The sequence below is a fragment of the Candidatus Bathyarchaeia archaeon genome (genome assembly GCA_035935655.1).
Taxonomy (GTDB): domain Archaea; phylum Thermoproteota; class Bathyarchaeia; order 40CM-2-53-6; family 40CM-2-53-6; genus 40CM-2-53-6.
Window position 1 is genome coordinate 57,672 of sequence record DASYWW010000060.1, and the last position, 55,820, is coordinate 113,491.

Sequence of the window (55,820 nt, forward strand, 5' to 3'; positions counted from 1 at the left end):
GAAGGACAGCTAACTATCCATCTGGCAAAGCTTCTCCCCCGCCACCGATTCAGCGTCGTGGACGCATTCACTGGTGCATATTCAGGGGCTCTGAATCGGTTGAGCAGGGCTCTATCTGGAGTGAACCTGAAGAATCGCGTCAAGGTGCACAGAACAGACTATCTGGACTGGCTCAGGGAAGAATTCTCCGACAAGTATGTTGGGGTAATATCTAGCGAGTTTCTACCCGAGATTGATTCCTACGAACTGTCCATGTTCGTGTCGGAATGCTATCGGGTTGTGAGACCCGGCGGTCTAACTGTCCACTCATTTCTCTCGCCAATAGCCAGAAACCGTCGACAGAAGTTGCTGATAGAGGCCGACAGTAACCCGAAGTGGACAAAGACCCCTCCCAAGGAATGGTTTTCTCCCGAACCTGCCCTCGTATTGTCAAAGCTAAGACGAGTAGGCTTTCGAGATCTCCGTATTGCCAGGCTCGAGAGCAATCTCATCATAAAGTCTAGTGCAGCGAGGAACCTCCTCCATAGTTGGGATGTTAGAAGTAGATTCTGGAAGACACACAAGGTGGAGCTAGCAAGCAAAGGCTTGGAAGTCCCCGATTGGGTGATAGTGTCAGGTCGCAAGCCCTAGGTAACCGGCTTACAGTTTAGGTCTTGGCATGGAGGAAAAATGGGATTCGATCAGCGGGAAGGCGAGCAAATGCTCGGCTTACTTATGCGGTCCCGCTTGTCTCGGTCTCTTTGGTTCGTTCCATCGTCCCGCCGCATCCGCAGCCGGGTCCGCAGCAGCAACAACTCAAATCACGCTTCACCTCGGTTAGTCAGGAACGGTAGTGGTTTCTAAGGCGGCGGTCGCAACATCATTTCGTTCACACCTTAGGCAGGCCAAGTTAGGGATCACTTCAACACGGATAGGCTTGGCTTTCGACAGTTTTGCTCGATGTTTTCGATTCTGACTTGTTCCCAAAGGTCCAAGATACCTCCCATTCTCGTCCCGATATTCGATAAAGGGAAACCTATGACAGAAACTAGCTTCCCATATTCTCACCCACGGAAATACTATCTTGTCAAGATCTACATAACGAGCCTCGGGAACTATCCAAAGGAGTTTCTCAATAGCTTCACCAGATTGAATCATGAACAATAGTCGAGTTAAGTGGCCTTGAATGTGAAGAGGGTTGAAACTCGGCATTTCCTCTTCAAAAAGAACGATCTTACCATCGTTCGTAATTGCTGCTCCATCCCATCGAAAGATGAGACATAAATCTGATTGAGGATCATGATACCCGAATACTCCACCATCTCTAGATGTTGTTCGACGCTGAAGATTCAACCTTCGAACTAGTCGAGCGACAGAAATCATTGCGTTTCAAAAACACTGAGATAGCTATTAGCTAGAGATGCCTGAATCATGCAACATTTCCAACCGCTCAAGCTGTCGATCAGTGAAAAAAAGGTGGGACTTTGTGAGATCTCGGCTTGAATTAGCCGATGGCTATGGTGTATTATCAATGCCTGGTCCGCCACTGCAACCGCAGGAGCAGCCACAGCCTGAGCAGCAACAATTCTCCACTCTCACTTCACCTCTGCAAGTAACGTTAGTTACGAAAGTGAAGTATTTAGGCTAGGAAGTTACCAAGAAGTAACTAGATGAAGGAATGGTAAGGACGAAGGAAGGAGAACCATGCTGCATCTGCCCATGTCCATGTGAAGGAATAATCGAGATTATCGGCAAGAAGTGGGCCCTCTGCGTCCTGGCTCTACTAGGCAACGATGGGACGCTCCGCTTCAACAAGCTAGCAGAAAGACTCCCAGGAATAAGCGCGAAGACACTAACAGAAGTTCTGAAAGACCTTCAACGAACAGGGCTAGTCAAGCGTCAAGCCTTCGCCGAAATCCCACCACGAGTGGAATACCATCTGACAAAAGAAGGAAACGAGTTGACAATGCTAGTGGCACCGTTGATGATCTGGGCTGACAACAGGACAGGGCTTATCAAGCTGGAATCCTAGGACGCTTGATTCTAGATTCAACAATTCTTAGAGCCTGCTCTTCAAGCTGCGCTGCTTCCTTCCGAAGCTCGGAGACCTTTCTTGAGATCTTTTCCACATACTTTTGATCATCAAGACTCGCTAAATTGATCACGACATTGCTTGCCGCTCCTTCAACAGCTGCTCGCGCCGCTGAGACCGCAGTGACTAAATCGGACAGCGCGTTTGTGGAGCCTTTCTCCGCGACCTCGCTAGCTAATCGGAGAACCTCCGCTGAAGTTTCAAGAGTTGAAAGTGGGACCTCAGATGCCTCGATAGTTGCTTCTGCAATGGCCTTCTTTCGAACTTCAGGCTGATCCTTTGAGAGCTTGAACGCTTTCATCACCAAGTCAAAGGCCCTAGTGTCTTCTACAACGAGCTGTAGAAGTCTCTGGCGAAGAGCTTCGCCCTCCTTTACTACCTCTGCAAGCTTTTCTGCACTAGGTGGCGCGTCCTTTTTTCCCAGCGTGATCCGGGCAACCATGCAGACCAGCCCTGCTGCCAGTGCGCCCATGTACGCGGAGACGCTTCCGCCTCCCGGAGTTGCCTTCTTGGATGCGACTTCTTCGCTGAACAAGGCCAAGCTTTGGTCGGTCAATATTGATGGCTTGGGGGCGAAGAGCTTCCTCTCCAAGACTTGATCTCGACTGAAATTCTCGAGGCGCAAATAGAACTCCGCCGAGTCAACTAGCGCATCCATGGGCGTTAGTCCTACGATTTCGCTGCCGACAACTGGAGTGCCATAGCGGTCTGCGAATAGTTTGACGAGTTCGTATGCCTTGAACAATTGACTCTTGCGATAATTCGTCAGGTTCATTGACACCTGGACTAATCCTCGCTCTTTCAGCTCGAACCCGAGAGCCTTTACGAATGATAGACCGCCGTCCTTCGCTCGTAATTGATGAGCTATTTTCTTCGCGACGTCTAGGTCACTCGTTCCAAGGTTGACGTTGTAAGCTATCAGAATCTCGCGGGCTCCAACAGCCGTCGCGCCAGCGGTAGGATGAATCTTCTCGGGACCGAAGTCCGGTTTTCTCGCCGGCTTTTTACCGATCTTGTCTCGAAGGCCTTCAAACTCTCCCTCCCGGACATCAGCAAGGTTCTTCCTTTCAGGGACCGTGGCCGCTTCTTCGTATAAGAAGACGGGCACATGGAATTTCTCAGTGAATTCTTTCCCGAAGGCGCGAGCCAGGGAGACGCATTCTTCCATCGAAATGCCAGATATTGGAACAAAGGGTACGACATCTACCGCACCCATCCGTGGATGCTCGCCTTTGTGATTTCTCAGATCGATAAGCTCGATCGCCTTTTGGCTCGCAGCTAATGCAGCATCTTTCACTGGTCCAGGCTCGCCGACGAAGCTTATCACGGACCGGTTGTGGTCCGGGTTGGACTCGACATCTAGAAGAATTACGCCAGGGGTCTTTCTTATGGCGTCCGCGATGGATTCGATGACATCTTTTCTTCGGCCCTCGCTGAAGTTAGGAACACACTCGACTAGCCGCAACCTTTTCGCCCTACGAGACTGAAGAGCCTGATTCCTTAAAGATTCAAACAGCTGGATGCCTGATGGATTCTAGCCTCTGAGGAAGCCTCGAAACTGTCGTTCTGCCCTCAATCGGGTCTCAATCTGGTCCAATCGGCTTTGCAGTTTCTCGATTATGGAGTCGACTTGATCGGACCTCCGATCTAGTTTTCCCAGGCGTTCTTCAATCTGGTCAAGTCGGCGCTCCGTCTTCTTGACTCGTTCCTCGCTCATACGATACAATCTCGCAGAAGTCAATTCAAAGCTTATCGATAGCAATCATTGGGGAGTTGACTCATCATTGTTCCCGTTCGATACGCTCTTTGTCCTCTTCCTCTTCGATCATCAATCTTCTCCCTTGTCGGAAAGACCAAGACCTTCTTCCTAGATTGCCAAAGATCGCGGTCACGGTGACAGTGAGGCCAGTTGGGATGAGCAACATGCTCCAGGGGGAGAAAAAAACCAGTCCAGGAATTAGAATTGCCAGTCCGGCTGCAGTTCCACCTAGAACTTTCACAACGCCCTTCTTCCGCATTTGACGAGTCAGCTGCCTCTCCGCCACACGTCTTTTGAATTCATCCTCTAACTCAACCTGTTCCACGGATTCAGTCATTGGAGATACGGTCGACAGGTTTTCTCCGCAGACCCCGCAAGTAGACTCTTCGTCGGGGCCAATCGATCCGCAACCAGGACACTTCTTCAATCAGAACTTCTCCTTGATAGAAAAAAGTCGAACGATGTTCCTAGGGAAGTCCCGCTCTGTTAGCTTATTCTTTGCGGTCACTAAGACGGGCTCCAAGCTAGAGAAGCTGAATCGTATGATCAACCAGTTTCTCGAAGTCTCCTCTGAAGTAGAATTCTCCCTTGAAAGGTCTGCCTTCTACTGCGTGCTTGTACCAGTATCTGTCATCCTCCCACATCTGGTCAAATGGAGGGTGGTCGGTTGGAAACCACTGGAGGACGCCTTCCTTGCCTTCCTTTATTGTGCCGTGAAATTCGGTCGTGAGAAAAACGTGTGCTATCCAGTCAGGGTTTTCACGTCCGTCATGTTTGAAAAAGGCAAGGGTTCCAACGCGTCTTGGTCCTTGGACGACCAGACCAGTTTCTTCGTGGACTTCTCTCACAGCGCATTGTTCGGCATCCTCGTTGGGGTGTAGTTTTCCACCTGGTGCGTTCCATTTTCCGGCTCCGAAGAGTCCGGGGTTCTTTTTCAGCAACAGGACCCTGTTATCATGAAGAATGAAGCATAGGGTTGCGTGGATAGTCATCTAGTCAAATCAATGGTTGCGTTTCTGTTTCAGCAGGATGATGGCCTGTGCAAGGTCCCCGCCTGATTGTCGAAGTGCGTTCGTCGCTTCTTCTGCGGACACTCCTGCTTGTGAGGCGACAAGCTTCACGTCATCGTCAGAGCCTCCGCCTATTCCCTCCTCCCTCATCGTTCCTCCTCCGACTTGGTAGACTGTCTGTCCCTGTACGGTCACAGTAGCGACTTCGGGATTGTCAATAACGATTCTCCTGGTCGGGGTTTCCATGATCACTTTTGTGACGTCGTCTAGTTGTTGGACTTGCATGCCCATGCGTTGCATCATCCGGTTTGCTTCGCGGGGGTTGATCTTTCCTCGACGCATCATCACGAAATCGCTGTCTCCACGCGTTCAGGGATTGTTAAGCCTATTCAGAATCCGCAACGCCATGGCGAACCTTCACTGCTAACCCGATTTTGAAGCTCTGCATCTCTATCGCGTTGAAGAAGGATCTTCCGACAGCAAGCAAGCGGTCCTTCTTGTCCACCACCAGAACCTCCTCTTGAGGCCGCAGCTCGGGATCCACGCCTGTCACGTGTTTGGCGAACACGTTTCCACCCTTTCTGATGAATGACTCGACTCCTGGTGTGACCGTGACTCGGAGTTTCGGCGTCTTGAACACACGCTTCAACGCGAGTCCTCCATTCACCGTGAGCGCTAGAAGCCCGTCTTTGGGGCGATACGTGGCCAGTAATTTCCCATCATTGTACACGTGGCGTATTCTATGTGTATTCGGGGATCGTACGATTAGTATTGACGGGGGAAAGGCTTTCTCGGCTCCTCGCCCAAACTGGTATGCTGCGACAGCCCTGATCCTTCTTAGTTCGTGGAGCTGGGGTTTGACAGGCTGAAGCGGCATTGCTGTTCCGATAGCTAATTAAGCTGGGTCGGAGCCTATTTCTATTGTTTCTCGCCGCGAGGTCTTGTAGCAACCATTGTACTGTGAGGTTTGCGGGAACGAGATTGTCGGTAGACCCGCCCGGTCCCTTGTCGAAGGCGCGACCCTGATTGTTTGCCAGCAATGTTCGAGCTTGGGGAAGGAGCTTCCAGGCTTTCCCGAGAGAAAGCGCGGAACAGCCCGTCTCGGCCCGGTGCCATCCCACACTAGAACTCCACTCGAGAGTCTTCCGAAAGCAATTGAGGAGTCGGATCTAGTGGAGGATTATCCTGAGATCGTGAAGGAAGGTCGTGAGAAGCTGGGCTTGTCGCAGACGGATCTCGCGTTCAAGGCGAAGGAGAAGCTGACGGTTATCCAGAAGATCGAGTTGGGCAAGATCGTGCCTACGATGCGGTTGACCAAGGAATTGGAACATATTCTAAGGGTCAAACTGCTTGCTCCGCGAGGTGAGCTCGAGGTTTCCACAGTACCAGTCAAACAAGCCGGCCCTAGAGAGCTAACCCTCGGCGATATCGCGCTCGTAAGGCATCGAGAGCCCGAAAGCAAGTAACAGTGCAGGGGCCCAACCTGACCCATAAACCAGCATTCCCCCATCTAGCCATCGCAAACCGTCTCTCATTGTAACTATTTTTTCGCCCAACCTTTCTTTCGGCCTAACTATTCTTTTTCCGTTAACTATTCTGTGAACCCCGGGGTGGTCCTTTTTTTCCATGCCGCGCTCTTCGTGAACCCTGAGAATTTCACGTTCAGCCGCCCTTGCTGGTCCTGTCGCTCTTCGTGGCCCGAACTCCCGGCAGAGAAATCGCCCATTTCTAGCCCTGATCCCGATTCTGGGCCATTCCCTAGATTTCGCGGTCTAATCGTTCGGGAATCGCCGGGATAACTCAGGCAAACACTTCTCCATCAAAGCCTAGATCACGCTCCGAATCGGCCGACTCGCCTATAATCAATGCCAGATGGGAAATTTTTCAGGAGAAAAGGGGGGTATTAGCGATAGGGTCTCGAGACGCAGGAGCGGTTTCCCGGAAGACCGCGAACGTGGCGTTCAATTCTCTTCGTAAAGCATTATTTACTTTGAGACTGTCGCGCTAAGCATGGCTTCTCTGAGCCGAGCAAAGACGCTGGGTGGAGTAGGCTCCATACTCGTTCTTCTAGGCGCTATTCCCAATGTAGGATTCGTCCTCGCAATTATAGGCTTCATCCTAATTCTCGTAGCTGTCAAGAATGTCTCCGAGTCCGTCAACGAGCCTGGTATCTTCAGCAACATGATAATCGCTGTTCTCCTGGCAATAGTCGGACTCGTAGTGTTCGGCGTCATAGTGATCGCGGCGTTTTTGTCGTTCTTCAACTTCGGTCGGGTTGGAACCTTCACTCCGGGAACCGTACCGCCCGGTTTCCTGGGAGCCATAGGACTCCTCATCGTCGGACTAGTGGTCGTCTGGGTCTTCTATCTGGTCTCGGCAATATTCATCCGTAAAAGCTACGACAGGATAGGTTTGAGATTGAACGTGAACATGTTTCAGACAACAGGCCTCTTATACCTGATAGGTGCCGCCCTCACCATCGTCCTAGTCGGAATCCTGATCATCCTCATCGCAGAGATACTCCAGATCGTAGCCTTCTTCTCAATACCTGACCAGCTCCCACCATCAATGCCACCCCAGCAATCTTGGGGACCACCAACACCGCCAGCACCAATGCCTCCATCTCAACCCCCGACACAATAGGGCCCCCTCCAAGACCGTCGTCGTTACACAGCAAACATCTAGCTCCGCCCTTCGGGCTTATGAGGAAGGGCCAAGCGCATCACGTGGCCCCACGGCGAAACCTACCGGACCAGTAAGAGAAATGACGAAGTTTCTGATAGGACAAACTGGCGACGGAAAACCGTTCACCATCGACCCTACCGGCCTCACTAAACACACAATCGTATTCGGAGCAACCGGATCCGGAAAGACAGTTCTCTGCAAGTCAATAATGGAAGAGGCCTCCAGTCGTGGAACGCCAGTAATCGCGATAGACCCGAAGGGGGACATAGGATGCTTAGCCATACGCTCCGAGAACTTCAGTTTCAGACCCTTTTCTGACAACGAGGCCAAGCTTCTCGGCAAAACCCCAGAAGACTACTCGAAGGAACTTGCCAGCCAATACCTTGACAGCTACACTGCTTTAGCTCGCGACGATGATGAGCTGAGCCGTTTCGTCGAAAAGACCGATGTACGGATCTTCACTCCTCGGTCAAGCACAGGCCTCCCAGTCTCCATGTCGCCAAGGCTGACTCCGCCCAAAGACTTCGCAAAGACGATGGGAGAAGACCCTAGCCTCGCACTCGATATGCTCGAGCTGAAGGCCTCCAACCTGCTCCGGCTGGCAGGCTATTCGGAAGATGGAAAGGTACAACGGTCTCTAATCTCCACAATCCTAGAGGATGAGTGGAGGGCCGGACACGAGCTTACCATAGAAAAACTGATCGAGCTGGTTTCAAACCCACCCTTCGAGAAGCTCGGCATGCTGTCGCTCGACGACGCTATCAGCAAGCGTGAGAGAAGCGAGCTATCCAGACGACTCAACGTCCTGGTCACGGACGCCGCTGCCAGAGCTTGGTTCCTCGGAGAGCCTCCGGACTTCGACCGCTGGTTCCACAAGTCCCAGGGACGAACCCCGATAAATATCGTCGACCTCCGAACCATTCCAAGCGAGGAAGGAAAACAGGTCTTCGTAGAATACCTCCTCCAAGAGCTGTTCTATTGGATCAGCAGACAAGAGGGAACCCAGACACTGCAGTATCTTCTCTACTTTGACGAGATACATGGCTACTGCCCACCCGTCCGGGAACCTCCCTCAAAGAAGATTCTGATGCACCTCATCCACGTCTCGCGAGCCTACGGCCTTGGAATCGTGATGGCGACCCAGAACCCTGTAGATGTGGATTACAAGGTAATCTCGAACGCAAACTTCCGGTTTATCGGCAATCTATCGACTCGCCAGGACATTGAGAGGGTTCGCACGGGTCTATCGCTTGGCGCTGACGCTTTCCAGGTAATATCAGGCTTGAAGACTCGCCAGCTCTACTACCAGATCTTCGATCAGGGAGAATCTGGAATTCTCAGTCCCAGATGGCTCATCAGCTACCATCGTGGACCGCTGGAACCATTAGAGATAAAGAGATTGAAAGAGGGAGCCGCTCCTGAGAAGATGACGGTTAAGGTAGCCCCGCTGGCAGTGCCGGAAGAAGTTTTCCTGCGGGACACCGACAGGAAACGGGCCAAGAAGGGCATCATAGGGGGAACAGAGGAAAAAGTCGTATTCGCTAAGACAATCTTTTTGCCATATCTGGACTTTACTTACCGGTTTCCGGCCGAACGAGGCCTACTGTCAAAGCAGACTGTGATGAGTGAAGGCCGGTCAACGGTCCTCGCCTTACGAGAGGCAAACTTCGGCTTCGATCCCAGACTAGTAGAACTAGCTCCGATGCTTATTGACATGGAAGAGAACTCTGCATCCGTGATTAACGGCGTTGACTCTACTGTTTTGGTAAGCGAGCGACTGGCCGAGCTCAAGAATCTTCTCAGAGATTATGAAGCGCAGTCAGAAGAGAGGTCGAAACAGTACGAGGCTCTTCCCAAGGAGAGTGCGGCAAAAGAGAATCTGAAAGAGAATATCGAGTTTCTTCGAAAGACAAAGTTGTTGCGATGGAAGATGTTTGCCGACGGGCTGCAGCTTCCCGCAAAGCTCGATCTCGACAAGCTAGAGCTCCTGGACGGGACACTGTTCTACATGCCTTATTTTATCGCAAAGCTGTCACGTGGAGGGGAAGCACGGTATATTGTCTGGAACCGCGAAGGAAGAGAAGACGATACAATTGCGGACGAAATGACGAAGAACAAGAAGTTCCGAGCACTCATCGAGACACACATGCTTCCCTTACAGTGATATAGAAGTTCGGACACTTTTTCAGTGACGCTATCAATGGCCTTCTGTTGGAGATGCGGAGCTCAGCTTTACGAGAGTTCTTCATTCTGTCATAATTGTGGAGCACCAGCCAAGCCCTCCCCAACAACGGCTTCGGGTGGTCAAATAGGCTTTGAACGGCTGAAGGATGATAGAGCATTCCAAGACCACTGGGTGAAACGCGTTATCGCCTATGCAATCGATGTAGCCATCGTGTCGGTTGCCGTATATTTTCTCGTACTCGTTGTGGCCCTTCCTGCTATTCCCGCGGTTTTCTTTGGCCAAACATTCCCTTTTGCATGGTTCTGGGGGTTCTGGCTGGGCGGAATCTCACCGTTGATCGTTCTAGCCTACTTTGTCTTCGCTGAGGCTTTGTTCGAGAGGACAGTTGGCAAGGAGCTGATGGGTTTGAGAGTTGCAAGGCTGGACGGCAAACGTGTCGATCTCTGGTCTTCGCTTGTCAGAAACATCTCAAAGATCGCCTTCATTCTTCTGGTAATTGACGTGGTAGCTGGTCTCGGGACCCCCGGAAACGGCCGGCAAAAGTATAGCGACCGTTACATTGGAACAACGGTCGAAACCATGAACACGAGTAGGATCATTCCTGACCGGCTATAGAAAGCCAGATAGTTCTGTTCTTCCCACATTTCTCGCGCTAGGGCTGACTTAAGTTTGAAGCAACTAGACTGTTTCGGCTCACATCAGCAACAATGAAATGAGCTTAATATCCTAACAAGGATTTTCACGTCTCGAGGTTTTTCGATTTGGTGGCTAGAAGGGGAAAACGGGCTAAGAAGACTTCCCGCAAGAGTTCCGGACCCGCTGATACACTTCATGAGCCCTTGGAAACCTCGCTGCTCGGCAACCCAATCGATGAGAATGTGATATGATGATCTCTACAGTTTGATATGGGTCCGGTAAGACTTCAAGCTTACACCTCTAAGACGATTGCCAATCTTCGCAATAACTCCCGGCGCTTCGGTCCCAATCTTGCATAGAACAGATTGAACAAAGACAGAAAGGCTCTCCACCGCCACAATGTCACTCTCCAGCCCCGAAGCCCTCACAGCATTCTCCACGAAGTCCACGTCAGCGCCTACCACTATTACCCTGTCAAAGGGATATTTTCTCCACGAAACAAGACTGTCCCTCGCTTGATCGTTTAGTTCAACGGAGATGTTCTCGCCTTCAAGCTCAGTCACGATCATTTGCAGTGGTACAAAGTCGACCAATGCATTCGCATCGAGGATTTCTCTGGCCGACTTTGGTTCTCCATCGGCCAACTGCGCCCGCATTCTGTGGAGGGGATAAAGTGCATCCTTAGGTCTAGGGTCTTGGACTCCTATGTCAAAGTAGACCCCATATCCAATTCGCCCGGCACCAGCAACAAAGCCTCTTACGGCATCCCACTTTTCTAGACTCGAATGGGAGACCGGAGCCTCACCGTATTCTTGTTTGAGGAGGTTGAGAAACGCGTCTGCATCCTCGCCTCTAGCCCTAACCTGGAGCCATTGTCCTTGGTTGCCGAAGTCTGATTCCATTTTGAGGCCGCTTGCTTTCTCGGAGAGAACCTTAGCGAGGAATTGTGAGCCTTGTTTGAGTACTTGCGGTGGGATTTTCTCGGCGAGGGTGGCGATCTGCCATTCCTCTACCAATTGTGGTTATCCCTCAGAAAATGTGGTCTTGTCAGGGTGCGAATGCTGATGGCCGTTCTTGGAGTTCTGATTCTATCTTTTTCGAAAGATCCTCTAGCACCTGAACTGTTCTGCTATTGTCCTCGCTGATTAGTTGGCCGTTGCAGCTACTGCACCGGAACGCGGATTCCATGGCTTCTTCGAAAGTCACTCTGACGGTGAGACAGCCCTTGCACATGAAGAAGCTGTGTCCCTTCTCGTACTCGAGGCGTGATCGCATCTTCTCCAATGCCTTCTTCTTCCTACTTCTGACGAAGGCATCCAATTGATCAGGTTGCAGTTTCCAGTGGTAGATGAACCAGCCAGTCTTCTCATCACGGCTCCGGACAACGGTGACTAGGGCATGGTTGTAGAGCTTGTAGAGAACTCTCCGAGCAGCGTTCAGCTTCACGTTTGCATTGGTCGCGATAATATCGTCAGTGGTCGTCCCGGCATCGGATAATGCTTGAACAACGCTGAGAGCCTCCTGTCCGCCGAAAAAGCTCGCCAGACGTGCAAGATCATCATGATTAGACCCCATACTCTCAGATATACCTCGGTACACCCTATATTGTGCGCTTCTCCAATTTAATGTATTAGGCTCGCAGGCCTCGTTCTGATCATGGGAAGAGTGATTGTGCTTCGCATAGGGCACCGGTTCTTTCGTGATTCAAGGGTTACGACCCATGTTTGTCTCACAGCTCGTGCCCTCGGGGCTGATGGTGTCGTCATAGCTGACCAAGAGGATAAGACTGTTGAGGCCACGATCAGAGAGGTTGAAAAGAGATTCGGAGGACGCTTCTCCATCGAGTCTGGAAAACCATGGAGGAAGGTGATTCGAGAATGGAAGGATAGCGGGGGAAGGATTGTGCATCTGACAGCATACGGTTTGCCCTTGCCTAAACTGATTGAGGCCATCGATCAGGCAAACAGGGACATTCTCGTCGTTGTAGGGTCGGAAAAGATGCCCGGAGACGTCTTCACCCTAGCTGACTGGAATGTTTCAGTGACGAATCAGCCAATGAGTGAGGTCGCCGCTCTCGCAGTCTTCCTTGATTGGCATTTGAAACATCAGGCCTTTGACAAGGCCTTTCCAAATGCGGAGGTTCGAATTGTGCCATCGCAGGATCGAAAGAACGTGGAACAACTAGAGGAAAACTGATCCGTTCAGAACGGCGAAGATGCGTCAATCTCCGGCAGGGTCCCGCCATAGTCTTTGGAGACCTCTTAACAGAAAGGGGGAACGATTGAACACCCTTGGAGCCTGAAGAACCTGTATATGTCCCAAATAGATTGAGCAGAAGAAGCTAGAACGAAAAATGAGCGCCAAGAGTATGAAAACAGCTCTCAAAGGGACCAATATCGAAGAGAAGGATGCAAAGGAGATCATAACCGGGGTCCAAGCAATGTACGACAAGATTCCGGGATTTATCAGACCCATGCTTCCGAGCCTGCCAGAGATTCTCAGACGCATTCCTTCCAGCGCCGGAAAATACACATTGAACGAGATCATCCAGCTTCTAGACTGGGCCTATGAAAGCGGACAGCTAAAGAAATAGGACTCATGGTTGGAGATGGTCCATCCTTCCAAGGACATCACCGGATCCTCTGGTACCCAACTTTCAGGGAAAAAGATCGCGCTCTTGGTGTCGAGTAGTGTCGCGTCGTTCAAAGTTCCTGAGATCGCTCGCGAGCTGATGAGACATGGAGCTGATGTGTATGCAGTTATCTCTCGGTCAGCGGAGAAGATGATTGGATCCACTCTTCTGGAGTGGGCTACGGGCAATCCAGTAGTAACGGAACTCACGGGCAAGCTAGAGCATATCGCTCTCGCTGGCAAGAGTTCGGGACACGTTGATCTAGTCCTCATCGCTCCTGCAACCGCTAACACAATCGGGAAGCTTGCATCAGGAATTGATGACACCCCAGTTACCACGGTCGCTGCGACCGCTATCGGTTCAAAACTGCCGGTTCTCATTGCCCCGGCAATGCACGAACCATTGTATGATCATCCCATAGCCCAAGAGAACATAGCCCGTCTTAAGAAAATAGGTGTCGAATTCATCGAACCAGAAATCGTCGAGGGCAAGGCAAAGATTGCGTCAACAGCGAAGATTGTTCAGGCGGTCATCACACGCCTCTCTTCTCAGCTCTCCTCTCTGAAGAGAGATCTTGAGGGGCACAGAGTGCTGGTCACCGCAGGCCCGACGATCGAGCACATAGACCCTGTCAGGGTGATAACAAACCGGTCTTCGGGGAAAATGGGCGTTGCAATTGCAGAAGAAGCGTGGTCCCGAGGCGCTGAAACAACGTTGATTCTTGGACCAGGCTCAGTTGTACCTCCTCCCAGCGTGAAGACGGTCAAGGTTGAGACGACTGAAGAAATGCTAGAAGCCACCTTGCGAGAATTGAAGAAAGGAAAACATGATCTGGTTTTTGCCGCTGCGGCTCCAAGTGACTATCGTCCGTCAAAGCCTGTTGGCCGAAAGATTAGCACGAGAAAGGAGAAGACTGTAGAGCTGGAGCTTGAGGCTACTCCGAAGATAATACGAGAGATTCGCCTTGCAAGCCCGAACTCGTTTCTCGTAGCTTTCAAGACAGAACACGGTGTTTCGAACGAGCAGCTAGTGACGGAGGCGTTCGAGATACTTAGCGAGAAAAGCGCTGATCTCGTCGCGGCCAACGATGTCTCGATAGACGGTGTTGGGTTTCAGGCTGACACCAACGAGTTGTTCGTTGTTGACGAGCGCAAGAAGGTAATCCATATTGCGTTAGCGCCAAAGCGTGAGGTTGCCCGTCAGCTGTTGGATATCGCGGTCAAGAGATTGAAAGGCTAGGCTCAGAGGGTAATCTCTAACGTCAAGGAAGATTGTTCGAGCGGCAGCAGTGCAAACAAGACCGATAGACACGTCGGTCAAAGAAACGATCTTCCGGGCCGTCAAGCAGGCAAAGCGAGCGGCTGAGAACGAGGCCGACGTCATCTGTTTGCCTGAGCATTGGTTGCCTGAGAAGACGATTCTCTCTCCAATGAGTCCCCTCCCGGGACTGCAATCGCTCGCTGAGGAGTACGGCGTGGTTGTTGTCGGAGGCGCTTTCTATGAGAGAATCAAGGGACGAATCTATCTCAACAGTCCCGTCATCGGTCGAGACGGAGAAGTTATTGGCCGGCAATCGAAGGTCCATCTGTTTTATTTTGAGAAGAAAATCGCGCGTCCAGGAAACGACTTTCAGATATTAAACGTGAATGGGTTCAAACTAGGGGTTCTAGTTTGCTATGATGTGGATTTTCCTGAGGCCGCGAGAATCCTGACACTCAGAGGCGCCGATCTACTGATGTGCCCATCAAGGATTGTGAGACAAGGAGTCGAGCCATGGCACCAATACGTTACCATTCGATCGCTGGAGAACCGGATAGCAGTTGTAGCACCCAACGTCTACTCTCCACCCTTGTTCACAGGATACAGCATGATTGTGAGTCTCAAAGAAGATCCAAAGATGAAGATCTCTTATCCGAAGGTGCGAGTCCTCAGAGAACGAGGAGGGGGGATTATCTTCGAGGACATCGATCTCGCTCTTCACGCTCGACTGCGCAAACAACGGTTCGCTGATCGGCGGCCAGAAACATACGTCTGGAATTGAGAAATACTGGCCGACAGGAGAATCCAGGGAGTTGTCTTCGATCTAGACAACACTCTCATCCAGTCCAAGAAGGGCGCTCGCCAGGGGCTTCGAATAGTCGCACGAATTTTCGCCCGACAACTGGGCAGTCGAGGATATCACTATTCTCAGGCGAATCTGTTCCGGAAGCTTCGGCTTATCGATCTGGAAATGCATGGCCGAAAATTTCTCTACAATAGAGACGTGTGGTGGGAGACACTGCTCAAACAATTGGGTCTGTCTAGGATAGGGGGCCCGTGGATTCATGAAATGACCCTTCTATACTGGAAAGCCTACGCGGCAAGTCCGTTGTTCTCCGATACGATGTCGACCATTCGTCGATTGAAGAAGGCAGGATTTAGGCTCGCAATGGTCTCCGATTCCGATGGAACCCCTGGAATGAAAATGAAGAGAATTCGTCAACAACCATTCTTGAAATTTCTAGAAGCAATAGTTGTCTCGGGAGAAGATACACCGAATGTGAAACCAAGCAAGAGACCCTTCCTACTAATCGCTGAGCGACTTGGCCTGCGCACCAAGAATTGCGTGTACATCGGTGACAATCCAAATACAGACATTGAGGGAGCGAAGGGAGTTGGAATGATGATGATTCTCGTGAGGCGTCGAGGCCCGAAGGGCGGACGCCCCGACTTCGTCGCTCGATCGTTGAGTGACGCTGCTAGGTGGGTAATGCGGGGCTGACCTGTTCGATACTGGACTGTTTTTGAAACGTAATTCTGTCGGACTCGGGGCCCATCCTTGCTCGGATGACTTCCAAGAACTCTCCCAGCTTCTCATATCCGACAAATCTGCGGCCGAGTGCCATCGCGGACTTGAGGCTGGTTCCGGATCCGAGAAAAGGGTCCAGTACCAGATCGCCTTCAATTGAGAACATTCGGATAAGTCGCCTTGGGATCTCTTCGGGGAATGCCGCTACTCGTCTATCTATTCCTTGAAGAGTTTGTCTTGTTCCGGGGAGGGTCCATACTTGGGAGAACCATTCGTTTCGTTCTTTCTTTGTGAACCTGCTCTTGTAGCGCTGTGGGTCTTTGGGCTCAAAGGTTCGGAGGCTTCCCTTGCGGAAGATCAAGATGTACTCCATGTCTAGGGTTACGTATGCGTTGGGTGGAAGGAAACCCGAGCCTAGGAAGGCTCCCTTTCCCTTGTAGCGGGGTTTGGTGGTTGGTTTTTTCCAGAGTATGTATGGGAGGGTGATTAGGCCCAGTTGCTCGAAGGCCTCTATCACGCGCGAATGGTTTGCATAGAGATGGAATATGCCGTCCTTGGTCCGAGTCGCATCACCAATGTTGATGCAGACTATCCCTCCCGGGACAAGGACTCTCTTCACCTCCCTCCACGTCTGGTTGAGGTAATCATGCATCTCATCGTAGGATTGTACGGATTCTGATTGAAAGAAATTGTCCCAGATGCTAACCATGGGGTAGGGTGGTGATGTGACGACAAGATGTGCAGAATTGTCTGCTAGTTCTCGCATCCGACGGCTGTCACCCGTGATTACGCGGAAATCAGCCGTCATCCTCAAGCAGCTACTGTTCAACCGATGTACTCAGAACTGCCTGATGATTCTTCGCCCTTATCGCTACCCTGTTTGAGCGCGGTCTCGATCTCTTTCGCCTGTCCTTCAAGTTCAGTCATGTCAATTTGCAAGCCGAGTTTCTTAACCAGGACGCGGAGGATTATCATTGCTGCACGTGGGTCGATCATGAAGCCCGAAGTTTCTCCGGAGAGAAATAGGCCTTTCAACTTCCGAACTTTTGCGAGACCAGGAATGAGTCCATTCATCCAAGTAACCGCTCCACTATCGATTATCTTTACCCCCAGCTCTTCGAGCTCTTTGACAAGGACCAATTCGCTGGCGGCACCGTAGACTTGTGGATGTTCAGCAATTGTGCCTGTTATGAAGGCGCCGACAGTTACAACTGTTTGAACTCCCAATTTCTCGGCGAGTTTCACGACGGCTTCGGAGAGACGGAATGCTCCTTCGGGCAGGATCGGTTGCGCGTCTCCGGTGTATAGGACGAGGTCGGGACCTGAGTCTTTGTTGATCCAATAAAATATTTCATGTTTCATCAGGTCAGATGTTCCATCAGGCTTGAGAAGGAGCCGAGGTGGGAGATAGTCTGAATAGAGATAGCCTAGAGGAATTGCTTTGAGAGTTTTAATGAGCTGATCGAGAACGATCTTGGCCACTCTTCCACTATCTGGAAGGCCAGCGATCAGAACCGGGGTCCTTAGCGTCGGAGTCTCGTTGAGATGAAGATCAATTCGTTCTCTCAATTCTAGATCGCGTCTGTGGAAGCTTACCCCGTTCCTCGTTGAGCAGTCCGAATGGGCCTGATAGACATTCCCATGCTAGCATCTTCACTGAATTGAGTGAAATGAGTCCCTACTTTCTCTCCGTAGAATGTTTATATTCGAGGAGCCCGGAGCCAACCCTCCCCACTCTTTAGGTGTCCATTTGGCAAAATTCATGCTGTCCCTCCGCGATGAAAGTTTTGAACTCCTACAAACCGAAGCAGAAGATCGAGGAATATCAATACAGGAATTGATCAGGGCTGTGATCATTCCTGACTGGGTCAAAATCAACACTACGACAAAACCTGCATTCGATAACGGGACCAACGGACTCAGGTCGTATCGATCCTCGACTCCTGTCCGCGACCAAGAGCAATCGTATCAGCCAACAATCAGCCGGATACGATAACACACACAACCACGCCCAACCAGCTCTCCTTCCAAAAAGGAGCTTTCCGTATTCCTGTTAAGCTATAGTAAAAGTAGCATCAGTCTTCTTGGGATATTGCTCCCTATTCTGTCGATAGCTGCACGATCAGCCCTTCCAAATTCAAGTGATGATAACGGCGATGAACGATCAGGAGCGTAAGACAGTTCTCGCAGACCACCGCGGATCGTCCTCCGGCCTCGATCTGAACTAGATTCTCCAATGGAATATGCTCTTTCCTGAAAGCGCAAGTTGCAATCATTAACTCTCTCAACTGTAACCGAGAATTTTTGATGATATCCGCCGCCCTTAAGCATTCAAGCCTTCAATTTCATTCAAGCCTATCCTAGTATCTGGGAGGTGCCTCATGTCGCTTATCGCGTGAAGGACCCCCGGTCTGCCCATTTTCTGCCTAATTTGCTCATGTCGGCCGGTTGTTTTAGCTATCAAAAGCTCGCCTCATGTATCGTTTGAGGGCAACCGATTTATTGCAGGTTCTAAAGAGATCAATGAATACTATTGAAGACCAGGCCGAAAATTGTTGTTACTTTCATACCTCTGATAATGGCCGCCTTGCTTGTCGCCTCTGCTTCTGCATTACCTGTTCTAAGTGTCAGCTCGCCGAGTACCGCAAATTACTTGTTGACAGCGCTTGTCCAGACATCACAGAGCTGCGTCGCTACTCCTGCGAACTTTAGCGGCATAGCATGCCAGAACTCATCTCCCCCACCTGTCTTCATTCAGGTCCAGGACGACGGGCATTGCGCGTTAAACGCTGCTGGCTGTCTGTTCTCCCCGAACAGTGCAACTGCTAGCATCGGCCAATTAGTTGTCTGGCAGAACAACGGGAAGCTCAACCATACTGTGACCTCCGACTCGTCCCAGTACCCCGTTACCCTGTTTCTACGCAATTCTTCCTTCTTCTTCAACTCTTCAGGGTCCTACGTATTCGCTTCACCCGGGACCTTCAACTACCACGACCAGGCCTATCCCTGGATGAAAGGAACGATTACTGTAAACAGTATACCCGCGCCGGCTCCGGTTATCCGTGACTTCACCGCAACGGGACCAGTTAACTGGACGGTTGTTGGTCTAGACCAGGAGAAAGCATTACTAAGCATAGGTCATCGCATCGATGTCTACAATACTACTTCAAACACTCACACGCTTCTTGCCAGCGAATCTGGCGTCCTCGAGGACTCGATCAATCTGTCGACTCGCGTCGAATCAGCGGACCTAACCCGCATACTCAACAGTCTGCCTTACGTGTACGGCTACGGATATGGAGGCGGATACGGGCCTAACCCACCTTTACTCTTCACTGGACCAGGAACATTGTACCCAGTATCCTTCTACACGCCACCAGAGGTCTACACGATCTGGTGGGTTAACGGCCCACTCTCTATGGGTTCTATCGTCGAGGTCTTGACTACGACTGGAAGCGTTCGAGGTTCTCAGACAGTTAGTCTGGGAACTAGCCTCGGATCCAAGGACGCATGGGTTGTCGGCTCGCAGTTCAAAGAACAATACAGCCAGCCTCCGCCTGCTCTCTTGCCGAACCAAAACTATCCACAGTATTTCGTCGCAAACAATAGCGTCGCAACTTCTCTCCAGCTTGACTATGGGAAAGCATCTGATCTTTTGCTATCGACCTCTGACAAAATCGACCAGTCTTATCAGTTTGGATATGTCTATCCAACTGGGTCGGTCTTGGGTGGAGGAGGGTTCTATGGCTTCCCAGGACCATTTCCGTTCTACGGCGGTGGAGGAATAACATTGAACCAGCCGGTCACGGTTCTTAGAACCCAGCAGACGTCGCTGACTTTCAACCTGAACTTGAACTCAACAAACATCGACTTAAACAGCAACGCGAGCCCGCCCGTCACCACAAATAACCCCACGAACACCAACCCATCATCCGGCAGCACAACCAACACGCACCCTACTGGGAGCCTCCAAGGCTCGCTAACATCTATGCTCTACACGATCGCGGGAATCGTTGTAACATCACTGGTCGGTGGTGTGCTTTGGCTGTTTCGAAGGACTCGAATAAGCAAACAGTCTTTTCCTCAGACCTCGCCAGCCTCAACAGATTCCGGGCCACAGCCTCGGACCTAGAAACCAGCCCTTCCCTTTTTCTTCCCGAATTCTCCAATCTTATTTCAGGGGGACTGAAGATCGAATTCCATCGTATGAATATCGGGACTCTTTCATGAAGGGTCAGGGTTGGAACAACTGCGCGTTCGAAGATACGAGAAGATAGACGAGAAGAGAGTGCTTTCTCTCGCTGAAAAATATGCGTCTTGGGACGCAAGCCTGTCTGAACCTGATATTCAAGGGTTCCAAGCCTCGGAACCTGATCTGTTTCTCGTCGCGGAGGTTAGCAAGGTCGTAGTAGGCTTCGCTTACGGCCGAGAATCGAAAAATGTCCCGGACGAGGTTCTACGGAGGTGGAAGGCGACAAAGGTTGGGTCGGTAGAGGTCCTAGCTGTCGAGGAACAGCATAGACGAAAGGGAACCGCCACACTGCTCCTCGATCATCTATTCGCGGTTTTCAAGGAGAGAGGAATCGATACTGTGACTCTGTCTGTGCCTGCAGACGAGAATGGGGCCAAACAGCTGTATGATAAGCTGGGTTTTGAAACGAGAGGCTACTTCATGAAAAAGAAGCTCTAGCCGAGTTCGAAATCAGCTAACTAGGCTTCTTGCTCGCAATTCGATTCTTATTCGCATCCTCATAATTCGAAACCTCTAGAAGGTTTAGGTCGGGGTCCCGAAAATACACAGACATCATTCGGCCCAGCGCACCCGTTCTTTTGACTGGGCCCTCGAGTATTCGAGTCTTTGACAATTCGAGGCGTTTGACGACATCCTGGATGGGGGTTGAAGTTACGAAACATAGGTCCGCGGAGCCCGGCGTGGGTCTGTTGGCCTTCGGTTCCACTTCCTTGCCTGCTTCGTGGAGGTTAATCTTCTGCGAGCCGAAGCTCAATGCCTTGCGACCATTCTCGAATGTCACAACTTCCATGCCGAGGACACTCGAATAGAACGTGCATGTTGTCTCGACATTTCTTACAGTTAGGACGAGATGATCGAGTCTATCTAATTTCATACGTATTGCCTATCATTAGATTGGAAGCGTTTGTGTAGAAAAAGAGGTTGAGCGAAGCCGAAGCTTCGCCCATTGAGGTTAGTGTTCGAGCTAGTTTTGTGCGACTTTGGCTTCTTCCGTCCGGCCGGGGTGTTCGTTTTGGGCGAACATCGCCATCGCCTGCTTCTGTTTCTCGTCTTTCTCTTTCTTTGACATGCTGACTTGCTGGGCTATTGACCAGTGGTGGCCGTAGGGGTCTGTAAGTTGTCCGTATCGTTCACCCCAGAATTGATTGTCCAATGGCATGGTGGCCTTGGCGCCTGCGTCGATTGCTTGCTGCCAGATCTTGTCGACATTGTTGATGTAGACATGCAATGTAACGGGGCTGTTGCCGATGGCCTGGGCGGATTGGGCGCCGCCTGGGAACGTGTCCGACAGCATTACTATCGAGTCGCCGATTCTGATCCTTGCGTGCATTATTTTTCCGTCAGGGACGGCTTGTCGAGCTAGCTCCCTTGCACCGAAGACTTTTTTGTACCAGTCGATGGCTGCGGCTGCACCATTGATGGCGAGGTAGGGTGTTACTGTCCTGAATCCCGGTGGGATGGGTGCCTTCTTCAATTTTGCAGGTTTCTTCGCTTTTGCCTTTTTGGATTTGGATTTAGGCATGGTCGGGGGCTAGTGAATCCGTGGACTAAAACCTTGCTAGTGAATTTCTGATCAAGCGACACTCTTTGACTACAATTCCCATGCAACTGACTAAGTAGCAAAAAACATCCAGAATCCCGATACTGTTATTTCCGCGCCGCAGACTCTGCCTTTATGTCAAGAGGGTCGGGATGTCCGCTGCTCTGGTTTGTCCCCGCTGTGGCTTTGCAAATCCAATTGGAGCTACTTTCTGTGCGAGATGCGCGGAACGCCTAACCCCCGCGATGCAAGCCCGGGCGACACCTGGGACACAGGTAGGCCCTCAACCCGCTCGGTCCTATACGGCCCAACTTAGTCAGGCGTCTAGAACAGATGTCAGCAGGACTGAGACAGGTCTTCTGCTGCTCATCTTCGGAATTCTTCTTGGACCGATCCCGTATGTGAATTTCATAGGTGGAATTCTTGCAATCATAGGCGCCATTCTGGTAATTCTTGGACGACAGGCTTTTGGAATGAGACACTCCAGGTTTGTCATTCTCTCGTTGATACTCTATCTTGTCGGCCTAGCGATCGCAATCGTGAACACTTTCGCATTCGTGTTCTCGTTAGTCTCAGCAAGCCTCGCCAGCGGAACGTCGACCTCCATCGGGCAGTATTTTTCTACTGCCTTCAACGAGTTTCTTATTGTAGCAATCGTCGCGTCGGCTGTGAGCGGCATAGCTGTTCTCCTCTTCACATACGCACTTCAGACCTCTACTGGAAAATTGTTGTTGTGGACCGGATATGTCGCAAGTTTAGTCACCGGTATTCTGGTATTCTACCTGGTGAGTCAAGCACTCACCAACGCAATACAACAAGCAACCTCAGGCAACCCTGCTAACACACTCTCTCTGATCACTTCTCTCCAAGCTCTCCAAGGCCAAGTACAATTATTGGGCTTGCTGGCACTCATTCCCGCGACGATAAATGCTACAGCATATTACTTGGTCCGGTCGAGGATAAGGAGTGGAGAACTCCCGGAAGTTCCCAAGTCTTCTAGTCCTCAGGTTCCATCTCCAAGCCCCGGGACAATGGTCGCAAAATAGTTTTCAGAAAAAATGAGTGATCAGACAGGTACCTTTTGGGTCAGAAAGATTCCCTCCTGAGGAGCAATGCTTAACGGACACCAAGAACTCTAGAAGCAATGAGCTTCCATCATGGGCGAGGAAGATCCTTCGCACAGGACTCCCCTAGGAGAGCCAGAAAGGCTGAGCCCTTCCAATGGGGAGGCACACACGAACGCGAATGAACTGCCCGAAGTCGCTCACGGAAGGATGTTGTGCCTGGCTCACGGTCGCATGTGTTATCGAAGAATCTCTCGGGTCGGCCTCGGCGAATGGATCTGTCCTGACGAAAGACACGGAACCCCGATAAAGAGTTCCTAAAGGACCTGTCCCTTCAACCTATGCTAAAATTAGCGAGTAGACCGGATGAACTTCCATCCACCCATGGTTATTGTCTAGAACATAAGGTCCGGTCACTGTGATGTTTTGGCGTACACTCGGTATGGGAATCTGGTTAGAATAGTTCTGACAAGATAGAACAGCATCTTGCTGACTGACCGTGGTTGCACAAATGATCTCAGCCAACAGGTCCCCCGGCAGATAATCGTTGTTTGCGCCGTTGAGCAGGTTGACGTATTGCAGGTCAAGATGGAACCATACGTGGTAGTCTCCATCAAACTCCGCGATCGCACTGTCTACGATCCCAGAAACAGTCACGCAATCCTTGACCGCTCGCAGTCTTGCAGGATTGTAAACGTGGCTCCTAATGTTGGTCGGGTCTCTGCAGAGAGAGGAAGTACCCACTATCGATGCTTCACGTGAATAGTAGATGGCAGCACCCACCGCCGCTACCACAACTAGGATCAGAGCGATAATCGGTAACGGTTTCATCTTGAGCAAGGAATTTCCATCGACCAAATCAGATAGACTTTAAGCCATCCAAATATGATAGGAGTCTACCTGCGGATATTCATGGTCGTAAGGTCGTTTCTAAGGGCTATCATCTCTCTTGTAGGCGCCGCGCTTCCTCTCCTCTTCTTATCAGGCTCCTATTCACCACTCGGGGCTTATCTTCCCAGCCTACTGAACGTACTTGGCAAGGACAGCTCCCTGGGAAGTCTTCTCGGAATCCAGGCCAGTCCGGCCCTACCTATTGGGGCAGCTGGATTGACCGGGTTCGCGACGTACAGCGTCTTACAACGGGTGCTGAGCACTGCACAAGCGGCGACTTACTCGCGGCCAAACATTGACATGTCGCAGATGATGCGTCAGGTCCAGAACATGATGCCTGCAGGGGTGGGCGTTCAACGGGGAAACGCGCGTCCAGTAAACTTGCCCAATGATATGACCCGGTCACAGCTGTTGATCTTGACAAGATACCAGCAGGGGTTTGGAAAGCCAAAGGATGTTGCCAAAAACCTCTCGATGGACAAGAAACAGGTTGAGAGGGAAACGAACGTGTTGCAGACGAACGGCTATCTCACCGGGAAAAACAAGCTTACCTCCAAGGCTCTAGAAACAATTTCCTAGACTCCGAGGATCGCGAGCTTGCCCTCAAGCGTGGCGAAGCCCTATCAGTTGATTGTCACCGGGTCCTGAAAGATTCGAAGCCCCAAAGTCTATTGCTTCGGAAAACGATAGTTCGAACCTCGGCCTTAGCTTGCCTCTGGGAAAAACGCATGATCCGCTTCGTTAGTCCCCTGATTCGTCCGAAATCCAGAGGGCTCTTGCTGTTTCCGTTGATCCTCAGTCTCGCTCTATCTGGCAATCCGCTGAATCACTATTCGCAGCAGTCTGTAAGCGGTTCTCCCTTGGGCTCCTATCGGTCTAGCGGTCAAGCTCTTCGCTCGGCCTCGGTCGCTTCGGCCGTTCCCTATGATGAGCAGGTCGGTGTCACATTCACGCAGAATTTTTCAGAACTAGCCTTCAACGTGACGGCTGTCGCGTTTACGGGTCCCGACAACGTCGGCCCCGGGTATCTGGTCAACGGTCTGACAGATTCCGGCTATTGGTACCAAGTTGGTCTCTCCTACAATTGGCCACTCACGTCAGGTGCGGTAAACTCGGGATTCAGCATGAACTATGAAGTCTTCGATTCCAACGGTTTTTCCATTGATCCGTCCAACGGTGGAGGAGGACTCCAGAGCTTCAATAGGGCAGTAAGTGCAGGAGATCTTGTACTACTCAGTCTCAACTTTTCCTCGGGGTCCGTCGTGATGCAGGCCATGGACTGGCAAACCAGAGCAGTTTCGTCACACTCATACACAGCATTTGGCACCATCTTTGTCGGCCTTCAATCCAGGCTGGACTCTCCGAACGGGTTTTTCTCAGGATTGATGACTGAGCAATACCATCGTAGTCCATACTACGGAGCCGGGCTCCCGGTCACGTACAATGCGATCGGAACCGGTCTTTCATCTGCTTGGATGTGGATGGATGAATGGGATACAAACACAGGACTCTCTCTCTTCAGAGACAACACTACCCAACCAGTCTCACTAAGTGCATCTCTCGGCCAGTACTTCTCCTCGAATGGTACCGCCGAGGTAGCTAGTGCTCATGGGTTGGTAACGGGACTGACGCCGGTCGTATATCCTACCTTGGACGCGAGCCCTCCAATAACAGGACGCCCTGGCTATCAGATCTCGATCCCGATAACTATCAACGATACGGAAGCAGGAACAATAAGGTTCACGAATCTAACTATCTCGACAAGTTTCGGCAAATACAACTTCTCCCTCGAAACGCCTTTCTCCTTTGGTCAGGGGTATACAGCGTACAATTCGGTCATAAACGTCCCATCTGGTCTTAGACCTGGAAATTACAATGTGTCGATTGACATCCGGTCTTGGCAGTATCTGGATTCTCAAGCCCAAGAATGGATTCCGCTCTGGCCGTCGGGCCTCAACGAGACCCTGATTCTTACAAACAATCCGATCACGTCCACCAATCCCGGCTCAAATCCACCCAGCTCCGGTCGGGGCCCGTCTACATCCACCAACAAGACAACGCCATCACCCAGCCCACTGCTAGGAATAATTCGTTCCATCATCATACCCGTCGTCGTGGGATACGGAGCGCTGGTGTCGTTAGCTGTTGCACTCCTGATCAGACAAGAACGGAAACGGTCCAATAAGGGTCCGACTCCAATCATAACATATTGTCAGAGCTGTGGCACGGAAATGGGCTCTGGAGTCTTCATGTGCCCGAATTGCGGTCTTGCACAGGCGCAACTAGCCTTGCTCAATAACGCAAGGAGTTGAGGAGATAACTGGGATCGTTTCCCGAAACCCGTTTATGTCCGCAGGGTTGTGATTGCTTCCAAGACCACTTCCCCTGCCCGCTTCAACGCATTTCTAAGCTCGGGGCGTCCGAATCCTGGTTTCCAGTCTCTCCACAGCTCATCGCTCACGACTAGTAGGTTGCAGACTTCTATGTTCCGATAGACTCCAATCGCGTACATGGCGGATGTTTCCATGTCTACGCCTAGGACGTTGCGTAGTCGATATTCCTCGATAGTCGTCACCAGCTCCCGATAAGGCGCGTCGGTAGTCCAGATAGGACCGGTGTATGCGACAATCCCCTTTTTCAAGCGCGCCTTCTCAAGCGCGCGCACAAGGCGCTGAGCTGGGCGAAGCCCCTCTTCACTTGACAGGTAGTGCGGCGAGGTTCCCTCTTCTCTGATACATGAGGTTGGAATGAAACAAGTACCGATCGGTGCTTCGGGTTGAATGCTGCCAGCGAGTCCTAGCCCTATGAAGACTCGTACCCCGCAAGCGATCAACTCTTCCATGACCATGACGGTTGCAGGCGCCCCTAACGGGAGGTTCACAAACGAGACCCTTCTACCGCCGACCTCTCCGTCATAGAGCGGAAACCGCGGCCCCCACCACCACGATGGAGAAGGCTTTGCCTTGACCGTTTTGGCAAGAGACTTTACTGTCTTGAGGTCCCATGAACCTACAACGATCGGATTCAGTCCAAGTCGGTCGATCGAAACGCCGTGTTGGGATGCCCAGAATTCCACGGCAGCACGAGCCGTGAAACGCTCGCTCATGGGATGAAGAAAATCGCTAGCCATGATAGGCTTTGCGTGAACCTTTTCCGAACCTGTTGCAAGCTCATTGTTTTCAATATCTATCTAATGCTGGTCAGGTAGAGAAGTCTCGTTTGGAATGAAGCTCGCAGTACTAAGCGACTTTGACGGCACAGTTACTCTCAATGACACGTTCCAGAATGTTGTGGAGAAACTCGGTCAAGGCGACTGGAGAGCTGTTGATGACCAATATGTCAGGGGAGAAATCACACTTGACGAATGCCTCCGAAGACAGGGCGGAATGGTAAGAGCGTCAAAATCCCAGATCTTGAAGGAACTCGATCAAGTTACCAAGTTCAGATCCGGCTTCGACAATTTAGCCGAATATTGCCAGACACACCACTACCCGCTCGTCGTGGTCAGTGCAGGTCTGGACTTCGTCATCAAACACTTTCTAACGCGCGAGAATCTGATGGACAAAGTGGAATTGTTCGCGGCAACGGCGAAATGCATGCCAACCGGCATCAAATTCGACTTTCTCAAACTGAAGGACAAACGATCAATTAGCTTCAAAGATGACATCGTCAGATACTATAGGACGAAGGCTGAAGCGGTCGCCTACATCGGGGATGGACGATGGGATCTACAGGCCCTGAGAAACGCAGACTTGAGATTCGCGATTAAAAATTCTAAGCTCGCGGAGCTTTGCAAGGAACAGGAGATTCAAACAACTACAGTTGCCAATTTCACAGAAGTCGTTACTTCTCTTCAGAAGAAAATGTCCGAACGAAACTCGTGGCGGGAAGAGAGTGAATAGGAAACTGTCTCCTTTCGGTCCTTTCTATTGCGTGTTCCGATGGGATCTGTCCAAATTCGACAACCAGGAATCCAATCAACCTGTAGGGATCCGAGTCAGGCTTGCCTCAGAGGGCGAAATAGGAGCTGTAGCTGAGGTATGGTACACAGGTCTTAGAGAGGAGGAAGGTTCTCCATGGGAGAATTACCTCAAGAAATGGACACCGAACAGTGCCGCAAGATGGTTTCTAGATTCTACGAAACGACTGGGCGCGAAGTTTTTGATTGTCGACAGGGAGGAGAAGATTGTTGGGATCAACGGGATAATCTCGGAGAAAAACTCAGGCAAGGGCCGGTTTTTCACTGGAGTAGTTGTCTCGCCTAATCATCGAAGACAAGGAATCGGGTCTCTGCTTCTCCATCAAACGCTCTTAGTCCTGAAGAAAGAAGGCCTTCTATACGCCGAAGTTGAAACCATCCAAGGAATACCTGCGGCGAAATATCTCTATACCAAATACGAGGGAAAGAGCATCCAGGTGCCCGCGTAGAGAAGCTATCTATCTGACTACGACTCAGATTGTAACTCTTGTTTCGTCCTGTTTGCCTTGTCCGTAAGGATGTCTATCGCGTCTTCCAGCCTCTTGCACTTCTCCTTCTCAGACACAAGCGCTGCCAGTAGTTCGTTGATCTTGCTGAGCGCGTAATCCATACTTCGGTTGATCTGTCCCAGTGGCACATAGTCTAGCCGGCGTGGCATGGTCGAGAACAACTGTCGTTGAGCCGCATTGATCTCGCTCATCTTGGCGGAGTCGGTCGCGCCGAGCCAGGTCACTTCTCGCGCCGTCTTCAGACTCTCATACAATTGATTCTGCAGTTCGATGTAGGCGTTCCAGTAAACGAGCCAAGACTCGTTGAACTCGTCAAACGTCTGCTCTATCCTTTTACTCTTCTCCGAATTCGAACTGGATGACAATGCTGATGGTTGAAGAGACCGCGCCCGGTAAATGTGTTGCGGGGATCAAGTAGCGACTGTTTATGAGTAGCGATGCGAGGCCCGCTCAGATGGTAATCTTAGTGGAACATCTTTGCGACAGATGCGGTGGCCAGTTCGAATACAGCGAACTCAACGCGCAGGAAAAACAGATTCTCGACCCAACTGGAAAGTGGAAGACAGAGCGCACCTATCGATGCTTTGACTGCGAGAAAGAAGCCTTACTCGGTCAAGGCCCACCCTGACTGGTGGACGGATTCGGACCTCGTTATTGGAGCCTATCTCTTCTTGAGCGCCGCGGACTCGACCTTGCCATGGACCCTTACCGTCCCAACTCGCAAGGATGAAGTTGCGAGCTCCATGGTCACATCGAAATTGAACGCATAGTCTTTCTCAGCCATTTTCTCCAAGACCTCTGCAAGAGAGGAAGGAGACGATCCATTCTTCTGGGGCATGATGACCGAGTTTGCTATCCGCGCCTTGAGTATAAAGTTCTATGGAAAGAGCCGTTGTCTCGTATGGATTTCTAGGAAAGCTAGGCCAAAGCGTCGTTGTACAATGCGTCTAGAACTGAGTAGGCTTCCTCAGGTGTCGACGGATTCGCGGGCAGTATGTCTTCAGCGATCGACCGTTCGAGTATCTGGCGGATGCAGTACCGTAGTTTAGTGGGGGTTAGACTGGCTTCCACGTTCCACATAGGATGATCCATGTTCACGAAAACCGTTCGAGCCCCATTCTTGTCAGTCTCAACATACGCCTGGCCCCGATCCCCTCCGTGCGCGATGTCGAAAGCGAGGACCTGGTCTTTCAGATGGATGACGCTACGCGTGGCGTCCCGAGGATGAGTCTTCGACTTTCGGCCTTTCCGGAGACCCAACCCGTTTTCCTTTTTCGCCACGTTATGTGTCGTCTGACTGGTCTTGGACGTTGTCTTGGCTTTGAGTATCGCTTTTGAGAGTATCTCGATGTTGCGCCGCAGACTACGCCTCAATCTCTCTGCAATTTCTCGATTCAGATATTGTATGCTGCGGAGCTCTCTGCGGCTGGCTGTCTGTCTAAGGAACTTGTAGACCCTGTTCCGAACAAACCCCCGCATGGCCTTCTCAAACACTTTCCACTGTGCACTGTCTCGTTCGAACTCATTGCCACCGGGCAGTCGCCTTAGAAAGTCGGCGTTGACCCAACCCTGAATACGGTTCAGCCCATGAATTCGATACTGATCGAGACCGAAGAACTGGTGTTGCAGACAGGTGATGTGTTTCTGCTGGACGCTCATACCTGCTTCAGAGATTCCAGCGCGTGTCTTTGAGATAGGAAGAATCAAGACCTCGCCGGTAATCTTCCCGTATTCTGTGGCAATGTTGACAGGGAGGAGCGTTGCGCCGCGGAGTTCTTCTGGTTTCACCGGCTCGCCGTTAACGTAGACTTCGAACGGTCCGTATCCTCGCAACGCAAGGACGTTCGCTCGAGCAAGCAGAGCCCTGCGGACGTCTCCGGGATCAGTTTTCTTCGTTAGCGATTTGATCCTGATTCTCAACCCGTCGTGGTTCAGCGGTGCTTGAATGACTCGCATGGGTTTCCAGGTGGACTGGTCAGTCGGCGCCCAGTGACGATCGATGAGGGACTCAGTGAGCATGATTGTCCGGTCGAACCGTCCTTTGTGGACTTGGAGTTCCAGCTCGCGGCCTAGAGTCAGCCAGGCAAGACTGCCCATCCCATACGACTCGCGAATCGGACGCTTGTATTTCGGCGAGAAACCTTCGCCGGTTGTTTTTCCTTTGGTGAGAAACTCTCGCAGGCCCTCGAGGTCCATTCCATGGCCCCATTCCTCGTATTCGATATGGGACCCGGAATCAGGGATCTTGATCTCGACCCTTGTTGCTTCTCCCCACATCCAGGAGTTGACGACAAGCTCGACAAAGAATTGCGCCGCATCGGTGTATTGTCGTCCAAGCGTCTTGATGATGCTCTTGTGAGTGGAGACGCGAAGGTCCTCGTCGAGTAAGGAGTGTACTGCTCTCGCTGAATGTATCTGCCTTCTCGTCGCCAAGGATGTTGTCGATTGTCGTATGGAAAGTCGGCCGGATAATGGAGTGCTGTAACCGTTATTGTCGAAGATGGGGAAAGGGTCGTTTGGTTTCTAGTTTCGGCTGCCGGCTTTCCTGGTCTTCTCGTTCGCCGGCTCGGGGGCTTCTGGGAAGAGATCTTTAGGCATTCCCGCTAGTACGTCAGACAAAGAATCCCGACCTATCGGTCCGGGAGCTCCGCCTTGGAAAGGCCGGATCCTGTTGAACAAGTCGTCTATCTTGTTTGCCATCTTCATCTTCTCATTGATAGTAGCATCAAGCTCCTGTCCGTTTGCTTCCAGCTGCTGGATCCTTGGAGCTAGTCCCTCGATGCCCCTTGAGACTTCGAGCATTCCATTCACCGTTGCGAGTGACGATCTTAGAGTTGTAATCTCCTTCTGCATTCCCTCCCGATAACTACGCAGCCTATCGAGAATGGGCTGGTAGAGGCGCAGAAAGTCGACCATGAGATTCTCAAATTGTTTGATCGCCAAAGTGAATTTGTCTTCTCTCTTTTTCTCCGCGAACTGTTTCGCTGTCCCTAGGAGCTTCTCGCGGAGGGCAACTCGCTCAATGACATCATCTAATACCTCTCGCACATTGTAGGACTCGTCAAATATGGTCTCGCGCATTGACCGTCGATTGTCTTCGCAAAGTGCCGAGCCTTAAGAGGCACGTCACTCTAAACTCCGCTTTAGGGTACTAAACAAAAGGAACGAGTAGGAGTAGCTTGGGAGTATCGTTCGTCGGAATCCCGTTCTATACTCTGGCAAAATATCGGCGTATGGGCGACGCGGTCAAGAGTCTGAGGAGAGCAGGGATCGTCCATAGAATAAAGCTCGCAGACAGCGAACTCATCGATCTCGGCGACATCGATTGCCCTTCCATCAAACGCGATCATGGTCCTGAGAACCTCAGGAACTTTGAAGAATTCGTGGAAGGAACTCGTAGGGTCAGAGACAAACTCGCCGAGCAAGCCACCTCGTCCAGGATCACCTTCTGCCTCGGCGGTGACTGTGCCTTCGTTCCGGGAAGTCTCGCAGGGCTGAAAACAGTTTACAAAGGAAAACCGGGAATGGTATGGCTTGATGCCCATGGCGACTTCAACATTCCAGACACAAGCCCATCAGGCTTCATCGGTGGCATGCCTTTAGCTATCGCGTGCGGCAAAGGCCCGAGACTAACCGCGGATATCGAGTCCCAAAGACCACTTTTGGACGAGAAGAATGTCATCCATGTTGGCTCGCGGTCCCTCGACCCGGGCGAGGACGAACTCCTCGGTGGCTCTGTCAAGCTCTTCCCGGCAGCAGAGTTGAAGAAACGGGGCGCGCAAGAGGCTGCCCTTCAGATCGCTAGATTTCTAGGTGGCTCATGCGATTGGGTCATCGCCCATCTCGACGTGGACGTTCTAGATCCATCTGTCATGCCGGGAGTGGATTTTCCCGAGCAAGGAGGGTTGTCCAGTCAGGACATTCTCGAGATCTTCCATGCGCTACATTCCACAGACAAGCTCAAGGTTGTAGATCTAACAGCCTTCAATCCCGGGCTGGACAAAGGGAACAGGGGCAGGTCGCTACTTCTGGATCTCGCTCCCAAACTCGTGAGTCGGTATGAGCCCACGAGCCTCTAGGGCTTTCCTTCTTCCTCTTTGAGAATCTTCTCTGGGCAAGGAGTGGACTCGAATCACTCAGTCCGGGCGGTTCATCCATTCTAGCCATTCTCCATGTGCGTGGCACCGGGCCAAGATTTTCTCTGTTCTTACTCCGTCAATGAATCTTGCCAGACCTAGTAGAGGGGTTTCTGACTCTGAGGGCCACTCTATCCAGACGAGAGACATGTCTCTCTTCTGAGATGTTTTTGTCAGGAGTGAGTGCAGCTTCTCACGTGGTTCTTTGCTGGCCAGACTGAGGGTGAACGAGTGGTAGATGCACAATGGTACTTTGTCTGGGATTTTCCCGATGAGGTCGGGTAGGAGGTCGAAAGCATTTCCATTGATGATTCTGGGAGGAGCTTGCTTGGCAACCTGGATGGCGGGTTCCAGTTGTCTAGCTCGTTTCGGATTGTCAGGCCAAACGAGAGCTCGCAACCATAGAACATTCTGGGCGTCATTGAGGTCGATGGGGGAAAGGTCTATGCCTGTTCGAGAGACCACCTTTGGCAATTGCCTTGGTATCGGAGGACGATTTTCTCCGCGAAGGGAGCACTCGATCTTTACTGGGGAGTTCGGGTCTCCGCACTCTAAGCGCTCTCCATACCAATAATGGTACTGGTCCCATAGCAGAGTGAGTCCTGCGCTGGAACCAATCTCAATCATGGTTAAGGGCTGACGTTTCGTTTGAGCCGCTACAAGTTCGAACGCTGGAATCAACAAAGCGCAGCGGCCAACCTCATTCGTCTGAACAGAGTGAGTCCTCATGATCTCCCGGATATCTTCCGGATGCTCGAGTACAAAGCTACGGAAGTACGGATAGACGTAGTCGTAGTGCCGAGAGGAGTTGTTCAGGCTTGGATAGAAGGCGGCGAGCTGATGGTGCTCGCCTTTGAGCAACAACAGATGCACGGCGGCAAAGAACAGGTTGGGGAGAGCAGCTTTCTCTTGAGCGCCGGCTGCTAGCCTGAGGAGTTCAGGGTCCTCCGCAACTCTGAGGGCGAGATTGATGTAAAGCGGTGACCGATCGGCATAGATCTTGGTAGCAAAGTAGCGGAACCGTTCAGCGGTCTTGTCCAGAAGTAAAAGAGAACCCGTTGACTCGCTCATGGACCACTGATTCTGGAAGTTGTCAATGCTAAACTTTCGGTCGTAACAGTCTCGTCATGGCATTAAATCCCTCTCGGAAATATTCGAAGTTTGAGAATTTTTCAGTCTAACGTGTGAATCGTTTCATCTGGCCAGTTACGATCCTCGATCCTACAGATAGCTGGGGTTTTCCCAAGAGGCCTGTCAAGACCTCTTTATGACCGTCTTGCCATCGAGGTAGACTGTCAATCGAGTCCTGTATTTCGGAGAACAAGTTCTCGTAATATCTCAGGTTTGGTTTTCTCTGGTCGAGTAGTTGCCAGTCTAGTTGGGTGTAGATCGTCTCCCTTCTGTCCCCGTTTCCATCATGTATCACGGCTTCCGCTTCGAACATGAAGTCCTGATTCTTTTCACGGAGGGCGAGATAGAGGGCGAAGGGAACTCTTGATGGAGGCGAGAAGGCGATGTAACCGCTCTCGTGACGGTCGAATCTCCGTCGAAGATTTGCCCAGTGGCCTCCGCTGCAAGACGAGAAAGTCTTGTATCCCTTATCGTTAAGCGATGAAACAATCCCGCGTATCGCCGGGTCAATGCGTGAAATATTCTTTCCAGATTCTAGGTTCTTCCAGTTTGACGCGTCGAGTTCTCCCAACCTCTTTGAATGGGCGCGTGGCAGGAATTCGTGAGACAACATCTAGACTATAATCAGCCCAACTTGGCTAGAATGTCAACTCTTCGGGCCCTTGCTGGGGCTGTCCGAAATAAGAGATTAAGGGAGCCATGAAATAATCTATTTGCAATGTCGTCGCCAAATTTCACTGTAGAAGTAGTGGTAGAGAATAAGCCACTGGCTCGGGATCCTGAGGGGGAGACGATTCACCACAATTTGATCCTCAAGGGAGGCTACTCACAAGTGACGAACGTTCGGGCCGGCAAGCTCTTGCGTATGAACGTTGAAGCCAGCTCCGCGGAGGACGCTAAGCAGCTTGTTCGGAAACTCTGTGATGATCTCCGGATTTACAACCCCGCAGCGCACATCTGCCAGGTCAGGATAGTGACCTAGCAAAACATGCTCTCAATGTCTTGATTCCACGATACTAGAATGCCGAATCCTAGAACTATCGTCCAAGTTTCCTAGTTCTTTGCCCGTCGGTAGAGGAAAGCGAAAAATAACCTGGTTTTCGGTCCTCTCTGTCTCGACCTTCAACCCAAGAAGTTTTTCGACAGATAGTCTCACCCATTCTCCGTAGTGGATTGACCACTTCATTCCCCTCCCGTGTTTCAGGACGACAGTCGTAACATGGCCGCTAGTTGATTCCTCGTACTCGAAGTGGCCTCCGTAGGCTGCTAAGAGTTGCAGCCCTTTCAGAAGTGTCTGAAGAGTGACCTCGCCGAAGAAGAAGGTAACGAAGTCTCTCACAGAGTTATCGGCAACCCACTGGGCGTACTCCCGAACTTCATCATCGGAGAGATAGTTCATGATTCTCGTGAGACTGGCACCAGCTAAGGTGACGCCACCGAACCGTGAAGCGTTAATGTCCCAGAGAACATACCTTCGGAGCCCCCTATTGACTAGGGAATTGAGACTGATCCCCTCCTGCCGGGCGTAATTGTGAAGGGACTTGTCAACATCCTCGTCTAGTCGAATGCTTCTGACAACTGATTTCGAGTGCGGAGCGCGGGTGGTGGTAATCTCTGTCAAACCGTTACAAGACGAGAAGAATTTGCCAGAAGTCCCTATAAGCGTTTTTTCCTAATGGAAATGGAACAGGTCTCCTGACCTTATTCGACTACAATTGCAACCAAATGTAGTTGCATCATTGAAATATTGAGATCGCAGTCTCTTTCAATTAGGCGAAGGAGACATACTGACACAATACCTCTCATCGTTTCAGCTTCTAGACTCTGGCTCAGAGGAAGAGAAAGTGCGGGTTTTCTTGGAGCGGTTTCCGGAGCACCAGAAAACCCTGAAGCTTGCCATGGTTCATGAGAAATCGGGAGAAGACGAGGCGGACTACCGGGGCTGGCAGTGGAGTGATGTTGAGGTTCACCCCACGAAGCTGATGAGGCTCGTGATCGAGGGCATCAGCAAGGTCAGCCTCAAAACGAGGCACTCAACCTACTACCTGCTTAGGGACAGGAACGCAGTGAAGAAGGTGCTAAGCTCTCCGGTTCAAATCTGATCTTGAACTAGTCCCCATGACACATCAGAAGATCTTTAGAGATAGGTAGATCTTGAAGAGTTCTGGACTCACGTGAGACTGCAGGTTCGTGAATAATGTGCGCACGATTTACCAACAGCTGGATCGTATTTCTTGAATCGTCCATTCCAAGGTTTTCAGAAGTTTTTGCGGTTCGATTTTTAGGGTGGAACAGATCTGGAACATTATGACGTGCTTGATGGCGATCGAGAACCGTGAGAAGACGGAGTCAAGGGCAGCGTCTACGTCTTCTAGGTCGAAGTCCCTGATACCGTTTCTCTCCTGAAGGAAAGAGAGGATTAGGTCAAGATAATCGTCTCCTACCATCCGAACACTCTCGAGGATAGAAGTCTTGACGACTTGATCGAACTCTGTTCGACCTACCCGCGTCCTTCCGTCAGCTCTCTTGTCGAATCTCTGCTTCGGAGTCAGCGTGAGGCTTCTCACAGAGAATCGCTCTATTAGTTCGGAAAGGTAACCAGGCTGGTACTCTCGGGGCAGACTTCCTTGAGTGCCAGAATGACTAGTGATATTTGATTGTGCCATCGGTATCCGGACCCGTATTTCTTCAATCGATAGGGTGACACGAGCGTGTTAAAAAAGGGCTTAATAGGCGACGAAATTCACTACTTTAGGAACCCTGCATAATGGTAAAGGTCGCTGTCGTCCAGTTCCCTGGAAGCAATTGCGACCTAGACGCGCTAGAAATTCTCCAGAAAATCGTGAAGATCCCAACAGAGCTTGTATGGCACAAAGACCTGAAAAATGATCTTTATGACGCCTACGTTCTTCCCGGAGGCTTCTCATACGGCGACTATCTCCGCGCTGGCGCAATAGCTGCCGCAAGCCCCAGTCTAGAAACTATCGGAGAGGCGACAGATGAAGGCAAACCAGTCCTTGGAATATGCAACGGCTTCCAGATTTTAGTAGAAGCCGGAATCTTACCCGGTGCCGTCCTCCGAAACACCGGCCTACGATTTGTATGCAAATGGACACGACTGCGAGTAGAGTCGACTAGAACACCGTTCACAAGACAGGCCATCAAGGGACAGATCCTGCGGATTCCAATCGCTCACAACGAAGGCCGATACTATCTCGACAAGGACCAGCTCGCTGAACTAGAAATGAACAAGCAAATAGTTCTACGATACGTCGACGAGAATGATATCCCTACGGAGGATTCAAACCCCAACGGTTCCCTAGACAACATCGCCGGAATATGTAACAAAGAAGGAAACGTTATGGGACTCATGCCCCACCCAGAGAGGGCCTCTCTCCCAATTCTATCTCCAGACAATCATCCGTATGGTAGAATCATCTTTGACTCAATGGCTGAGACCCTCAAACATTCTCTTGGAGAGGAGTAATTTGACCCAGCAGACCCGCTCGATTCGCCGTCTAGTTTTAGGCATATTCTCCATCGCCCTCGGCATCATCTCACTCTTTGCGTTCTTCTCCGTCACCTACATCGCAGGCGTCGGTTTTCTCGGCGGTTTCTACGGTTTCATATTGATCGCATTAGGCGTTGGCCTGATCCTTCCGAAAAAGGAGCAAAAGAACGAGGAGATTCAATAACATTTGACAAAAGAATCTACCCCCAAAAAGCGAACGTATCCGCGCGCAACTGCCCTTGTGGCAGGGCTCATCGCGGGAGTCGTGGCGGGTCTCCTTGCATATCTCCTCGCCGGCCTTTCCGGGTTCATCATCGCCTTCATAATCGGAGCAATTACAGGTTCTCGCGCGACGCTCCTCGTTAGTCGAGGGAGGGAGCAAACACCATGACCCGATCTGCCATTGAGGCGCCTCAAAGTTTAACCTTGGTTGAAGTGCAGAGGCCCAATCTCACCTATGAGGAGGTCCAATACGCAGTCAAGAAGCTCCAACGCGAGCCTAACGAGGTTGAGTGGGCTATGCTTGAAGCGCAATGGTCTGAGCACTGCAGCTACAAGTCCAGCAAAGCACTCCTCAAACAACTACCGAGCAAGGGGCCAAGAGTCCTGGTCGGACCGGGTTTCGACGCGGGAGTCATCGACATTGGCGACGGCTGGGTTATAACACTCCACATAGAATCACACAATCATCCCAGCGCCATTGATCCTTATGGCGGAGCAGCCACCGGCGTAGGAGGAGTAGTTCGTGACATTCTCAGTCTAGGAACACGTCCCATTGCCCTCCTCGACCCGCTCAGGTTCGGATCGATAGAAAGCACTCACACCCGCTGGCTTTTCGATAACGTAGTTCGAGGAATAGCCGATTATGGCAACTGCATTGGCGTCCCAACCGTCGGGGGAGAAGTGGAGTTCGACCCATCCTTCGAGAGAAATTGTCTCGTCGATGTAGTTTGCGTCGGTCTCGGCCGAAAAGACAAGCTAGTCCTGGGCGAAGCACGCAATCCAGGAGACCTAGTATATCTTGTCGGAGGAAGAACGGGACGAGATGGCGTCCGAGGCGCTAGCTTCGCTAGCAAGACGCTCACCGAAAAGTCCGAGACGGAACGATCAGCCGTCCAAGTTCCGGACCCCTTCACCAAGAAACTCATCATCGAAGCGATCCTAGAAGCAGTTGATGCTGGCATTCTCCGGGGAATGAAAGATCTCGGAGGTGGGGGCCTAGCTTGCGGACTATCAGAGATTGCAGCGAAGGCTGGAACAGGCATGGAAATTGACCTGAACAAGGTCCAGACACGCGAGCCAGGCATGCAATCCGCGGAGATCATGATATCGGAATCGCAAGAAAGAATGCTCCTCCTAATCCGAGAAAGGGATGAGAAGAAGCTATCAAGTATCCTTGACAAGTGGGAACTGAGCTACTCGAAAATAGGTCGGGTCACCAAGGAAGATCTGCTGATCATCAGACAGGGAAATGAGATTGCCGCTAATGCGCCCGCCAAGTTTGTCGCTGAAGCACCGCTCTCACCAAGATCAACGAGGCGACCAGGATATCTCGATGATATCGCTGAAGTTCCCGAGCCGGTCATTTCTGACCATCTCGATCAGGCTCTCCTCCAACTTCTCTCGACCCCAGAGATTGCGAGCAAGGAATGGGTATACCGTCAGTATGACCACGAAGTTGGAATCCGAACGGTCGTCAAGCCTGGGCAGGCCGATTCTGCACTGTTACGTCTCCCCAACAAACGCTCCATAGCTCTCACAACCGGCGGCAACAGCAAACAATGCTATGTAGATCCTTACTATGGAACTATGGGAGTCGTATCAGAGACATTCTGCAATCTCATCGCTAGTGGTGCAGAGCCAGTCGCGGTTGTCGATCACCTGCAGTTTGGAGACCCTGGAAATCCCGAGGTTTATTGGACGTTCAAGGAAGCAATTCGAGCCATCTCCAATTATCTCAGAGCTATCCGGGTCCCATGCGTTGGTGGCAAGGTCAGCTTCTACAATGAAGATTCCACCAGCGGCAAGGCGATCAAACCCTCGCCCGTCATCGCCGCTATAGGTCTCGTAGAGTCAGAGACTCCACGTATTCTGCAGGCTGTCAGAAGAGAAGGGAACGATCTAGTCGTCGTCGGCAACACTTCCAGTGAAATGGGTGGAAGCGAATACTACGAACACATACACAAGCTCACAGGTGGCAAGGTCCCCAGAGTCAACTTGAAGAAAGAGAAGATACTCTTGCGATCACTCTTGAGGATCCTGAGAAACGGCCATGTAGAAAGCGCCCACGATGTCTCCAAGGGTGGACTAGCAGTTGCACTGGCAGAGATGGCGGTTCAAGGTCGCAAAGGCATAACTGTTGAACTCAAGAAGATTCCCAACAAGACGGGCAGAACCGACACCCTACTATTCTCAGAATCAAGATCAAGATTCGTCCTCGAAACAAAACCCAGGAACACAACTAGAATAGTCAACTCTTTCAAACGACTTGGAATACCCGCTGCGAGGGTCGGAACTGTTACTGACAACGGGATCGAATTTCTCTCGAAGGGACAATCCATCATCATGATCCCTGTCGCTGAAGCCTCAAGGGCCTGGTCTGAAACGATCCCGCGTGCAATGGAGGCGACGCTGTGAAAGAACACTGTGGGGTCCTGGCCATATACTCCATGCAAAACCAGCCCGTCGCCGAACGGATCGTCAAAGGACTCGCGGCCCTCCAGCACCGAGGCCAAGAATCATGGGGAATAGCTGTCCCCGGCGAACCCATACTCAAGGGCCTAGGCCTGATCGGCCAAGGCGCCGATACTAATGTGAAGAAGATTCTCAGCTTCACCAGCAACCGTGGAATAGGACACGTACGCTACTCGACCCGTGGACGGACGACCCTAGAGAATGCCCACCCGCTCGACATTCGCGGCGAGTTCGCCATCGCCCAGAATGGAACGATCGCGAACACCGAAGATCTCGAGCCTGTCGTCCAGAAAGAATTTCCGATATTGGGCTCCACAACTGACACGAAGCTGGCCGGATACCGTCTCCTCCAACACTACCGTGCTGAACAGGACTGGACGCGTGCGTTCCACAAATTGAGCAAGGAGCTGAGCGGGTCCTACAGTTTCGTCATGATAACTCACGATGGCGAGGTATTGGCGGCCCGGGACGAGGCCGGCTACAGACCCCTCTGTCTAGGATACGATCCTGACACAGATACCCATATCGTAGCGAGCGAGAGCTGTGCGTTCACCGCTCTCCAAGCCGACTTTGTCCGGGATATTCAACCCGGGGAGCTTGTTAGCTTGACCAAAGACGGCCTCAAAATAACAAGATTCGCTGAGTCTCCACGCCATTACCATTGCCCGTTCGAATACACATACTTCGGTCACCCCAGCAGCAAGATCGATGACCACTATGTCTACAACGTGCGCCGACAGCTTGGGAGAGTCCTAGCTCGCAAATACCCGTTCAAGGCCGATGTTGTCATTCCGGTCCCCGACTCCGCTAGACCCGCAGCCCTTGGCTACTCTGAAGAAAGTGGGGTACCGATGGAGGAGGGTTTGATGAAAGACCGCTACAGAAGAAAGGGAAGCCTTCGCAGCTTCATTGAGCCAACAGCGAAGAGCCGTGAAGAGATCGTTCGCGAAATCATCACCATCAAACCAGTCGTTGACGGCAAAGATGTCATCGTGGTCGATGACAGCATCGTCCGGGGAACCAGTAGCAGAAACATTGTACAATCCCTCCGTGACGCGGGTGCCAAGAAGGTCTACATGGTCGTCACCTTCCCGCCCATCAGACATCCGTGCTACATGGGTATCGATTTTCCGACAAGGGAAGAATTGCTTGCGAACAAGGCGGATGGTGAGACGCTCAATATTGCGGAGCTCAACAAGAAAGTCGCACGAGAAATCGGAGTCGACGGGCTCGGCTACAACGATCTCAACGGCCTCAGCGAAGGAATAGGCCTCAGAAAGGACGAGATGTGTTTCGCCTGCGTCACCGGCCAGTATCTAGGTCTAAAGAAAGATCCTGTGCTTCGAACTCGGGAAGAAATGAAGGCCTAGCACAGCAATGCCAGGCCTTGTAGGCTTCTACACCTTTGGCGAAGGGCGCGAAACCTGGACCGCATCCCACTTCATCCACTTTGGGCTAAGCGCCCTCCAAGGACGAGGACAAGAATCCGTCAGTCTCGCAACAATCGGACCTGAAAAAACTCTGCATACCCTCGCAGGAAAAGGGGGTGTCGAAGAATTCTTCCAGAAAAGCAAGACAAGTCTTCCCAAGGGGTTCATCGGAATCGGTCAAACATCCTCTTACTCCGACGATTATCTGGTCCATGTCAAAGCGCCCTACGAGCTAGTTCTGGCACTTGACGGAAAGACAGATCTCCACGAAGACCGCGGCGAAGCCACCAAACTTTTCGCACGCCAGCTTTCGCAGCTCCTCCACAGCGAGAAGGAATCCCTCAAAGCAACTTCAATGATAGTCAACAAGATTGGAGGCGGATACTCCTTCGTCGCCCTCACGCACAAACAAGAACTCATCACAGGAAGAAATCCCCTGGGCGTAAAACCTATGGAAACAGGGAGTGTTGGTTTTGATATTGCAGCCGTCGCGTCAGAGACTTGCGCTCTAGACGTCATGGGCATTGACCACACTGGACCCGTCGAGACCGGAGAGGTCGTCATATTCACTCCCGAGGATATTCGCGGAGGCACACCCGCGGCCGACGCTGGCAAGTTCTGCAGCTACGAATACGTCTACCTAGCAAGGCTCGACAGCAAAGTCAACGGTCTCCCAGTTGGCAGGATCAGAAACAAAATTGGCAGAGAACTAGCCAAAGCTCATCCAGCTAAAGCAGACGTTGTCATTGGTGTTCCAGAGACAGCCCTCCCAATTGCGAATGGATACAGCCAAGAGTCCGGCCTTCCCCAAGAACCCGGATTCATGCGGACAGGAGAGAACATTCGTGCAGCCCTCAAACTATCACAGAAGGAACGTCTCATAGGAGTACATCTCAAACTTAACCCAATCAAGAGCGCCTTCGAAGGCAAAGATGTCGTGCTGCTAGACGATAGTGTCGTCCGAGGAAACACCCTGCGAAATACCATTGTCAATCTCAAACGCGACGGAGCTCACCAAGTTCATGTCCGAATCGGAAGCCCCGCCCTCGTCTCATCATGTCCCTACGGAGTTGAGATCCCGCCCAGAGACGAACTGATCTCTAGCAACCTGAGTGAGAAAGAACTCACGAATAATGTTAGAGCCGACAGTATATCGTTCATGACGGTGGATGAACTCCAGCGCGCCATAGGCATTCCAAGACAAAATCTCTGTACACGTTGCTTCGAGAACGGAGGCGCGAAACGATGAGAGTAATGGGTGTGGGAGGAGGTGCACGTGAGCACGCACTTACTTGGAAGTTGAGTCTCAGTGATCACAAACCGGAGATTTTCTGGGTCGCTGAAAATCGGAACCCGGGGATCCATAAGATCTGCAAAGACAACCAAGGAGAGCTACGCGTCGGCAGAACGACGGATCCAAAGACGATCGTCAGATCTGCTCGAGGCTGGGGAATCGACATTGTGGTTGTAGGACCAGAGGAGCCTGGCTTCCAGGGCATTCCAGATGCACTTGAAAAAGAAGGTATCCAGTGCATTGGGGCCAGCCAAGAGCTCTCGATCATAGAAAGGTCGAAAGCAGACCTCCGACGCCTGCAATGGGAGAATAATCTCCCTGGCAAGCTGCTCTTTCGAACCTTCAAGAATCCACGAGAGGCCTCGGACTATATCCGGAAGAACATCGAGACGCAACCCTGGCTTCAGAACATCGTCATCAAACCCGCGCGTCAGTCTGGGGGTAAGGGTGTAAAGCTGATCGAAGACCGACAGGCCTACCTTCACGATGATAAGCAGCATTTCAAGGAAGCCTACTTCAATTCACTCCAGGCCAGCATGGCCTCGTACGCGGACATCGCAGACAAGATTCTGATCGAAGAGAAGGCCTGGGGTCCCGAGTATTCTCTCCAATGTTTCACAGATGGTAAGACCATTTTGGGCACTCCCCTAGTCCAAGACAATAAGAGCGCTCACGAATTCGACAGCGGGCCCGAGACCGGCGGAATGGGAAGCATCTCAGGTCCTGACGTAACACTCCCGTTCATCACCGGCGAAGAATACGACAGGTCGCTCAAGATCGTCGAAGGAATCGTTCAGGCAATCCAGGAAAAAACCGGCAAGTCCTATCACGGCATGGTCGGCGGACAGATGATGCTGACAGAAAACGAGGGGCCCACAATTATCGAGATGTACTCAAGGCTAGGCGATCCGGAGGCCCTCAACATGCTTGCCATGCTCAAGACAGACATTATCGACATCTTCCAGGCCATCGTTGAAAGACGACTGTCAAAGCTGAAGCTCGAATTCACCAACGAGGACGCTGTGGTCGTGAAGGTCGTTGCTCCAAACGGCTACCCCGAAAAACGAGACAAAGCGAAAGGCCACCCCGTCCAGGTCTTTGAGACCAATATCAAACGAAACGGCTGCTATCTCTTCTGGGGAAGTGCTGACCTCCAAGATGATAATCAAGTGGTCACAGGCGGGTCCCGCCTTCTGGCACTGATGGCCATGGACCACACTTTACCCCCAGCCAGCGCTAAAATCGAGAAAACAGCCTCGAGTATTCAGCTTACTGATGGATGGGGGCTCTACCATCGAACTGACATAGGCACAGAAGACCTGCTGAAGAAGAGAACGAACTCAGCAGAACGTGTTCGTCGGATATACAAGTACAGGGAAGAACATGGGATTCTGGGAAGTAGGACGGAATGGGTTCCGAGGATCGGCAGGGTCGATCCTTCACAACCCTTGCTCGAAGAGACGCATATAGAACAGAAAAGGCCCAGCTGAATGGTCCCGATTGGCGTCTTGGCTTCAGGACGAGGGTCAAACCTTGACGCCGTCCTAGACGCGATCGACAATCACTATCTCACCAAGTGTAAGGTCAAGATTGTAATCAGCAACCGACCCAATGCACCGGCTCTTGATGTAGCCAAGAAACATCATGTTGAAACAGCCACCCTAGACGACAACGGTGTCCCAAAGAGAAGCTGGGAGTATGACCAGCATACCATCAAAGCCCTCGAGTCACATGGCGTCACAACCAAAAAGGGCCTCGTCGTCCTAGCCGGATACTTCAGAATAATCTCTGACCAGTTCGTTGATCTCTTCAGGATGCGAATCATCAACATACATCCTTCTCTTCTGCCCTCCTTCCCAGGACTGGATCCTCAGAAGAAAGCAATTGAGCACGGCGCGAAAATCAGTGGTTGCACCGTGCATTTCGCGAACAAAGAAGTTGATGCTGGCCCCATCATACTCCAAGCGCCCGTCGCGATCCGCGACGACGATACCGTGGAAACGCTTTCGAACCGTATCCTTAGGGAAGAGCACCGAATTCTTCCGGAAGCAATCCGACTCCTCACAGAAGATCAGTTGAAGTTAGAGGGGAGGAGGGTTCTCTTCAAGAATTGACAGCTATTCTAATGGATGGAAAACTGGTGGCTGGAGAGGTGAAGAAACAGGTCGCCCAACACGTCGAACAACTCGGAAGACATGGCACTAAGCCTCTCCTCGCCACAGTCCAGGTTGGAGACGATCCTGCGAGCGCTTCCTATCTCAGAGCCAAGCATAAGGCCGCTGAAGAGGTTGGAATAAGCTCCGAGAGCCACCACCTTCCCGGGAACACGCCACAGGATAAACTGGAAGCCTTGCTCGGGCAGCTTAACACCAACCCTAAGGTCAATGGTATACTCGTTCAGCTGCCACTGCCGCTAGGGTTCGATGAAGAAAAGGTCGTCGAGAGAATAATCCCGTACAAGGATGTTGACGGACTACACCCGATCAACGCGGGCAAACTGGCCTCGGGTCATGAGGAGCTAGTTCCTTGCACGCCTAAAGGCGTTATCAAACTCCTGAACTTCTACAAAGTTTCAATCGCTGGATCCAGGTCAGTAATAATCAATCGAAGCAATCTGGTAGGAAGGCCTCTCGCCAACCTTCTCCTCAATCGAGATGCGACGGTTACCGTTTGCCACTCCAAAACACCTAATCTTTCAGGGATGACGCGGACCGCTGATATCTTGGTCAGCGCGGTCGGAAAAGAGATCTTTCAGGTTCGCGTGGACCATGTGAAGCCCAACTCGGCTGTCATCGATGTCGGTTTGACAAGAGTTAACGGGAAGCTTCGGGGGGACGTGGATTTTGACAAGGTCAACAAAGTCGCTGGATATATTACGCCAGTCCCGGGAGGTGTTGGACCCATGACGGTGGCATGTCTACTTGAGAACACTGTACTGGCTGCGAGTATTCAGATTGGCTTGAAAGTTTGACCGAAGCAAAGATTGCTGTCGAGAAGGAACAGTTCCGACGATACATTCTATCTCTTAGAGATCGACAGTCAATTCGAGACATTGAACAGAAGAGTCTGGAGATCATGGATCAGGTTCTCCACCTACACGAGTATGTTCGCGCGAGAGGGATTGCCTGCTATGTCAGCAAGGACAGCGAAGTTGGTACTCGACAGCTGATTCGAAGAGCGCTCGACAGCAACAAGCGGGTCCTCATCCCCGTTGTAAAGAAAGGAGACATTGACCTATTCTTCTCCGAGATCAAAGACCTCGGAATAGAGCTCGCGCCGGGAAGCTTCAACATTCCCGAACCCAAGACGGAGTTTCTACGGCCCGAGAGCCTCGACGCGGTCGACGTAATTTTCGTTCCAGGTATTGTGTGGGATAAGGAGGGCTACCGGCTTGGCTGGGGCAGAGGATATTTTGATCGTGTTCTCAAGACACTCCCGGAACATGTTCGTTCGATTGGTCTATCGTTCAATCTGCAGCTTGTGAATCGTGTTCCTCGGGATCAATTTGATTTACCAGTGAACACGGTAGTGACGGAATCTCGTGTTGTGCGGTGTCACATTTGACCAGAAACGTCAGCATACTCATGGGGTCCGAGAGCGATCGGGAGATCGCTAAGAAGGCAGAGACGGTGTTTGAGAAACTTGGCATTCCGTTCGAGACAAAGGTTCTCTCTAGTCATCGCAATCACAAAGAGCTAGACAGATATGTAGAGGCTTCGAAGTCCGATGTGTTCATTGCCATAGCAGGTCTCAGCGCGGCCTTGCCTGGTTTCGTAGCGTCCCTGACTAACAAGCCGGTGATAGGGGTCCCTGTCTCAGGCAAGCTTAATCTCGACTCTATTCTATCAATAATTCAACTTCCGTCAGGCGTTCCTGTCGGCACCGTGGGCTTGGACAATGGAACGAACGCGGCGCTATTGGCCGCTGAGATACTCGCGCTCTCCGACTTAGAACTTGCAAAGAACCTCCAACAATATCGTGGTGGTCGTGCCTAGATGCAGGAACCCGTTAGCGAGTCCGAAAACGGATTGTCGTCCGTGCCGTTCAAGCGTGGCAAGGTGAAGGACATCTACGATTTCAACAGCGAGCAACTATTGTTCGTTTTCACTGATCGAGTGTCCGCCTATGACATTGTCCTGCCCTCGACGATTCCCCGGAAGGGGGAAGTGCTTTGCAAGCTGGCGGCCTACTGGTTCGACTATCTGAAAGTACCGCATCATATGGTGCGGGTGGAAGATACCAATCGTATGGTTGTCCGGAAGCTGAAGATGATTCCAGTTGAATGTGTTGTCCGTGGTTATCTCTACGGTAGTCTCTATGAGAGACTTGTCAAAGGAGAGGTCAATTTACCGGTAAGGCCGATCAACGCTGCCAAACTTCCTGAACCATATTTCGATCCGACTACCAAGTCCGACGTGAAGGATGAGCCTGTTACAGTTGATCAGATTGTCAATGAGGGATGGCTGGACCTGGAAGAGATTACGGCGCTCAAGGATAATAGTCTCAACATCTACAAGAAAATGTCCGAGCGCGCGGACAAGGCCGGCTTCATCCTTGCTGATCTCAAACTGGAGTTCGGGTTCGACGAAGAGAGCAACATTGTGCTGGCAGACTCCATTGGGCCTGACGAGTTTCGCCTCTGGCCGAAGGAGTACTATTCTCCAGGCAAGAACCAGGAGAGTTATGACAAGCAGTTGATTCGTGACTGGCTTTCAAAGGTCGGTTTCAAGAAAACCCTTGATGAGGCGCGGAAGGCCGGACAGCCATCTCCTAGACCACCAGATCTCCCCAAGGATCTGATCGAGGAGACGAGTAAACGGTATGTTGTCGCTTACGAGCGCTTAGCGGGACTGAAGCTCTAGGATTGCCTCGGCCCCGCATGACTTATGCCAGAGCGGGAGTCGACGTTTCTCAAATCAGGAAATCCCACGAGGCTCTCGCTAGAGGGCTCGAATCAACCTTCAAGACTCGCAAAGGGAAAGTTGGGCATCCCGTTTTCCCGATTGGCCACTATGCAGGTCTTGTTGATCTCAATGATGGTCGGGTCCTGAGTCTCCATACCGATAATGTCGGGACCAAGGTCATCATTGCTCGGATGATGCAGAAGTACGATACCATCGGGATAGATTGTGTCGCTATGTGCGCGAATGATCTGATCTGCACAGCAGCTGAGCCCATCAGTTTCCTCGACTACCTTACCATGGCTAAACACGATAGTCGTATTATCAATGAAATCGCAGTTGGTCTTGTAGAAGGAGCAAAACAATCTGGAATGGCAATTGTTGGTGGCGAGACAGCCATCGTCCCAGACCTTCTCTCAAGCGACCCCGGGCTAGACCTTGCAGGGATGGCAGCGGGAATTTGCAGCAGGAAAGATCTCATCCTCGGAGACGAGATTCGAAAAGGGGACGCTTTGGTCGGGGTTGCCAGTTCGGGAATACACTCAAACGGTCTAACCCTCGCCAGGAAAATTCTCCTAAGAGAATACAAGCTGAAGGAGAGTGTACCGGAGCTCGGCCGAGGCATCGGTGAAGAACTACTAGAACCCACTCGAATCTATGTCAAATCGGTTCTTGAGGCGACAAGAAAACTGGAGGTTCACGGGCTCGCTCACATAACAGGCGGAGCGTTTGCAAAAATAGACCGAATAGTGGGACAGGCAAGATTGGGAGCAAGTATCGAACAATTGCCTCCTACACCTGGAATTTTCCGTATTATTCAGAAGCGTGGAAGGGTCTCCGACTTGGAAATGTATCGGACTTTTAACATGGGAGTGGGCTTCGTCTTAATTTGTCCTCAGAGAGCCGAGGACGCTGTGATTCGACTCTTCATGAGACACGGTCACAATGCATTCGATCTCGGACGAGTAGAGAAACAGAGAGGAATTCGAGTCAAAGACAAAGCCGTCAACTGAAGACTGTCGCATGAGCCCCTCCACTTGGTGCTCAATTTAATAATCCAAGCGGAGTAAATAGCCTAAATTTCTCGTTGAAACTGTTGACGAGGCTCCCTAAGGAGCTGGAAGGAATAAACTTGAGGCCACAGGATCGTGTCATTCGGAAAGGGAAAGGCTCGAAAAAAAGAGGGCCGGCTTCAGCTTTTTCTTAGCCTACTAGAGCGATTAGGTGGTACTGTGTTGTTGGAGGTCGCGCATCATCTGTTCGAACTGTTCCTTGGTGATCTCTCCTCTTGCGTATCGTTCGCGGAGGATGTAGTAGGATTCGTCTTGGTAACGCCAGTATCTTCCTCGGTAGCCCCATCCCCATCTCCATGGAAAGAATAGCCATCTTACTATCCAGAAGAAGGCGAAGAAACCGAAGATGAAGAATAGTGGGAATGGGAAGAACGGGTAGTACGTGCCGGCTACAGGTGCCGGTCGGGTTTCGTAGAAGAATGCTGAAACTGCGATTGATGCTACAATGACTGCGACGAGCGCGAATATGCCCCAAGCAAAGAAGTGTCGAGGACGATTCCAATCATGTTGACTCATGCATTTCGCCTCCTTTGCCAATGGTTTCGATATCGGTATAGCGATATCGGATATCGGATATCCGGTATAAGGATTCTCTCATTCGATTCCTGCGTTGGTGAGGTCAAGAAAAGCAGGCCGGGACGGAAGTTATCCTCCGTTCCAAGTCACTCCAACAAGGAAATGCGGTAGGAGCAACATACTAAGAATCAGGGCAGCAACAGTCACGAATGTCATTCCCAGGTTAACCGCTAGGTTTTCAGCCAAAGATGTGACTCGAAAAGGCTCGTAACTATTCCCGATTGCCGAATCAGAAGCAAGCTCCTCGGATTCCAATAGATACCAACCTAACCTTGGTGTGACCTTGGTTATAAACAATCAATACGAACAAGAAAGCTCGGAATCCTGATTCAGTTCTTTCCTAGAAATGCCTGAAAGATCGCTCCCCTGTAAGCACCATCTTAATGCCATGTTCATCACAGGCTCTGACGATAGCTTGGTCTTCAACCGACCCGCCCGGTTGAATGATCCCTAAGACTTTTTCTTTGGCCAGTGCCTCGATGTTGTCTAGCTTGGGAAGAAATCCGTCAGAGGCCAACACGCTTCCCTCCAAGCTATAGCCAAGCTTGTGCGCCTTGTCAGTAGAGTTCTCAATAGCCCCTATCCTATCTTGTTGGCCGGTCCCGATAGCGAGAGATGTTCCGTTTCTCCAGAAGACGACAGCGTTCGATCGAACCTCACATGCCACCCACCATGCATGCAATAGATCTAGATATTCCTGATCTGACGGCGTTTTCTTAGTAGGAACCGGAAGCCGTTTCACATCATCCATCGATAATACACCTGTCCGATAGTGATCCTCGATGATCAAGGATCCATCATCCAGAACCACAACATCAGGTGGCATTGTCATGCCCTCCTTGCGTTGAGCTGGGACTTCTCCAACTCGTATGTCCCTCTTGGATTCGAAAACCGCTAATGTTTCAGAACTATATCCCGGTGCATAGACTACTTCGACGAAGGTCTTCATGATCTCTTCTGCAGTTCTCCTGTCAACTGGAGTGTTGGACACTACCACGCTTCCAAAGGCGGCCCGGTTGTCCGCGTCTCGAGCGCGGACGTACACCTGACTCAGACTGTCCTGTCCTCTGGAAACAGAGACCCCTGACGGGTTGAGATGTTTCATTACCGTGACAGTTGGTTCTTTGAAATAACTGACAATCCGTAACCCGTGGCTGCCATCTTCAATATTCGTTGCTGAAGGACCGTCCTTGCCCCACTTTACCCAGTCGACGTTTCCAATCCCGCCTTTCGATTGTTTCGGTCGGTACAAGGCTGCTTTCTGGTGCGGGTTCGTTCCATAACGGAGCCCCCGCATTCGGCCTTCTACTTTCCATTGGACCTTTGAGTACTCGAACACCTTGTCCCCCATCGTGATCTTGAGCGATGATGGTAGATCCTCGTCCCGTGCTGTCCGGTAGATGCGACGGATCTCCTGCCCGCTCATCTCTTCACCTTGCCCAAGTAACTCTTTATCGCAGCATCATACTCCGCCGTCACTGCGAAAGCCTCCCGAGCAAGCTTGTGCCTCAACTCATCTCTGATCTCCTCATGCTTGTCCAGTTCCCTTATCAGGACGTCATACTGGGCAGGTCTGGTTACCGGGACGACTCTATTGTTGAGAAACGCGCCTTTCGCCGCAGCACGGATCAACGTGACGCCTCCAATATCGATATTATCAATCGCCCTCCGCAGGTTCACGGGGTCGCTTTTCACAACCTCCCGGAACGGGTACAAGTTCACCACAACGAAGTCCACCGGTTCGATCGCGTTCTCCTGTAGATACTTTAGATGCGCAGGATCCTTCAAGTCGCCTAATATTCCGGCGTGGATTTTGGGATGCAGGGTTTTCACCAATCCACCCGGCATTTCAGGGAACCCTGTGTAGGTTGAGACTTCGACGACTTCATGTCGGAGTTTTCGGATGGCCTGAGCGGTCCCGCCTGAGCTGATCACTTTGATCTTGTGTCTTGCAAATGCTCCGACAATATGTTCCAGCCTAGACTTGTCATAGACAGAGATCAAAGCATTGCCGACCATGGTTTTCGCGCAGAGCCTGCCGGAGTCCAGTGTATTATTTAATCTGGGCTCCACGACAATTTTCGAATAACGTCATTCTAGCAGCTAGATTGCCCTCTGTGGTGGCCGGCGATGCCCAAGACCCCGCGCTAGGAACTAGCGGAAAGGAAACACTGCACCAAATCGTAATATCTTTGCTATAATGCTGGTTTCGGTGGGGACCTGGTTCTGGGTTGCTATGGTCAAGAATACTGTTTCATCGTTGGCGTCCGTGGTAGGTGTGCTTGGAATGGTGAGTTTTCCCTCGGGAAAAGCGTCTTTGGAAACTACCAGGTCAGGTTCAATAATGGTTAGTGTCTTGGTGATCGATCTTGCTCTAGTGTGCACGGAAGCGCAGTAGAAATTAGATGTGCATTCACTAACTAATGGCGGGGCGCTGGTGAAATTAGTGGGCGCCGCTGAACTCATGTGTTCCTGCTCTATGGATGCGGGGAAAGATGGTGTCACTGGGCCAGCAGTTGAAAAGCTACGAGAAACAGGTGCGTGTTGTGGGTGCTGGCTTGACTTGGCCATGCCGGCTCAGAATGATTATTCTATCCTGCGAAAGCTAAGCTCGCCGTACCCGAATCCAATTCCCACCAGTAACGGGTCTTAGTTGGCTATTACGCTTGTTCGAGAGCCTTTGTGATCTCCATTCTAGAAGCGCGCAAAGCCGGATAAAGTGACCCTGCCACTACTGCCAGAATTGCCAGTCCGAAGGATTGCAGCATCGCGACGTATGGGACTACAAATGGTAGATAGAATCCTGCTAGGGTCGTACTATTCGTCGCTCCCTCCAACAGGAGCAGACCTCCGGGGATCGCGAGAAGGAAACCGAATACTCCGAGGAGGATTCCCTCGCTCAGAAAAAGCCCGGAGACTTGTCGCCTGCTCATTCCTTGTGATCGTAAGAGCCCGATCTCGCGCTTTCTGTCGGTGACGTTCATGATCATTGTGGCGCTTATTCCGAGCGTGGCGATTAGGAGGGCGAAGTAGAGTACTAGCAGGATGATCGTGAATATCCTGTTGATTGTGTCCCTGACCAGGGAGAGGAGTTGTCCGAGGGTCAGCGAGTTCTCCGCGAAATCGTATTTCGGATACGAGGAAGCGATATCGCGAGCGATAGGGGAGGCGGCTGATTTGTATTGAGGCTTTAGGTCCACTAGGAAGAGTGGCGCGTTGTAGTGACCGCCAAAGAATTTGTTCTGGGAATTGAACGAGACAACGATCGTGTCGCTGGCGAAACTGTTTCCAAACTGAATGTACTGCAGGACCGGACCGGTGAATATTCCGGCAACCCTGAAGTCAACGGGCGTCGGGATGTCCATTGTGATCTTTCCGCCGGTGGATACGCCTAGTCTAGTTGCTAGAGAATCAGGTAACAACACGGTTTGGTTGTTGCTCGCGAGCTGAGCATACACCTGTTGTGGAGAGGGAGAATTGACGAACTGATAGTTTATGATCTGAGGGAATACGGTTGGGTCGACTGCTAGTACCCCGACTGATGTGTTGTTGCCTTTGGGACCGAAAACCTTCGGGCTGACTGGGAAGAAACTAGGTCCCAGTGGGGTCGCGGTCGAGATCTGTGGTAAGCTGGTGAGATTGTTTGCGAAGCTGATCGGCAGGGATTGGTTTGCGATCAGGATTATGTCAGCGCCGAGTGCTTCCTGAATTCCTTGGTCAAGAGCGGTTTGGACCCCGCCCTGGATTCCTCCGAGCATGATGACGAAGCTGAGGGTGATCGTGATCATTCCAAACGAGATTGCGTTTCTGAGTAACCTTCGTCTTCCGTTTCTCGATGCGACGTATCCCACTGCCCTTGAGAATGGCAGGAGAGGTGCTGTAAGTACTCGGCCTGATCGTCCGAATAGCACGGCTCCAAGAATGACCAGTCCGAAAGGTATGAGCGCGACGTCGAGATATGGTACGTGGAAGGGCGTGAGTCTGGCAGCCTCCAGCGATCCAAGCGTTAGCATTCCTACGCTGACAATGACAATAATGGAATCTGGGACTTTGGTGCGCGAGTTTCTAGCAGATGGCCGAATCGCCTGGATAATGTTGATCCGGCTTGCGGAAGCGGCAGGGTAGAGGGATCCAGCGAAGACTGCCGCGAATCCCGCTCCCAGGCCCATTAGGGTAATGGTCGGGGTGAGCTGGACTAGGGGTAGAGATGGGATTTGGAGAATGTTCTCTGCCACCGCGGTAAAGGCCCTCGAGAGGGCTAGCCCAGTAACCACTCCGGCGATTGTGCCGACAGTCCCAATCAACATTCCCTCCGTCAAGAATATCCTGAAGATCTGTGATCGGCTGGTTCCTACAGCCCTCATCACTCCGATCTCATACGTGCGTTCGTTCACTGTCATGAACAAGGTGTTGAAGACAATGAATGCGCAGACGACTAGGGCGACTGCCACCATCACGTTTAGCCCTAGTTCGAACCCTGCCGTCTGTCCGGCTATTCTCTGAACCGCTTCGGCCTTTGGCGCGCTTATGTTGAAGAGCGGTGAGTCTAGGAGATGTTGAATCTCGTCTCGGACCTGCGGTGCTCTAGTTGGGTCTTTGAGAGTTGCGTAGATGTGGGAGATCATTCCCTGAAAGCTGAGTTCGGATTGTAGCTGAGGGAGATAGACGTAGATCGAAGCGCCGATGTTGCGTAGGGGATGGTTGATTCCAACTACTGATAGTGTAATGGTGACATTGGTTCTGGCGAAGAGGTTTGGGGTGAAGACGTTGATGTTAGATCCGACTCTCAGTCCGAATTTCTGGGCAAGCCCGTCGTCTACCGTTGCTTGGCCTTGGGCGAGACTCCTTGTCCCGGTGATATTGAAGCTTGAATAATCGAAGTCCGTCCCGTTAACTCCTACCAGGGGAAAAAATGTTCTGTTGTCAGTGGTGCCAAACCAGACGAGTCTTACGGCTGTTTGTTGAACCTCTGAGACGCTCTCGACCTTGTCTAGATAATTGGTCTGGAATACGGGAGGGAGTCCACCATAGCTCACAACGATGTCTGTGTGGCCCCAGAACTTGTTGATGTAATTCGTGAACTCGCCAGTTGCGCTTGCAGTTGCGAGATTTATCCCGACGAGCAAAGCGACTCCTAGAATAACTGCTAGAATTGTCAGCGCGGTTCTCGCGCGCCGCTTCGGGAGGTTGCGGTACGCAATCTTCGCAGAGAGCAAGTCTAGGCCTAGTTTTCGTTAGTTGGGCTGTGAGAGAGATCGCGCGGGTTCGGGGGGAACTGGTTCGATCGCTCTCAGCCGGTAAGACTCCCTAGGCGATTGTGATGTTCTTGTTATGATGCCGTCGCGCATTTCATACAATTTCTCGGCCCGGTTCGCGACAACCGGGTCATGTGTGACGACAAGCACGGAGGCGTTCTCCCTTTTCGCTGCTTCGTACATTATCTGAACGACTTCTGTCCCTGTCTTGGTGTCAAGGTCTCCTGTTGGTTCGTCGGCGAGGATGATTTTCGGGTGATTTGCTAGGGCACGTGCTATTGCGACACGTTGTTGCTCTCCCCCACTCAGCTCGTCCGGTAGATGGGTGAGGCGTTCCTTGAGGCCGACGCGCTCGAGCATCAGACTAGCTCGCTCCTTCGCGGCTGACGGTTTCTGTCCTGCCGTTAACAACGGCAGCTCCACGTTTTCCAGAGCCGATAGTACTGGTATGAGGTTGTGGAATTGGAAGACGAACCCTATCTTGTGGCGTCGGAGCTTCGTGAGCTGGCCATCTTTCATGCCTGCAATGTCTTCTCCGTCGATGGTGACCGTGCCAGACGATGGCTTGTCCAGCGTTCCGATAATATTGAGGAGAGTAGTCTTTCCAGACCCGGAAGGACCGGTTATGACAACGAATTCTGCTTGGTAAAGCGTGAAGTTGACCCCGCGAAGCGCCCGGACTGTGACGTTGCCGAGCTGGTAGCTTTTCTCCAAGTTCGCAACTTGAACGATGGCAGGGGTCTCCACGAAGCCTCAATCAAAGGAGTAGGGGCTGAGGCCCGAATATCTTCCTTTCGAGATTACTCCCGAAGCGCTTAAGCCGTGAACCAATTATCAGTTATCTATGGCCGCTAAAATCGTCATTCTCGATATCGAGACGACATCGCTTGAGGCAGACGCTGGAGTACTCGTCGGTGCCGGACTGATGTCAGACACTGGCAGAGGCGAGTATTTGGAAGCGAGAAGGACGAGGGACGAAAAGTTGTTGTTGACGAAGCTATCGAAGCGTCTGGAGAGCTATGATGTCATGGTGACCTGGAACGGGAGGAGCTTCGATATCCCATTTCTAACGACTCGCCTCATGAGACATGGGCTTGATCCTCGACCGTTTCTTCGAAAGCCGCACATTGATCTTGCTGACGTGGTAAAGAGCCGGTTGAGACTGACCTTCACCTATCTCGATCATGTTTGTGATTTCTTCCAGGTCGATCGGAAGAGGGGTCCAATGGGGCTCGATGTGCCGTATCTCCACGTTAGAGCGCTTGAGGGAGATAGTAGTGCATTGTTGTCGATACGTGATCATTGTCTCGATGATTTGCGGGCGACTAGACAGGTTTTCTTCAAGCTCAAGCCGCTCGTGGAGCAACAGTTAGAGTATGCCGAGGGGCAGTCTTAGCCCGAAGAATGCTGCGAGCAGCGCGAGTATTGCGAGGTATATGCCGAAGAGTGCAAGCGTGATCAAGAGGTTTCTTGGCCAGCGCTTGCTCCAGGAGATTCCGAACGGTATGCCTACCGTGAAGCCTATGACGTGGGCAATATAGGCGATGTTTGGGTCATAGCCGAGCCCTGGAATGAGCGTCGGATCGTAGACGAGGGCTACGTTGTAGAGAAAGTAGAACATAGCGACGAGGCCCTGAGGGGCCATGAAGAGGAACGAGAATTTGAGCGGGTTCATCAGCATCACGCACGCTGCCAAAGTAAAGATGGCGGCTGATGCACCAAGCATGCCCGTGTCCGGTGCATAGAGCCCAAGGGCCGGAGGAAGGAGGAATGCTGTGAATCCTCCGATGAAGAAGACTGCCAAGTGATAGTCTCTAC

Annotated in this window: 67 protein-coding genes (2 of these 67 cut by a window edge); 37 read left to right on the forward strand and 30 right to left on the reverse strand. The window is 51.5% G+C overall.

Going from position 1 to position 55,820, the window contains the following annotated elements:
- Positions 1-630 carry the 3' portion of a class I SAM-dependent methyltransferase gene (locus tag VGS11_11400; GenBank protein ID HEV2120688.1) on the forward strand. It extends 156 nt beyond the left edge of the window, so 630 of the gene's 786 nt are visible here — the last part of the coding sequence; the start codon falls outside the window, past its left edge; its stop codon occupies positions 628-630.
- Positions 631-816: 186 nt separating this feature from the next.
- On the opposite strand, the gene VGS11_11405 is transcribed toward VGS11_11400, so the two are convergent.
- Positions 817-1,332: a hypothetical protein gene (locus VGS11_11405; GenBank protein ID HEV2120689.1), complete on the reverse strand. Its 516-nt coding sequence runs from the start codon at positions 1,330-1,332 to the stop codon at positions 817-819.
- A gap of 325 nt (positions 1,333-1,657) precedes the next feature.
- Here VGS11_11405 and VGS11_11410 point away from each other — a divergent pair, with 325 nt between their 5' ends.
- Positions 1,658-2,011 carry a helix-turn-helix domain-containing protein gene (locus tag VGS11_11410; GenBank protein ID HEV2120690.1) on the forward strand — a complete coding sequence of 118 codons (354 nt, stop codon included), beginning with the start codon at positions 1,658-1,660 and terminating at the stop codon, positions 2,009-2,011.
- Here the strand turns inward: VGS11_11410 and ftcD are convergent.
- The 6 genes from ftcD to VGS11_11440 all read right to left on the reverse strand — a co-directional run bounded on the left by ftcD (position 1,995) and on the right by VGS11_11440 (position 5,717).
- Positions 1,995-3,536 (reverse strand): glutamate formimidoyltransferase, encoded by a 1,542-nt coding sequence (ftcD, locus tag VGS11_11415; protein HEV2120691.1) that lies wholly within the window; start codon positions 3,534-3,536, stop codon positions 1,995-1,997. The two genes, VGS11_11410 and ftcD, sit on opposite strands and share 17 nt — an antisense overlap.
- A gap of 69 nt (positions 3,537-3,605) precedes the next feature.
- Positions 3,606-3,788: a hypothetical protein gene (locus VGS11_11420; protein HEV2120692.1), complete on the reverse strand. Its 183-nt coding sequence runs from the start codon at positions 3,786-3,788 to the stop codon at positions 3,606-3,608.
- 64 nt (positions 3,789-3,852) lie between these two features.
- Positions 3,853-4,257 (reverse strand): zinc ribbon domain-containing protein, encoded by a 405-nt coding sequence (locus VGS11_11425; protein HEV2120693.1) that lies wholly within the window; start codon positions 4,255-4,257, stop codon positions 3,853-3,855.
- Between the two features lie 97 nt (positions 4,258-4,354).
- The gene (locus tag VGS11_11430; GenBank protein HEV2120694.1) at positions 4,355-4,822 is read right to left on the reverse strand and encodes an 8-oxo-dGTP diphosphatase; all 468 of its coding nucleotides are present in this window, start codon (positions 4,820-4,822) and stop codon (positions 4,355-4,357) included.
- A 9-nt stretch (positions 4,823-4,831) separates the two neighbouring features.
- Positions 4,832-5,185: a nascent polypeptide-associated complex protein gene (locus VGS11_11435; GenBank protein ID HEV2120695.1), complete on the reverse strand. Its 354-nt coding sequence runs from the start codon at positions 5,183-5,185 to the stop codon at positions 4,832-4,834.
- A 40-nt stretch (positions 5,186-5,225) separates the two neighbouring features.
- Entirely contained in the window at positions 5,226-5,717 is a 492-nt protein-coding gene (locus tag VGS11_11440; protein HEV2120696.1) for a PUA domain-containing protein, read from the reverse strand.
- 76 nt (positions 5,718-5,793) lie between these two features.
- Here VGS11_11440 and VGS11_11445 point away from each other — a divergent pair, with 76 nt between their 5' ends.
- The 4 genes from VGS11_11445 (at position 5,794) to VGS11_11460 (ending at position 10,325) form a co-directional block, all read left to right on the forward strand.
- Positions 5,794-6,306 (forward strand): multiprotein bridging factor aMBF1, encoded by a 513-nt coding sequence (locus tag VGS11_11445; protein ID HEV2120697.1) that lies wholly within the window; start codon positions 5,794-5,796, stop codon positions 6,304-6,306.
- Between the two features lie 544 nt (positions 6,307-6,850).
- A complete protein-coding gene (locus tag VGS11_11450; protein ID HEV2120698.1) occupies positions 6,851-7,483 on the forward strand; it encodes a DUF996 domain-containing protein in 633 nt (210 codons plus the stop codon).
- A 121-nt stretch (positions 7,484-7,604) separates the two neighbouring features.
- Entirely contained in the window at positions 7,605-9,689 is a 2,085-nt protein-coding gene (locus tag VGS11_11455; GenBank protein ID HEV2120699.1) for a helicase HerA-like domain-containing protein, read from the forward strand.
- A gap of 36 nt (positions 9,690-9,725) precedes the next feature.
- The gene (locus tag VGS11_11460; protein ID HEV2120700.1) at positions 9,726-10,325 is read left to right on the forward strand and encodes an RDD family protein; all 600 of its coding nucleotides are present in this window, start codon (positions 9,726-9,728) and stop codon (positions 10,323-10,325) included.
- A 278-nt stretch (positions 10,326-10,603) separates the two neighbouring features.
- On the opposite strand, the gene VGS11_11465 is transcribed toward VGS11_11460, so the two are convergent.
- Positions 10,604-11,362, reverse strand: coding sequence for a DUF2110 family protein (locus VGS11_11465; GenBank protein HEV2120701.1), 759 nt, complete (start codon positions 11,360-11,362; stop codon positions 10,604-10,606).
- A gap of 31 nt (positions 11,363-11,393) precedes the next feature.
- Complete coding sequence (locus tag VGS11_11470) at positions 11,394-11,921, reverse strand: transcription factor (GenBank protein HEV2120702.1); 528 nt, start codon at positions 11,919-11,921, stop codon at positions 11,394-11,396.
- A gap of 81 nt (positions 11,922-12,002) precedes the next feature.
- Here VGS11_11470 and VGS11_11475 point away from each other — a divergent pair, with 81 nt between their 5' ends.
- The 5 genes from VGS11_11475 (at position 12,003) to VGS11_11495 (ending at position 15,739) form a co-directional block, all read left to right on the forward strand.
- The gene (locus VGS11_11475) at positions 12,003-12,542 is read left to right on the forward strand and encodes a tRNA (cytidine(56)-2'-O)-methyltransferase (protein ID HEV2120703.1); all 540 of its coding nucleotides are present in this window, start codon (positions 12,003-12,005) and stop codon (positions 12,540-12,542) included.
- Between the two features lie 157 nt (positions 12,543-12,699).
- The gene (locus VGS11_11480) at positions 12,700-12,939 is read left to right on the forward strand and encodes a hypothetical protein (GenBank protein ID HEV2120704.1); all 240 of its coding nucleotides are present in this window, start codon (positions 12,700-12,702) and stop codon (positions 12,937-12,939) included.
- Positions 12,940-12,954: 15 nt separating this feature from the next.
- Positions 12,955-14,217, forward strand: a complete 1,263-nt coding sequence (coaBC, locus tag VGS11_11485) for a bifunctional phosphopantothenoylcysteine decarboxylase/phosphopantothenate--cysteine ligase CoaBC (GenBank protein ID HEV2120705.1) — start codon at positions 12,955-12,957, stop codon at positions 14,215-14,217.
- A 49-nt stretch (positions 14,218-14,266) separates the two neighbouring features.
- Positions 14,267-15,019: a carbon-nitrogen hydrolase family protein gene (locus VGS11_11490; protein HEV2120706.1), complete on the forward strand. Its 753-nt coding sequence runs from the start codon at positions 14,267-14,269 to the stop codon at positions 15,017-15,019.
- 21 nt (positions 15,020-15,040) lie between these two features.
- Positions 15,041-15,739, forward strand: a complete 699-nt coding sequence (locus VGS11_11495) for an HAD family hydrolase (GenBank protein ID HEV2120707.1) — start codon at positions 15,041-15,043, stop codon at positions 15,737-15,739.
- Here VGS11_11495 and VGS11_11500 read toward each other — a convergent pair.
- Together VGS11_11500 and VGS11_11505 are read right to left on the reverse strand one after the other, a co-directional pair.
- Positions 15,717-16,574, reverse strand: a complete 858-nt coding sequence (locus VGS11_11500; GenBank protein ID HEV2120708.1) for a site-specific DNA-methyltransferase — start codon at positions 16,572-16,574, stop codon at positions 15,717-15,719. The two genes, VGS11_11495 and VGS11_11500, sit on opposite strands and share 23 nt — an antisense overlap.
- A 17-nt stretch (positions 16,575-16,591) precedes the next feature.
- Positions 16,592-17,335, reverse strand: a complete 744-nt coding sequence (locus tag VGS11_11505; protein ID HEV2120709.1) for a PAC2 family protein — start codon at positions 17,333-17,335, stop codon at positions 16,592-16,594.
- A gap of 181 nt (positions 17,336-17,516) precedes the next feature.
- Here VGS11_11505 and VGS11_11510 point away from each other — a divergent pair, with 181 nt between their 5' ends.
- From VGS11_11510 to VGS11_11520, 3 genes are all read left to right on the forward strand, one after another.
- On the forward strand, positions 17,517-17,762 hold the full coding sequence (locus tag VGS11_11510; protein ID HEV2120710.1) for a hypothetical protein: 246 nt from the start codon (positions 17,517-17,519) through the stop codon (positions 17,760-17,762).
- Between the two features lie 537 nt (positions 17,763-18,299).
- Complete coding sequence (locus VGS11_11515; protein HEV2120711.1) at positions 18,300-19,898, forward strand: hypothetical protein; 1,599 nt, start codon at positions 18,300-18,302, stop codon at positions 19,896-19,898.
- Positions 19,899-20,006: 108 nt separating this feature from the next.
- The gene (locus tag VGS11_11520) at positions 20,007-20,456 is read left to right on the forward strand and encodes a GNAT family N-acetyltransferase (GenBank protein ID HEV2120712.1); all 450 of its coding nucleotides are present in this window, start codon (positions 20,007-20,009) and stop codon (positions 20,454-20,456) included.
- Positions 20,457-20,472: 16 nt separating this feature from the next.
- Here VGS11_11520 and VGS11_11525 read toward each other — a convergent pair whose 3' ends face one another.
- Together VGS11_11525 and VGS11_11530 are read right to left on the reverse strand one after the other, a co-directional pair.
- Positions 20,473-20,892, reverse strand: coding sequence for a VOC family protein (locus VGS11_11525; GenBank protein ID HEV2120713.1), 420 nt, complete (start codon positions 20,890-20,892; stop codon positions 20,473-20,475).
- 90 nt (positions 20,893-20,982) lie between these two features.
- On the reverse strand, positions 20,983-21,540 hold the full coding sequence (locus VGS11_11530) for a VOC family protein (GenBank protein ID HEV2120714.1): 558 nt from the start codon (positions 21,538-21,540) through the stop codon (positions 20,983-20,985).
- A gap of 170 nt (positions 21,541-21,710) precedes the next feature.
- Here VGS11_11530 and VGS11_11535 point away from each other — a divergent pair, with 170 nt between their 5' ends.
- The gene (locus VGS11_11535) at positions 21,711-22,604 is read left to right on the forward strand and encodes a zinc ribbon domain-containing protein (protein HEV2120715.1); all 894 of its coding nucleotides are present in this window, start codon (positions 21,711-21,713) and stop codon (positions 22,602-22,604) included.
- 357 nt (positions 22,605-22,961) lie between these two features.
- Here the strand turns inward: VGS11_11535 and VGS11_11540 are convergent, their stop codons facing one another.
- A complete protein-coding gene (locus VGS11_11540) occupies positions 22,962-23,480 on the reverse strand; it encodes a hypothetical protein (GenBank protein ID HEV2120716.1) in 519 nt (172 codons plus the stop codon).
- Positions 23,481-23,507: 27 nt separating this feature from the next.
- On the opposite strand from VGS11_11540, the gene VGS11_11545 reads away from it, so the two are divergent.
- Positions 23,508-24,092, forward strand: coding sequence for a hypothetical protein (locus tag VGS11_11545; GenBank protein ID HEV2120717.1), 585 nt, complete (start codon positions 23,508-23,510; stop codon positions 24,090-24,092).
- A gap of 149 nt (positions 24,093-24,241) precedes the next feature.
- Positions 24,242-25,825 (forward strand): hypothetical protein, encoded by a 1,584-nt coding sequence (locus VGS11_11550; GenBank protein ID HEV2120718.1) that lies wholly within the window; start codon positions 24,242-24,244, stop codon positions 25,823-25,825.
- 32 nt (positions 25,826-25,857) lie between these two features.
- Here VGS11_11550 and VGS11_11555 read toward each other — a convergent pair whose 3' ends face one another.
- Positions 25,858-26,619 carry a nucleoside phosphorylase gene (locus VGS11_11555; GenBank protein ID HEV2120719.1) on the reverse strand — a complete coding sequence of 254 codons (762 nt, stop codon included), beginning with the start codon at positions 26,617-26,619 and terminating at the stop codon, positions 25,858-25,860.
- Positions 26,620-26,737: 118 nt separating this feature from the next.
- On the opposite strand from VGS11_11555, the gene VGS11_11560 reads away from it, so the two are divergent.
- Both VGS11_11560 and VGS11_11565 read left to right on the forward strand, forming a co-directional pair.
- Entirely contained in the window at positions 26,738-27,415 is a 678-nt protein-coding gene (locus tag VGS11_11560) for an HAD-IB family phosphatase (protein ID HEV2120720.1), read from the forward strand.
- Positions 27,408-27,941: a GNAT family N-acetyltransferase gene (locus VGS11_11565; GenBank protein ID HEV2120721.1), complete on the forward strand. Its 534-nt coding sequence runs from the start codon at positions 27,408-27,410 to the stop codon at positions 27,939-27,941. Before VGS11_11560 ends, VGS11_11565 begins: the two co-directional genes overlap by 8 nt.
- A 17-nt stretch (positions 27,942-27,958) precedes the next feature.
- Here VGS11_11565 and VGS11_11570 read toward each other — a convergent pair whose 3' ends face one another.
- The gene (locus VGS11_11570) at positions 27,959-28,366 is read right to left on the reverse strand and encodes a hypothetical protein (GenBank protein HEV2120722.1); all 408 of its coding nucleotides are present in this window, start codon (positions 28,364-28,366) and stop codon (positions 27,959-27,961) included.
- Positions 28,367-28,455: 89 nt separating this feature from the next.
- Between VGS11_11570 and VGS11_11575 the strand changes: the two genes are divergently transcribed.
- A complete protein-coding gene (locus tag VGS11_11575) occupies positions 28,456-28,629 on the forward strand; it encodes a hypothetical protein (GenBank protein HEV2120723.1) in 174 nt (57 codons plus the stop codon).
- Between the two features lie 33 nt (positions 28,630-28,662).
- Here the strand turns inward: VGS11_11575 and VGS11_11580 are convergent, their stop codons facing one another.
- The 3 genes from VGS11_11580 to VGS11_11590 all read right to left on the reverse strand — a co-directional run bounded on the left by VGS11_11580 (position 28,663) and on the right by VGS11_11590 (position 31,082).
- Positions 28,663-28,839 (reverse strand): hypothetical protein, encoded by a 177-nt coding sequence (locus VGS11_11580; protein ID HEV2120724.1) that lies wholly within the window; start codon positions 28,837-28,839, stop codon positions 28,663-28,665.
- 80 nt (positions 28,840-28,919) lie between these two features.
- Positions 28,920-30,434: a hypothetical protein gene (locus VGS11_11585; protein ID HEV2120725.1), complete on the reverse strand. Its 1,515-nt coding sequence runs from the start codon at positions 30,432-30,434 to the stop codon at positions 28,920-28,922.
- 90 nt (positions 30,435-30,524) lie between these two features.
- A complete protein-coding gene (locus VGS11_11590) occupies positions 30,525-31,082 on the reverse strand; it encodes a hypothetical protein (protein ID HEV2120726.1) in 558 nt (185 codons plus the stop codon).
- Positions 31,083-31,180: 98 nt separating this feature from the next.
- Between VGS11_11590 and VGS11_11595 the strand changes: the two genes are divergently transcribed.
- Entirely contained in the window at positions 31,181-32,080 is a 900-nt protein-coding gene (locus VGS11_11595) for an arginase family protein (GenBank protein HEV2120727.1), read from the forward strand.
- Positions 32,081-32,137: 57 nt separating this feature from the next.
- Here the strand turns inward: VGS11_11595 and VGS11_11600 are convergent, their stop codons facing one another.
- Both VGS11_11600 and VGS11_11605 read right to left on the reverse strand, forming a co-directional pair.
- Positions 32,138-33,208 (reverse strand): DUF2332 domain-containing protein, encoded by a 1,071-nt coding sequence (locus tag VGS11_11600; GenBank protein ID HEV2120728.1) that lies wholly within the window; start codon positions 33,206-33,208, stop codon positions 32,138-32,140.
- A gap of 106 nt (positions 33,209-33,314) precedes the next feature.
- Complete coding sequence (locus VGS11_11605) at positions 33,315-33,881, reverse strand: hypothetical protein (protein ID HEV2120729.1); 567 nt, start codon at positions 33,879-33,881, stop codon at positions 33,315-33,317.
- 105 nt (positions 33,882-33,986) lie between these two features.
- Between VGS11_11605 and purS the strand changes: the two genes are divergently transcribed.
- Entirely contained in the window at positions 33,987-34,250 is a 264-nt protein-coding gene (gene purS / locus VGS11_11610; protein ID HEV2120730.1) for a phosphoribosylformylglycinamidine synthase subunit PurS, read from the forward strand.
- A gap of 12 nt (positions 34,251-34,262) precedes the next feature.
- Here purS and VGS11_11615 read toward each other — a convergent pair whose 3' ends face one another.
- Positions 34,263-34,889: a hypothetical protein gene (locus VGS11_11615; GenBank protein HEV2120731.1), complete on the reverse strand. Its 627-nt coding sequence runs from the start codon at positions 34,887-34,889 to the stop codon at positions 34,263-34,265.
- Between the two features lie 223 nt (positions 34,890-35,112).
- On the opposite strand from VGS11_11615, the gene VGS11_11620 reads away from it, so the two are divergent.
- Positions 35,113-35,370, forward strand: coding sequence for a hypothetical protein (locus tag VGS11_11620; GenBank protein HEV2120732.1), 258 nt, complete (start codon positions 35,113-35,115; stop codon positions 35,368-35,370).
- A gap of 108 nt (positions 35,371-35,478) precedes the next feature.
- On the opposite strand, the gene VGS11_11625 is transcribed toward VGS11_11620, so the two are convergent.
- Positions 35,479-35,835: a hypothetical protein gene (locus VGS11_11625; protein ID HEV2120733.1), complete on the reverse strand. Its 357-nt coding sequence runs from the start codon at positions 35,833-35,835 to the stop codon at positions 35,479-35,481.
- Between the two features lie 200 nt (positions 35,836-36,035).
- Here VGS11_11625 and purQ point away from each other — a divergent pair, with 200 nt between their 5' ends.
- Genes purQ through purM form a run of 13 tightly spaced genes read left to right on the forward strand, consistent with a single transcriptional unit; the run spans position 36,036 to position 48,111 of the window.
- Positions 36,036-36,755 carry a phosphoribosylformylglycinamidine synthase I gene (gene purQ, locus VGS11_11630; GenBank protein ID HEV2120734.1) on the forward strand — a complete coding sequence of 240 codons (720 nt, stop codon included), beginning with the start codon at positions 36,036-36,038 and terminating at the stop codon, positions 36,753-36,755.
- A 1-nt stretch (position 36,756) separates the two neighbouring features.
- On the forward strand, positions 36,757-36,963 hold the full coding sequence (locus tag VGS11_11635; protein HEV2120735.1) for a hypothetical protein: 207 nt from the start codon (positions 36,757-36,759) through the stop codon (positions 36,961-36,963).
- 3 nt (positions 36,964-36,966) lie between these two features.
- Positions 36,967-37,170, forward strand: coding sequence for a hypothetical protein (locus VGS11_11640; GenBank protein ID HEV2120736.1), 204 nt, complete (start codon positions 36,967-36,969; stop codon positions 37,168-37,170).
- Between the two features lie 44 nt (positions 37,171-37,214).
- The gene (gene purL, locus VGS11_11645; protein ID HEV2120737.1) at positions 37,215-39,416 is read left to right on the forward strand and encodes a phosphoribosylformylglycinamidine synthase subunit PurL; all 2,202 of its coding nucleotides are present in this window, start codon (positions 37,215-37,217) and stop codon (positions 39,414-39,416) included.
- Positions 39,413-40,843, forward strand: a complete 1,431-nt coding sequence (purF, locus tag VGS11_11650) for an amidophosphoribosyltransferase (GenBank protein HEV2120738.1) — start codon at positions 39,413-39,415, stop codon at positions 40,841-40,843. Before purL ends, purF begins: the two co-directional genes overlap by 4 nt.
- A 7-nt stretch (positions 40,844-40,850) precedes the next feature.
- Complete coding sequence (locus VGS11_11655; protein HEV2120739.1) at positions 40,851-42,152, forward strand: hypothetical protein; 1,302 nt, start codon at positions 40,851-40,853, stop codon at positions 42,150-42,152.
- On the forward strand, positions 42,149-43,687 hold the full coding sequence (purD, locus tag VGS11_11660; GenBank protein HEV2120740.1) for a phosphoribosylamine--glycine ligase: 1,539 nt from the start codon (positions 42,149-42,151) through the stop codon (positions 43,685-43,687). Before VGS11_11655 ends, purD begins: the two co-directional genes overlap by 4 nt.
- Positions 43,688-44,311: a phosphoribosylglycinamide formyltransferase gene (gene purN / locus VGS11_11665; protein HEV2120741.1), complete on the forward strand. Its 624-nt coding sequence runs from the start codon at positions 43,688-43,690 to the stop codon at positions 44,309-44,311.
- Entirely contained in the window at positions 44,308-45,168 is an 861-nt protein-coding gene (locus VGS11_11670; GenBank protein HEV2120742.1) for a bifunctional 5,10-methylenetetrahydrofolate dehydrogenase/5,10-methenyltetrahydrofolate cyclohydrolase, read from the forward strand. The genes purN and VGS11_11670 overlap by 4 nt, the downstream gene beginning before the upstream one ends.
- The gene (locus VGS11_11675) at positions 45,165-45,761 is read left to right on the forward strand and encodes a 5-formyltetrahydrofolate cyclo-ligase (protein ID HEV2120743.1); all 597 of its coding nucleotides are present in this window, start codon (positions 45,165-45,167) and stop codon (positions 45,759-45,761) included. The genes VGS11_11670 and VGS11_11675 overlap by 4 nt, the downstream gene beginning before the upstream one ends.
- Positions 45,749-46,192, forward strand: coding sequence for a 5-(carboxyamino)imidazole ribonucleotide mutase (gene purE / locus VGS11_11680; GenBank protein ID HEV2120744.1), 444 nt, complete (start codon positions 45,749-45,751; stop codon positions 46,190-46,192). Before VGS11_11675 ends, purE begins: the two co-directional genes overlap by 13 nt.
- Positions 46,193-47,059 carry a phosphoribosylaminoimidazolesuccinocarboxamide synthase gene (gene purC, locus VGS11_11685; protein ID HEV2120745.1) on the forward strand — a complete coding sequence of 289 codons (867 nt, stop codon included), beginning with the start codon at positions 46,193-46,195 and terminating at the stop codon, positions 47,057-47,059.
- A gap of 17 nt (positions 47,060-47,076) precedes the next feature.
- A complete protein-coding gene (purM, locus tag VGS11_11690) occupies positions 47,077-48,111 on the forward strand; it encodes a phosphoribosylformylglycinamidine cyclo-ligase (protein ID HEV2120746.1) in 1,035 nt (344 codons plus the stop codon).
- Positions 48,112-48,318: 207 nt separating this feature from the next.
- Here purM and VGS11_11695 read toward each other — a convergent pair whose 3' ends face one another.
- The 6 genes from VGS11_11695 to VGS11_11720 form a co-directional block, all read right to left on the reverse strand.
- Complete coding sequence (locus VGS11_11695) at positions 48,319-48,687, reverse strand: SHOCT domain-containing protein (GenBank protein HEV2120747.1); 369 nt, start codon at positions 48,685-48,687, stop codon at positions 48,319-48,321.
- Between the two features lie 400 nt (positions 48,688-49,087).
- On the reverse strand, positions 49,088-50,173 hold the full coding sequence (locus tag VGS11_11700; GenBank protein HEV2120748.1) for an IMP cyclohydrolase: 1,086 nt from the start codon (positions 50,171-50,173) through the stop codon (positions 49,088-49,090).
- Positions 50,170-50,766 (reverse strand): hypothetical protein, encoded by a 597-nt coding sequence (locus VGS11_11705; GenBank protein HEV2120749.1) that lies wholly within the window; start codon positions 50,764-50,766, stop codon positions 50,170-50,172. The genes VGS11_11700 and VGS11_11705 overlap by 4 nt, the downstream gene beginning before the upstream one ends.
- Positions 50,767-50,901: 135 nt before the next feature.
- Complete coding sequence (locus tag VGS11_11710) at positions 50,902-51,213, reverse strand: hypothetical protein (GenBank protein HEV2120750.1); 312 nt, start codon at positions 51,211-51,213, stop codon at positions 50,902-50,904.
- A 194-nt stretch (positions 51,214-51,407) separates the two neighbouring features.
- Entirely contained in the window at positions 51,408-53,963 is a 2,556-nt protein-coding gene (locus VGS11_11715; protein ID HEV2120751.1) for an FtsX-like permease family protein, read from the reverse strand.
- An 18-nt stretch (positions 53,964-53,981) separates the two neighbouring features.
- The gene (locus tag VGS11_11720) at positions 53,982-54,749 is read right to left on the reverse strand and encodes an ABC transporter ATP-binding protein (GenBank protein HEV2120752.1); all 768 of its coding nucleotides are present in this window, start codon (positions 54,747-54,749) and stop codon (positions 53,982-53,984) included.
- Positions 54,750-54,846: 97 nt separating this feature from the next.
- Here VGS11_11720 and VGS11_11725 point away from each other — a divergent pair, with 97 nt between their 5' ends.
- Positions 54,847-55,398, forward strand: coding sequence for a ribonuclease H-like domain-containing protein (locus VGS11_11725; GenBank protein ID HEV2120753.1), 552 nt, complete (start codon positions 54,847-54,849; stop codon positions 55,396-55,398).
- On the opposite strand, the gene VGS11_11730 is transcribed toward VGS11_11725, so the two are convergent.
- A protein-coding gene (locus tag VGS11_11730; GenBank protein ID HEV2120754.1) for a rhomboid family intramembrane serine protease crosses the window boundary here: on the reverse strand, positions 55,372-55,820 show its 3' portion. The gene runs 229 nt beyond the window's last position; the window shows 449 of its 678 coding nt (coding positions 230-678); the start codon falls outside the window, past its right edge — the gene reads right to left on this strand; it ends in the stop codon at positions 55,372-55,374. The two genes, VGS11_11725 and VGS11_11730, sit on opposite strands and share 27 nt — an antisense overlap.

Bases quoted from the DNA above. Each gene is read 5' to 3' on its own strand.
- VGS11_11410 (HEV2120690.1), top strand. From the start codon at position 1,658: ATGGTAAGGACGAAGGAAGGAGAACCATGCTGCATCTGCCCATGTCCA.
- VGS11_11420 (HEV2120692.1), bottom strand. From the start codon at position 3,788: ATGAGCGAGGAACGAGTCAAGAAGACGGAGCGCCGACTTGACCAGATT.
- VGS11_11430 (HEV2120694.1), bottom strand. From the start codon at position 4,822: ATGACTATCCACGCAACCCTATGCTTCATTCTTCATGATAACAGGGTC.
- VGS11_11435 (HEV2120695.1), bottom strand. From the start codon at position 5,185: ATGATGCGTCGAGGAAAGATCAACCCCCGCGAAGCAAACCGGATGATG.
- VGS11_11440 (HEV2120696.1), bottom strand. From the start codon at position 5,717: ATGCCGCTTCAGCCTGTCAAACCCCAGCTCCACGAACTAAGAAGGATC.
- VGS11_11450 (HEV2120698.1), top strand. From the start codon at position 6,851: ATGGCTTCTCTGAGCCGAGCAAAGACGCTGGGTGGAGTAGGCTCCATA.
- VGS11_11455 (HEV2120699.1), top strand. From the start codon at position 7,605: ATGACGAAGTTTCTGATAGGACAAACTGGCGACGGAAAACCGTTCACC.
- VGS11_11460 (HEV2120700.1), top strand. From the start codon at position 9,726: ATGGCCTTCTGTTGGAGATGCGGAGCTCAGCTTTACGAGAGTTCTTCA.
- VGS11_11470 (HEV2120702.1), bottom strand. From the start codon at position 11,921: ATGGGGTCTAATCATGATGATCTTGCACGTCTGGCGAGCTTTTTCGGC.
- VGS11_11475 (HEV2120703.1), top strand. From the start codon at position 12,003: ATGGGAAGAGTGATTGTGCTTCGCATAGGGCACCGGTTCTTTCGTGAT.
- VGS11_11480 (HEV2120704.1), top strand. From the start codon at position 12,700: ATGAGCGCCAAGAGTATGAAAACAGCTCTCAAAGGGACCAATATCGAA.
- coaBC (HEV2120705.1), top strand. From the start codon at position 12,955: ATGGTCCATCCTTCCAAGGACATCACCGGATCCTCTGGTACCCAACTT.
- VGS11_11500 (HEV2120708.1), bottom strand. From the start codon at position 16,574: ATGACGGCTGATTTCCGCGTAATCACGGGTGACAGCCGTCGGATGCGA.
- VGS11_11525 (HEV2120713.1), bottom strand. From the start codon at position 20,892: ATGAAATTAGATAGACTCGATCATCTCGTCCTAACTGTAAGAAATGTC.
- VGS11_11530 (HEV2120714.1), bottom strand. From the start codon at position 21,540: ATGCCTAAATCCAAATCCAAAAAGGCAAAAGCGAAGAAACCTGCAAAA.
- VGS11_11535 (HEV2120715.1), top strand. From the start codon at position 21,711: ATGTCCGCTGCTCTGGTTTGTCCCCGCTGTGGCTTTGCAAATCCAATT.
- VGS11_11545 (HEV2120717.1), top strand. From the start codon at position 23,508: ATGATAGGAGTCTACCTGCGGATATTCATGGTCGTAAGGTCGTTTCTA.
- VGS11_11550 (HEV2120718.1), top strand. From the start codon at position 24,242: ATGATCCGCTTCGTTAGTCCCCTGATTCGTCCGAAATCCAGAGGGCTC.
- VGS11_11555 (HEV2120719.1), bottom strand. From the start codon at position 26,619: ATGAGCGAGCGTTTCACGGCTCGTGCTGCCGTGGAATTCTGGGCATCC.
- VGS11_11560 (HEV2120720.1), top strand. From the start codon at position 26,738: ATGAAGCTCGCAGTACTAAGCGACTTTGACGGCACAGTTACTCTCAAT.
- VGS11_11575 (HEV2120723.1), top strand. From the start codon at position 28,456: ATGGTAATCTTAGTGGAACATCTTTGCGACAGATGCGGTGGCCAGTTC.
- VGS11_11580 (HEV2120724.1), bottom strand. From the start codon at position 28,839: ATGCCCCAGAAGAATGGATCGTCTCCTTCCTCTCTTGCAGAGGTCTTG.
- VGS11_11590 (HEV2120726.1), bottom strand. From the start codon at position 31,082: ATGCGCGAGACCATATTTGACGAGTCCTACAATGTGCGAGAGGTATTA.
- VGS11_11600 (HEV2120728.1), bottom strand. From the start codon at position 33,208: ATGAGCGAGTCAACGGGTTCTCTTTTACTTCTGGACAAGACCGCTGAA.
- VGS11_11605 (HEV2120729.1), bottom strand. From the start codon at position 33,881: ATGTTGTCTCACGAATTCCTGCCACGCGCCCATTCAAAGAGGTTGGGA.
- purS (HEV2120730.1), top strand. From the start codon at position 33,987: ATGTCGTCGCCAAATTTCACTGTAGAAGTAGTGGTAGAGAATAAGCCA.
- purQ (HEV2120734.1), top strand. From the start codon at position 36,036: ATGGTAAAGGTCGCTGTCGTCCAGTTCCCTGGAAGCAATTGCGACCTA.
- VGS11_11655 (HEV2120739.1), top strand. From the start codon at position 40,851: ATGCCAGGCCTTGTAGGCTTCTACACCTTTGGCGAAGGGCGCGAAACC.
- purD (HEV2120740.1), top strand. From the start codon at position 42,149: ATGAGAGTAATGGGTGTGGGAGGAGGTGCACGTGAGCACGCACTTACT.
- purN (HEV2120741.1), top strand. From the start codon at position 43,688: ATGGTCCCGATTGGCGTCTTGGCTTCAGGACGAGGGTCAAACCTTGAC.
- purC (HEV2120745.1), top strand. From the start codon at position 46,193: ATGCAGGAACCCGTTAGCGAGTCCGAAAACGGATTGTCGTCCGTGCCG.
- purM (HEV2120746.1), top strand. From the start codon at position 47,077: ATGACTTATGCCAGAGCGGGAGTCGACGTTTCTCAAATCAGGAAATCC.
- VGS11_11695 (HEV2120747.1), bottom strand. From the start codon at position 48,687: ATGAGTCAACATGATTGGAATCGTCCTCGACACTTCTTTGCTTGGGGC.
- VGS11_11700 (HEV2120748.1), bottom strand. From the start codon at position 50,173: ATGAGCGGGCAGGAGATCCGTCGCATCTACCGGACAGCACGGGACGAG.
- VGS11_11705 (HEV2120749.1), bottom strand. From the start codon at position 50,766: ATGGTCGGCAATGCTTTGATCTCTGTCTATGACAAGTCTAGGCTGGAA.
- VGS11_11710 (HEV2120750.1), bottom strand. From the start codon at position 51,213: ATGAGTTCAGCGGCGCCCACTAATTTCACCAGCGCCCCGCCATTAGTT.
- VGS11_11725 (HEV2120753.1), top strand. From the start codon at position 54,847: ATGGCCGCTAAAATCGTCATTCTCGATATCGAGACGACATCGCTTGAG.